This window comes from Streptomyces sp. NPDC043726 (assembly GCF_056436565.1).
On record NZ_JBWKCI010000012.1, the window covers coordinates 115,344 to 172,219 of the forward strand.

Sequence of the window (56,876 nt, forward strand, 5' to 3'; positions counted from 1 at the left end):
CTGGATCCGGCTGCTGGACTGGAGGTCCACGACACCGGCGGTGGCCGTGATGCTCGTGTTGGCGCCGGTACGGCCGACGCAGTGCGCGGCGGTGAGCACGATCTGCTGCGTGTACAGCGCACCGCCGCAGCCCATCGACAGCCGCACCATGAACGGGAACTCACCCTGCGCGGCACGGGTTCCGCCGACGACGGGAGCGGGGGCCGCCTGCGCGGCGGACACGGGCTGAAGACTGACGACGGCGAGCGCGGCCGTGGCGGCGACGGCGCATCTCTTGAGCGCCTTGAGGAGAGACTTCAACGGGATGCCTTCCGTGGGGGGTTGGTGGAGGCGTGCCGGACGACGCTCCGCGATGTTGTCGCGGACACGTCAACTCTGTGCTCGGATTATGAGAACGCTGTGAGCGGGAGCACAAGAGGGGATATCCGGCCAGCCCGCGGGGCGTCGGCGCAGAGGACAGGAACTGGCCTATTGCCCGCCTACGGTCTCCCTATGACCGACACCCCGGACCCCGTCTTCTTCGCCTCCGTGGACGCCCTCGACGCCTGGCTCGCCGCGCATCCCGCCCCGCATCCGGGGGTGTGGGTGAAGGTGGCCAAGAAGGGGTCGGGCATCGTGTCCGTCGACTGGCTCGACGTCAATGACGTGGCCCTGTGCCACGGGTGGATCACCGGGCAGCGCAAGGCGCTGGACGAGTCGTACTTCCTGCAGCGGATCACTCCGCGCCGGCCCAAGAGCCTGTGGTCGATGGTCAACGTCCGGCGGGTCGCGGAGTTGAGCGCCGAAGGGCGGATGCGGCCCGCCGGGGTCGCGGAGGTCGAGGCGGCCCGGGCGGACGGGCGATGGGCGGCGGCGTACGAGTCGCAGCGGAACGCCACCGTGCCGGAGGACCTGACCGCGGAGCTGGAGCGGCACCCCCGGGCCCGGGAGGCCTTCGAGGGGCTGGGGAAGACCGACCGGTACCAGGTCGTCCTCGGGCTGCTGGTGGCCCGTACGCCCAAAGCCCGGGCGGCCAGGCTCGCCGCGGCGATCGCCAAGCTCGAGGGCCGGTAGACAGCCGAGCGCCCGCCCTCCCGTTCGGGGGAGTTGGAGGGCGGGCGCGCTCAGGGGTGCCGCTCAGGGGCGGACCGAGGTCACGCGTTGCGGATCGCCGAGATGTCGAAGTTCAGCTTGATCTTGTCGGAGACCAGCACGCCACCGGTCTCCAGCGCCGCGTTCCAGGTCAGGCCCCACTCGGAGCGCAGGATCTCGGCCTTGCCCTCGAAGCCGACACGCTCGTTGCCGAACGGGTCCTTCGCGGCGCCGTTGAACTCCAGGTCGATCGTGAGCGGCCGGGTCGTGCCGAGGATCGTCAGGTCACCGGTGATCCGGTAGTCGTCGCCGCCCAGGGCCTCGGCCTTGGTGGAGCGGAACGTCATGGTCGGGAACTCGTCGGTCTTGAAGAAGTCCGCGCTCTTGAGGTGGCCGTCGCGGTCCGCGGAACCGGTGTCGATGCTGTCCATCTTCACGTCCAGGGAAGCGGTGGACTTCGACGGGTCCGAGCCGTCCAGGCTGAGCGAGCCGGAGAAGTCCAGGAACTTGCCCTTGACGTTGGTGACCATGGCGTGCCGGGCCACGAAACCGAGCGTGGTGTGGGCCGCGTCGATGGTGTACTCGCCGGTCAGGGCGGCCAGCTCCGGGGTGACGGCGGCGGGGGTCTCGACGGTGTTCTTGCGGCCGAAGATGCTCATGACGCTCTCCTTGGGGGACGATGTTGAACGTTGAACTAACCAACACCGATGAATGTAGACCTATTCCGTTCGGATTTCAACAACATCCCCAAAGTAGTCTCGCCGTGACTCTGAGTGTTCACCGCTGGGCTTCCGCACAGCGGTCTTGGACTGCGCCGGCCCGGAGCCGCCGACTCCGTTGACCGCCCTCGGACACCGCCGATAGCCAGTCCTCATGACGCGAAGAACGCGCACCACGGTCGCCGCGACCGCCGTAGCTCTGCTGGCCGTCGGCCTCCTTGCCGGACCCCCGACGAGCCCCGCGGCCGCGAGCCCCGCTCCCGTCGCCGAAGCCGCCCGGGTCATCGCCTCCCCGCAGCTCTCCGTCACCGTCGCCGACGACTTCCCGCGCGTGCTCTCCTACGCCGATCGCGCCACCGGAGCCCGCCTCACCGGCAGCACCCGCCCGGTCAACCGGGTCACCCTCAACGGCACGGCCTACGACGTCCAGGTCGAGGGTGCCCCGAAGGTCACCGGCAGCGAGGCCCAGCACCCCTTCCTGCCACCCTCGACGACGTCAAGCGGGTCTCGCTCGCCACCGACGGACTCGGTCAGCTCGCCCTCCTCAAGGGCTACCAGTCCGAGGGCCACGACTCCGCGCACCCCGACCACGGCGGCCACTACAACGAACGCGTCGGCGGCCTGAAGGACCTCAACACCCTGTTGCGCAAGGGCAAGTCCTGGGGTGCGACCTTCGGCGTCCACATCAACGCCATCGGGGCAACGCACGCTTCCGCTGCGGCGCTTGAGGGGAGGGAAAGTGCATGCACCTCACTCGTCGGGCCCTGCTGTTCGCCACCGCGCTGAGCCTCTCCGCGGCGGCCCCCCGAGGGACCCAGGACACGTACGCCGTCCTGCGGCGCCGCTGGCTCGATCTCGCCCTCGGTGCCGGTTACGACCCCACGGCCGAGCCGTACGCCGCACGCCTCGCGGAGACCGGTGTGCTCGCGCGCGGGTTCCAGGCCTCCATGGCGCCGGCCGGCGACGCCCTCTGGCCCGGCCACCGCTTCGACCCGCCCTCCGGCATCACCCAGAGCTACAGCCGGCTCTGGACGATGACCCAGGCCTACGTCCAGCCCGGCACCGGATCGACCGGTGACGCGGGCCTGCTCGCGGACGTCCTCCGCGGGCTGGACCACCTCTCCAGCACCGTCTACCACCCCTCCACCACCCGCTACGGCAACTGGTGGGAGTGGCAGATCGGCAGCCCGCGGCTGCTCATGGACATCGCCGTCGCGCTCCACGACCACCTCGGAGACGACCGGCGAGCCGCCGCCTGCGCCGCCGTCGACCACTTCGTCCCGGACTCCGCGCTCGCCGACTACTCCGGCACCTCCACCGGCGCCAACCGCGTCGACCTGTGCCGTTCCGTCGCCCTGCGCGGGATCCTGGGTCGGGAGCCCGCCAAGATCGCCCTCGCCCGGGACGCGCTCTCGCCGGTCTTCCCGTACGTGACCGAGGGGGACGGGCTGTACGCGGACGGGTCGTTCGTGCAGCACACCTGGGTCGCCTACTCGGGCACCTACGGACAGGTCCTGCTCGACGGACTCGGGCGGCTCTTCGCGCTGCTGGCCGGGTCGGAGTGGGAGGTGACCGACCCGAACCGGCAGATCGTCCTGGACAGCGTCGAGCGGGCCTACGCACCCCTCGTCCACGACGGGCTGATCATGGACAGCGTCAACGGGCGGGCCATCAGCCGGGGCCTCCTCAAGGGAGATGCCCGGCAGGTCATGCGCGGCGACCACTTCCACGGACAGGGCGTCATCGCCGCCGTCGCGCTGCTCGCGGGCGGGGCGAGCGGCGCGGAGCGGGAGCGCTGGTACGGCCGTATCAAGGGATGGATCGAGCGGGACACCGTCTCCCCGATCCTGACCGGGCGGCAGTTCGGGGTCGCCGACCTCGCGCGCCTGCACGCCGTCGCCGACTCCGCCGTACCCGCGGCGCCCGACCCCGTCGGCCACCACCTCTTCGCCGCCATGGACCGCGCCGTCCACCGCCGCCCCGGCTTCGTCGCGAACATCGCCATGGCGAGCGACCGCATCGCGCACTACGAGTGCGGCAACGGCGAGAACCCACGCGGCTGGCACACCGGCGCCGGGATGCTCTCGTGGTGGGCGCCCGGGCTCGGCGACCAGTACACCGACTGGTACTGGCCGACCGTCGACTGGTACCGGCTGCCGGGGACGACGGTCTCGACGAAGCGGCTCCCCGACCGCGCCGGCGGCGAGTGGGGCGAGCCCCGCCCCGACGCGCGCTGGGTGGGCGGGGTGACCGATGGCGAGTACGCGGCGGTCGGGCAGCACCTCAAGGGGCTCGGTTCGACGCTGGAGGCCCGCAAGTCGTGGTTCTGCGTCGCGGACGCCGTCATCTGCCTGGGTGCCGGGATCACCTGCGCCGACGGCGTCCCCGTCGAGACCGTCGTCGACAACCGGAACCTGGGGGAGGGCGGTGACCGGGCCTTCGTACGAGGGGACGGCTGGGCCCATCTGGAGGGGCACGGGGGATGGCTGGTTCCCGACGGCACTCTGCGGACCCTGCGCGAGGACCGCACCGGCGCCTGGTCCGACATCAACAGCACCAGTACGACGGAGCGGCGCACCCGACGCTGGCAGACGCTCTGGCTGGACCACGGCACGGACCCGGGGGGAGCCGGGTACCGCTACGTCCTGATGCCCGGCGCCTCCCTCGGCGCGGTCGCCGCCCGCGCCGCGGACCGGCGCTGGATGTCGGTGCTCGCCAACCACGCCGGATGCCAGGCCGTCCACGTGCCCTCCCTCGGCCTGACGGCGGCGAACTTCTGGCGGGCCGGTACGGCGGGCCCGCTCACGGCGTCCGCCCCGGCCGCCGTCCTGGTCCGCCGCCACGGCCGTACCGCTACCCTCTCGGTGAGCGAGCCGCCCCGCACCGGCACCCCTCTGGAGATCGTCTGGGACCGCCCGGTGCGCTCGGTGATCCGGGCCGACGAGTCGGTCGAGGTGATCTCCACAGACCGCCGTCTGCGCGTACGTGTCACCCCTGGGATGGCATGTGTGAGCCAGGAATGTGAGGTGGCTCTCAGCTGACGGCTTTGTGTGACCCCTACAAGCCCGACGCCCTCTGAGCAGTCGGAACGGCTGCATGCCGTCACGGTTCTGTTCAGGGGTACCAGGAAAACGGGTCGGAGACTGTACGGAGTCGACGGCCCGCTTTCCTTCGCGGGCTTCGTAAGGTCACTACATGACCGTTTTGGAAGAGACCACGGGTGAGCCCACGGACGCGCGCGGCCGGGTCGCCGAGCTGCACGAGATCCGTGCCCAGGCACTGGCCGGTCCCAGCGAGAAGGCGACCCAGGCGCAGCACGCCAAGGGCAAGCTGACCGCCCGGGAGCGGATCGAGCTGCTGCTCGACCCGGGCACCTTCCAGGAGGTCGAGCAGCTGCGCCGGCACCGGGCCCAGGGCTTCGGCCTGGAGGCCAAGAAGCCGTACTCCGACGGTGTCATCACCGGCTGGGGCACGGTCGAGGGCCGCACGGTCTTCGTCTACGCCCATGACTTCCGCATCTTCGGCGGCGCGCTGGGCGAGGCCCACGCCACGAAGATCCACAAGATCATGGACATGGCCATCGCGGCGGGCGCGCCCCTGGTGTCGCTCAACGACGGCGCGGGCGCCCGTATCCAGGAGGGCGTCTCCGCCCTCGCCGGCTACGGCGGCATCTTCCAGCGCAACACCAAGGCGAGCGGGGTGATCCCGCAGATCTCGGTGATGCTGGGCCCGTGCGCGGGCGGCGCGGCCTACAGCCCCGCCCTGACGGACTTCGTCTTCATGGTCCGCGACACCTCGCAGATGTTCATCACCGGCCCGGACGTGGTCAAGGCGGTGACGGGCGAGGAGATCACGCAGAACGGCCTCGGCGGCGCCGACGTTCACGCGGAGACCTCGGGCGTCTGCCACTTCGCGTACGACGACGAGGAGACGTGCATCGCGGAGGTGCGCTACCTCCTGTCGATGCTCCCGCAGAACAACCGGGAGAACCCGCCCCGCGTGGAGGCCTCGGACGCGGCGGACCGGCGTGGTGACGTCCTGCTGGACCTGGTCCCGGCCGACGGCAACCGGCCGTACGACATGGCCAAGGTCATCGAGGAGATCGTCGACGACGGCGACTACCTGGAGGTCCACGAGCGCTGGGCGCGGAACATCATCTGCGCGCTGGCCCGGCTGGACGGCCAGGTGGTGGGCATCGTGGCGAACCAGCCGCAGACCCTGGCGGGTGTCCTGGACATCGAGGCCTCCGAGAAGGCGGCCCGTTTCGTTCAGATGTGCGACGCCTTCAACATCCCGATTCTCACCCTTTTGGACGTACCCGGCTTCCTGCCTGGTGTAGACCAGGAGCACGGTGGAATCATCCGCCACGGCGCGAAGCTGCTGTACGCCTACTGCAACGCGACCGTGCCCCGGATCTCGTTGATCCTGCGCAAGGCGTACGGAGGTGCCTACATCGTCATGGACAGCCAGTCCATCGGTGCGGACCTGACGTACGCGTGGCCGACGAACGAGATCGCCGTGATGGGTGCCGAAGGTGCCGCCAACGTCATCTTCCGGCGTCAGATCGCGGAGGCCGAGGACCCCGACGCCATGCGGGCCCGCATGGTGAAGGAGTACAAGTCCGAGCTGATGCACCCGTACTACGCGGCGGAGCGCGGCCTCGTGGACGACGTGATCGACCCGACGGAGACCCGAGAGGTGCTGATCCGTTCGCTGGCGATGCTGCAGTCGAAGCACGCCGACCTGCCGTCCCGCAAGCACGGCAACCCCCCGCAGTAACCCACAGGTACCGCTGCGGAAACTTCTCTCACGGAGACTGACACCCATGAACGTGCCTGACATCCGCGTCGAAAAGGGCCACGCCGAACCCGAGGAAGTAGCCGCCCTCACGGCCATCCTGCTGGCCCGGGCGGCCGCCCAGGGCGCTCCCGACCCCACCCACCGAGCCCGCCCCCGCGCCGGCTGGCGCCGCCTGGAACGCGAGCCGGGCTTCCGGGCGCCGCACAGCTGGCGCTGAGCCTCAGATGACGACGACCTCGGTCCCTGAAAAGTTCAGGGCGCCGGGGTCGTCCGGCATTCGGCAGTCGGCGAGGGTGAGTTTGCGGACCTTGGGCGGCACGAAGCCCGGGGACGAGAGCCAAGTCCAGCCGGTCCTGCGCGGGGGAGCGCAGCAGCCCGGAGCGGTCCCGCAGCTGCCGTAGCACCACCTCGCCGTCCATCGGGTCCAGATGCCGCATGGCCCGAAGCTTCGCACCGACATGGACGGCGGCCTGCTCCAGCCCGATCTCGCTCCGGTTGTTGTCCGACAACCGCCATGCCAGGTCCCGCAGCAGGACCAGCTTGTCGCCCAGGCTCAGCGCGCTGTTCGCCGCGCTCGGTACGTTCCGGTCCGCGTCGCGGTCATGCACCAGCGTGTGCAGTGCGCTGCGGTACAACTCCATCCGATCGCGTGGGAGTTGGCGCCCACGGTTCAAGTGCATCGCGCACAACATCGCCGCCAACAAGGGCGTCCCCGCCAACGACTGAAGATGTGCCCGGTCCTTCAGGCTTGCGAGCAACGACTGCTCGTACTGGGGCAGCTCGTCCACCTTGCACGGCAACTCGTCCCCCAGCTCCCGCACGGCCTGATGCCACTGTCGTACAAACGCAGCCAAGTCCGGGGGAGTCATCCGGTCCAGATGCAGTGCCGCAAAGGACTCGCGCCGCAGCCAATCCGCCCCCGCCGCCGTCGGCCGGGACGTCACCACCACCCGCACATCGCCATACGTCGCCAACAGCCGCCGCAGCCACTCCCGTACCGCCCGCCGCTCCCGGTCCGGGAGTTCGTCCACCCCGTCGATGAGCAGCAGCGCCCGCCCGCTGTCCAGCTGCCGCTCCACCCACCCCCGCGGCATGATCCCCGTGAGCGGCGCCGCTACCCCGTCCAGCATGGCCTCGGGCGCAGGCAAGGCGCGCCCGCTGTACTCCCGCAGTTTCACGAACACCGGCGTCAGACCGTTCCACTCCGCCAGCTCCCCCGTAAACGCGCCCCGAGCCGCCGTGACCGCCAGCCAGCGCAGCAGCGTCGTCTTACCCGAGCCCGCCTCGCCCCGCAGCAGCACCCGAGAGGAACCGCGAAGGGCGGCCTCCACGCGCATTCCGGAGCCCTCCCCGGCCGCTTCCTCCCAGTCACGCACATCGGCCCGCAGACGGGGCAAAGAGCGCGCCGCCCGTCTCCAAGCGGTGTCATCCCCCGTAGCCCGCAGGCTTACGTACGCCACAGACAGCCGTACCTGCGCCGTCCCCCGATCCGACGCGCGCCGATACAACTCCACCTCATCCAGCGACGCACTCACCAGCTCCAGATACCGCCTCCGGAAAGCCGTGTCCTGGTCCACCCCCTCCGGCGCGAACAACGACCGGTCCGGCAGCCGCTCCAGGATCCGCGCCACCTCACCACCCAGCGTTGACGTCCGCACCAGCAGCTCCGCCGCAGCCCGCTCCTCGAACACCGGCAGGCTGCGCACGATCCGGACGTAGTACTCCACGCACTCGGTGAACAGCCGCTCGTACAGGCTGCTTTCGGCCTCATTGAGGCCCTCCGGTTGCCGTACCGTCCGCGTGATCCGCCGGATCAGTTCCGCCGGCTGAGCGTCCGCCGCCAGCAGGGCCTCGTCCGAGAGGTCCGCCGCCTCGAAGGTGTCGCACACCGCGTCGACCACCGCCTCCGCCGAGGACAACCCCCTGAACTCATGCTCAAGGAACGGCTCCACCCGGTCGAACACCGCGTCCGCGATCTGCTCGAACTGCCGCTTCACCGTCCGCGAGAACTTCACCCCGGGCACCCGCACCCGGGCCAACTCCTCCAGTGACAGGTGCCGTTCCTGCTCGCGCCGCCCCCCGCCCAGCCACAACCGCGCCGCCGTGCCCGCCACGGTCGTGCCCAGTCGTAAGGCAGCCGCTTCCGCGCTCATCCCCGTATCCCCTCCCGAAAACGACCTACGGCCCCCATCCCTCCCACAGGAGGCACGGGGGCCGCAAGCGATTCGGGCCGAAGAGCCGAACGGCTACCGCAGGCGCGCCATCAGCGCGTGCTCCACCAGCGTGATCAGCGTCGACTTCGCGTCCGCGCGGTGGCGGGCGTCCGTGGTGATGATCGGGGTGTCGGGGCCGATCTGGAGGGCCTCGCGGACCTCGTCCGGGTTGTACGGCTGGTTGCCGTCGAAGCCGTTCAGCGCGATGACGAAGGGGAGGCCGCTGTTCTCGAAGTAGTCGACCGCGGGGAAGCAGTCGGCGAGCCGGCGGGTGTCGACCAGGACGACCGCGCCGATGGCGCCGCGCACGAGGTCGTCCCACATGAACCAGAAGCGGTCCTGGCCGGGCGTACCGAAGAGGTACAGGATCAGGTCCTGGTCCAGGGTGATACGACCGAAGTCCATGGCGACCGTCGTGGTCGTCTTGTCTCCGGTGTGGGTGAGGTCGTCGATGCCTGCCGAAGCAGACGTCATGACGGCCTCGGTACGCAGCGGGTTGATCTCCGAGACGGCCCCGACGAACGTGGTCTTGCCCACGCCGAAGCCACCCGCCACCACGATCTTCGCCGAGGTGGTGGAGCGGGAAGGACCGCCGCTAGAGCTTGCGAAGTCCACTGAGCACCCTTTCGAGCAGTGTCACGTCTGGCTGGCCGCCGGCGTTCTCGTCGCCGCCGGGCTGATGGATGGCGACCAGGCCCGCCTCCGCCAAGTCGGCGACGAGGATCCTGGCCACGCCGAGAGGGATCGTGAGGAGGGCCGAGACCTCGGCCACCGACTTGATCTCCCGGCAGAGGTTGCAGATCCGCTGATGCTCGGGCAGCTGGCCCTGCATCTGGTGCGGCTGCGCGGTGGTGTGCACCAGTGCCTCGATGGCGAGCTGGTAGCGCGGGCGCGTCCGGCCGCCGGTCATGGCGTACGGGCGCACCAAAGGGTTGTTCGACGCCCCGGCGGGCGTCGGCTCAGGGGCGCGTCGCTGCGGCTGCACGGGCTGGATGCGCGGTGCCTGCGGCTGGTCGTACGGCCCGGGGCCCTGCGGCGCGTACGGCTGCTGGCGCCGCTGGCTCGGCGCGGAGGGGAAGTTGTACCGGTTCTGGGAACCGTCGTTCTGGCCCTGGGCAGGGCCGTACGACCAATTGCCCGATGACGAACCGTCTGGGGGTGTTGCCACTTTCTCTCCTCCTCCGACTGTGCCTGGCACCCATCACGTGGAAGCCGCGTCCCGAAACCTTACGGCCACGGGACGCCAAAACGCACCGTCTGTCTGTTAGTTGAGAAGGCTCCCTTGGAGCTCCGCACGCAGATCCGGGGTAAGGACCGTACCCGCACGGTCGACCAGAAGGGCCATCTCGTACCCAATGAGGCCGATGTCCGCCTCCGGGTGGGCGAGAACCGCGAGCGAGGAACCATCGGATACGGACATGATGAAGAGGAATCCTCGCTCCATCTCCACAACCGTCTGGTTCACCGCGCCGCCCTCGAAGATGCGCGAGGCACCGGCGGTCAGCGAGGTCAGACCGGAGGCGACAGCCGCAAGCTGGTCGGCGCGGTCGCGGGGAAAGCCTTCGGACATCGCCAGAAGGAGTCCGTCGGCGGAGACCACCACCGTGTGCGACACCCCGGGGGTGTTGTCCACGAAGTTGGTGATCAACCAGTTCAGGTTCTGTGCCGCCTGGCTCATCGGGCTCACACTAACGCTCCTGGTTGTAGGTGCTGTCAGGACCACTGTGCTGATTCCTAGTGGCCTGGCCGTTCGTTTCACTTCCCGCGCTGCGACCCCGCTGGACCCCGCGGCGCAGGTTGCTCAGCCTGCCCCGGACGTCCTCGGGAGCACGGGAGATCTGTGGACCGCCCTGGGGGGTGGTCTCGGCGGCTCCCTCGACCAGGTTGGCCTTGGGCACCCGCCGGGGCAGTCCGGAGGAGGTGACTCCGCCCGCCTTGGGCTTGCGGAGCTGTGCCGCCTGCTGCCAGCGATCGTCGTTCGCCGAACGCCAGCCGTTGTCAGCGGGATTCTCCGCGGGGGCCGGCGTCTCCTGGCTCACGGGCCGGGCGCCGTTCGTGCCGCTCGCGGTGGATCCGCGGCGGGGGAGCCCGGCGTCGGTCAGCTCGTGGGCGGCGGAGGGGGCCGGTCCCGGACGGTCGAAGCCTACGCGGTCGCGCTCACTTGCGTCAGCGGCCTGCACAGGTTCCGTTTCCGGAGCGTACTGGTCCGAGTAGCCGTTGCGGTAGTCGTCCTGCTGCGGCCAGTCATCCTGGTAGCGCCGCTCCTCGAAGGCCGGGAAGGACTCCGGGGCAGAGGCGTGCGGGGCCGCGGGCTCCTCCTGAGCGGACTCCGGATAGGAGGGCTCGGGGTAGCCGCCGCCGGACGAGAACGTGTCGTTCTGCGGCAGGCCGCCGTTCTGGGCGTAGTACGGCTCCTCGTACGACGGGCGCTGCTGCTCCTCGTACGTCGTCTGCGGGTCGTACGCCCCCTGCTGCTCGGGGAAGCCGCCGTGGCCGTTCGTACCGGCGTTGTCGTAGCCGCCCTGGCGGGTGAACTCGTCGTACGCCTGGCCCTCGGACCCCTCCTGGCCGGGCTGCGGGCCGTGGGTCTGGGCCTCCAGGGCCGCGCGGCGCTCCTCGCGCATCAGCGAGCGGCCTACGGGGTCCAGCTCGCGGGCGTCGTCCGGGACCTCGGTGTAGCGGCTGTCGTCGAAGCCGAGTTCGGCCGCCGTCCGCATCGGCTGACGGTTGAAGTCCTCACCCTGGAACTGCTGCTCCGGGATGATCTGCGAGACCGTGAACTCGTCCTGCATCGGGGCCGCCTCGCCACCACCACCGTGGGTGATCGCGTCGGGCAGCATGACCAGCGAGGTCGTACCGGCCTGCTCGCCGGAGGGGCGCAGCTGGACACGGATGCCGTGCCGGTCGGACAGCCGGCCGACCACGAACAGACCCATGCGCTGCGAGATCGCGGCGTCCACGGTCGGCGGGTTGGCCAGCTTGTGGTTGATGTCCGCGAAGTCCTCGGCGGTGAGGCCGATGCCCTTGTCGTGGATCTCGATCATCACGCGGCCGTCGGGAAGACGGGTCGCGGTGACGCGGACCTTGGTCTGCGGGGAGGAGAACGTGGTGGCGTTCTCCAGCAGCTCGGCCAGCAGGTGCACGAGGTCGGTCACGGCGCGGCCGTGGATCTCGGCCTCCGGGACGCCGGAGAGCTCGATGCGCTCGTACTGCTCCACCTCGGAGGAGGCGGCGCGCAGCACGTCGACCAGCGGAACCGGCTGGTCCCAGCGGCGGCCGGGCTCCTCGCCGGCGAGGACCAGGAGGTTCTCGCCGTTGCGGCGCATACGGGTCGCCAGGTGGTCCAGGCGGAAGAGGTTCTCCAGCTGGTCCGGGTCGGCCTCGTTGTTCTCCAGGTCGGTGATCAGGGTCAGCTGGCCCTCGATCAGCGACTGGTTGCGGCGCGACAGGTTGGTGAAGATCGCGTTGATGTTGCCCCGCAGCAGGGCCTGCTCGGCGGCGAGCCGGACGGCCTCGCGGTGGACCTGGTCGAAGGCGCGGGCGACCTCGCCGATCTCGTCGGTGGTGGTGATCGGGATCGGCGCCACCCGGGTGTCGACCCGGCCGGGGTCGGTGCGCGAGAGCTGGTCGACCAGCATCGGCAGCCGCTGCTCGGCGATGCCGAAGGCGGCGTTGCGCAGCTGGCGCATCGAGCGGCTCATCTGGCGGGCGACCATGCCGGCCAGGATGAACGCGGCGAGCAGGGCGACCACGACGGCGGCACCCACGATGAAGGCGTCGCGCTTGGCGTCGTCGGCGATCGTCGCGGCCTCGCTCACCGCGCTGTCGGCCATGTCCGACTCGATCTGACCGTAGGCGTCGTACTTGAGGGTGTTGACCGCCCACCAGTTCTCGGCGGTGATGCCCTTCGCTGCGAGCGCCTGGCGCTCGGCGGGGTCGGTGGTCTTCAGACCCGCGATGCCCCGGACCATGTCGGTGGACTTGGCCGGCGGCGGGACGTAGGTCTCGCCGGCCGCGGCGGCCTTCTGGGCGGCCTCCTTGGCCATGGCCGCGCCCTTGGCCTTCACATCGGCCTCGGCGTCGCTCAGCTTCTGCACGTCGGCCTCGGTGCCACCGCCGATGTACTCCTGGACGGCGATGCCCTCCAGGTAGGCGTACGAGGACAGCGCGACCTTCTGGCTGGCGAAGCTGCCGGCGCCGGGGCCGGGGTTGACCAGCATGTGCATACCGATGGAGCGCTGGAGCGACAGGGCGCCCTTGGTCAGCTCGATCGCGTAGACCGTACGGCCGTAGGAGGTGATGTTGCCGGTGCCGAGGCCGAGCTCGTTGGCGAACTCGGTGAGCGGGTGGGCGACGTCGACGTAGCCCTCCTCGGTCTCCACACCGGGACGCTTGGTGGTGTACGCCTCTTCGCGCAGGGTGGCCAGGTCAGGCTCGACCTTGCGGAACTGCGTCAGACGGCGCTCGAGACCCGCCTTGTCCGGCGTGTCCTGGGCCGCCTCGTCGAAGGCGTCGGCGGCCTCGTCCGTGGCCTTGCGGGCCGCGGCGACGGTGGCCTTGTCCTCGCTGGTCTGGGCGGAGCCCTTCAGCAGGGGCGCGGCGGTGATGTCGCGTTCCTTGTACAGGGCGTCCGCGTAGTTCAGGGAGGCCCGCACCAGACGCGCGGTCTTCTCCGCGTCCTCGGCCTCCTGCCAGGTGTCGATCGAGCTCTTCACCTGGAAGCCGCCCATGACCAGGCCGACCAGCACGGGTATGAGCAGGATCGCGTTCAGCCGGGTCGGCACCCGCCAGTTGCGCGGGGAGAGACGGCCGCCGCTCGGCGCGGGGGTGGCCGTCGGCTCCGAACCGGGCACAGGGGCGGGCGCCGCTCCGCGCGGCGGCGGGGTGAAGTTGCCCCGCGCCGACGGCTCGGGACCGTTCTTGCTTCGCCTCACTCGACCAACAACCTTCCGGCGGTCGGCACCTACGTTGTGCCGCAGTGTCTCAGAGCCCAGTACGTCATCGACTGATGAGTACGTCATTGACTATTGGGCAGTTCAGGCATTCCAGCACGTGGACCTGCGCACTTCCAAACACTGGAAAGCGCTGTTTGCACGTGATGTAAGCCCCAGATAAAACGGTCATAAAGAGCGAGCCCCGCCAAAAGGCGGGGCCTTCGTGCGCGCAGCGAGACGAGACGACCGCGACGCGTGGCGGTACCACCCGATTCCTCTGCCGAAACGTTATGAACACCGAAGCCGACCGTGTCAAAGGCCACAGCCGGCTCCGGGACATCTACGACAACTGCCGTACGCGACGGCTTACTTGATCGACTACCGCAGCCGTGCCATGAGGGCGTGCTCGACCAGGGTGATCAGCGCACTCTTGGCATCGGAGCGGTGCCGGGCGTCCGTCGTGATGATGGGGGTGTCGGGGCCGATCTGCAGGGCCTCGCGCACCTCCTCGGGCGCGTACGGCTGGTGTCCGTCGAAGCCGTTGAGGGCCACGACGAACGGCAGCCCGCTGTTCTCGAAGTAGTCGACCGCGGGGAAGCAGTCGGCGAGCCGGCGGGTGTCGACCAGGACGACCGCGCCGATGGCGCCGCGCACGAGGTCGTCCCACATGAACCAGAAGCGGTCCTGGCCGGGCGTACCGAAGAGGTACAGGATCAGGTCCTGGTCCAGGGTGATACGACCGAAGTCCATGGCGACCGTCGTGGTCGTCTTGTCCCCGGTGTGGGTGAGGTCGTCGATGCCCGCGCTCGCGGACGTCATGACGGCCTCCGTGCGCAGCGGGTTGATCTCGGAGACGGCGCCGACGAAGGTCGTCTTGCCCACGCCGAAGCCACCCGCCACCACGATCTTCGCGGAGGTGGTGGCCCGGCCTCCGTCAGAGCTTGCGAAGTCCACTGAGCACCCTTTCGAGCAGCGTCACATCCGGAGCGCCGCCGTTGTTCTCGTCGCCGCCAGGCTGGTGGATGGCGACCAGGCCGGCCTCCGCGAGGTCCGCGACGAGGATCCGGGCCACACCGAGAGGCATCGCCAGCAGCGCCGAGACCTCGGCGACCGACTTGACCTCACGGCACAGATGGCAGATGCGCTGGTGCTCCGGGAGCAGCCCCATGAGCGCTGCCGGGTCGGCCGTCGTGCTGATCAGGGCCTCGATGGCCAGCTGGTAGCGCGGCCGGGTCCGGCCGCCGGTCATCGCGTACGGACGTACCAGCGGCTGGTCGCCCTCATCCTCGTACGGCTCCGCGTACGGATCATGAGAGGCGTTGGGCGGGGTCATGAATCCTCCGGGCGGGACAGCAAGTTGGTCAGTCGTGCCGTCTGACGGGGGCCGGTGGGGGGACTGTGTCGGCCTGACGGTGATTTGGTGAGGCGGGTGGATCCGAGGTGGGTCAGTGGAGCAGACTGCCTTGCAGCTCGGCACGCAGGTCGGGCGTGAGTACCGCACCCGCCCGGTCGACCAACAGCGCCATCTCGTAGCCGACGAGGCCGATGTCGCACTCGGGGTGCGCGAGCACGGCCAGGGACGAGCCGTCGGAGACGGACATGAGGAAGAGGAATCCTCGTTCCATCTCCACAACCGTCTGCGCCACGTTGCCGCCCTCGAAGATCCGGGAGGCACCGGCCGTGAGCGAGGTCAGTCCGGACGCGACGGCCGCGAGCTGATCGGCTCGGTCGCGCGGAAATCCCTCCGACATCGCCAGCAGGAGACCGTCGGCGGACACGACGACGGTGTGGGACACCCCGGGGGTGTTGTCCACGAAGTTGGTGATCAACCAGTTGAGGTTCTGTGCCGCCTGGCTCATCGGGCTCAACTAACGCTCCTGCTGGTGAGTGGGGCTCGGGAAGCTGCCGGTCTGGCCGGTGCCGGCCTGGCGACCCTGCGCGATACCCCGACGGAGATTGGTCAGCCGTCCACGCACGTCATCAGGCGCGCGAGAGACCTGCGGACCGCTTTGGTGCTGTTGCTGCTGAGCCGTGCCCGGGACGAGGTTCGCCCGGGGCACTCGGCGCGGCAGGCCGGAGGTGGTGACTCCGCCCGCGGCCGGCTGCCGGACCCGCTCTGCCTGCCGGACGAGGTCGTCGTTCGGCGAGCTGCGCCAGGTACCGGTGTTCGAGGACCGCTGCGGAGCGGGAGCCTGCGGTGCCTGGGCCGGCGGGGTGGGCGTGGGGGCCTGCTGCTGGTTCTGCTGACCCTGCTGTCCCTGCTGGCCGTGGAACCAGTTGGTCTCCAGCGTGTCGTACAGCGGCGTGCGTCCGTCACCGGGACCTGCCGCGGGCGGCAGCGCCTCGGGCTCGGGACGGTTCGGCCGCTGCTGCGGACGCTGCGGAGCCTGCGGACGCTGAGCGCCCTGGGGTCGCTCGAACTGCCCCGGGCCGGAGGGGTTCTGCCGCCCCGGCACGGCGTGCTGTCCGGTCGAGCCGTTGTCGTAGCCCTGCGGGACGGGGAACTGGCCGGTCTGGTGACCGGTGGTGTCGTAGCCCTGCGGAGCCGGGTACTGGCCGGTGGACTGGTTGCCCGCCGAACCGTAGACGTCCGGACGCGCGAAGTCGCCGGAGTTCTGGCCCTGCGGAACGTTCGGCCGCGGGTACTGGCCGGTGTTCTGCGGGGAGTCGTACGACGGGACCTGGCGGCCGTTGTCGCGCGGGACCGCGGGCATCTCGGCCGTGTTGGCCGGGCCCTGCCGGTCGTCGATCCGCGGCATCCGGGAGGTCTGCGCCGGGTCCTGCTCGTCATGGCCGCGCGGGGTGTCCAGCGAGGCGCGCGGCACCGGCGGCTGGGCGTTCTCGTCGCTCCAGCTCGGCGTGCGCTGCTGTCCGGCACCGGCGCCCGGCAGCTCGGCCCGGGGGCCACCGCGGCCGCCCGGCAGCTGCGGACGACGGGCACGGCGGCCACCGCCGCTCTGCTCCTGGGGCGCGGACTGAGGCGCGGCCTGGGCCGGCGGCCGGCCGCCACCGAAGGCGTCCTGGCCCTGCGGCGCACCGTTGCCCGTGGGCTGCATGCCCTGCGGAGCGGCCGGAGCCTGGCCGAAGTTGGCGGGGGAGGGCGGGGCCTGGCGGTTCTGCGGGGGCCCGGCCGGAGCCTGCGGTCCACGTGGGGCGCCGGGCCTGCCGTCACCGTCACGTCCGGGCAGCGCGGCGCGCGGTCCCTGACCGGCACCGAGCCGACCGCCGGCGGGGGCACCGGCACCGAGGGCACCGGCGCTCGGGGCACCGGCGCCGACGGCACCGCCCGAGCGGCGGGCGGCGGCGACACCGGCGGCGGCCTGCGCGGCGGCGGGGCCGCCGGAGGCACCGGGGCCGCCCTGGCCGGGCTTGCCGGGAGCGGGCTTCTTGCCACCCTGGGCGACATCGACGGGGAGCATGACCAGCGCGGTCGTACCACCGGAGTCGGACGGGCGCAGCTGGATGCGGATGCCGTGCCGCTGGGACAGTCGGCCGACCACGAACAGACCCATGCGGCGGGAGACCGACACGTCCACGGTGGGCGGCGAGGCGAGCCGCTCGTTGATCGCCGCGAGGTCCTCGGGGGACAGGCCGATGCCGGTGTCGTGGATCTCGATCAGGACGCGGCCGTCGGGCAGCGCGTGACCGGTGACCTTGACCTTGGTCTGCGGCGAGGAGAACGAGGTCGCGTTCTCCAGCAGCTCGGCGAGCAGGTGCACGAGGTCGTTGACCACGCGGCCGGCCACTTCGGTGGTCGGCACGGAGGCCAGCTCGATGCGCTCGTACTGCTCCACCTCGGAGGCGGCGGCGCGGAGCACGTCGACCAGCGGGACCGGGCGGGTCCAGCGGCGGCCGGGCTCTTCACCGGCGAGAACGAGGAGGTTCTCACCGTTACGGCGCATGCGGGTGGCGAGGTGGTCGAGCTTGAACAGCGAGGACAGCTGGTCCGGGTCGGCCTCGCGGGACTCCAGTTCGGAGATGAGCGAGAGCTGACGCTGGATAAGGCCCTGGGAGCGGCGCGAGAGGTTGGTGAACATCGCGTTGACGTTGCCCCGCAGCAGGGCCTGCTCGGCGGCGAGGCGGACCGCCTCGCGGTGCACGTCGTCGAAGGCCGCGGCCACTCGGCCGATCTCGTCCCGGGAGTGCACACCGACCGATTCCACGGAGGTGTCGACGTCCTGCGGGTCCGACTCCGACAGCTGCTTGACCAGCTCGGGCAGTCGGTCGGTGGCGACCTTGGTGGCGGTCTCCTCCAGCCGGCGCAGCGAGCGGATCATGGAGCGGGCCACGACGAAGGCGCCGACCAGCGACACACCGAGCACGAGCAGGATCAGCGCACCGGAGATGATCGCGTCGCGCTCCGACTCGTTGCGCAGCTCGCGGGCCTTCTGCTCCATCTGCTCGAGCAGCGTGCGCTCGATGTTGGTCATCTGCTCGATCTTGATCGAGCTGTCGTCCACCCAGTCCTTGTACGAGCGCCGGTCCACCGTGGCCAGACCGCTGGTGATGGCGCGGTCGCCGTAGGTGTCGGTGGCCTGGATGGTCGAGTTGCCCTCTTCCACCGGCTTGAGCAGCTCGGCGGCGCCCTCACCGCCGTAGATGGCCTTGAAGCTGGCAAGTTCGGAGGTGCCGCTGGCCAGCGCCGACTGGGCGTAGAGCCGGTCGTTGTCGGAGAGGTTGCCGGAGGACTTGGTGTTCACCGGCAGGGCCGCGGCGAGCACCGCGCGCTGGATGGAGGCGTACTCCTTGGCGGAGGAGAAGGCCGCGAGCGCGCGGGTGCGCTGGATCATGTCCGGGTTGCTGGTCGCCTCGGCCATGTCCTGGGAGAGGTCCAGCAGGTGCTCGATCAGCCGGTGGTAGGCCTCGACGGACTGCGTGGAGTTGTCCTCGGCCTGGTAGGCGTCCCGGCGGATGCTGCTGAGGGTGCGCAGGTCACGGACGACACCGACGAGGGTGTCGTGGACGCCCTGGAGGTTGCCGTCGGAGGTGTCGACCTCCTCGGCGGACTCGATGAAGTTCTCGCGCAGCCGGTCGGTCTTGTCGCGGTAGCCCTTGACCGTGTAGTCGGTCGCCTTCGCGCCGTGCGCCAGCGGACCGGCCGACTGGTCGCGCTCCTCCTGGAGCGCGGCGGCCAGCTCGGTGGCCTGCTTGGTCATGTCCGTCAGCAGCTTCATGTTGTCGAGCTGCTGCATGTCGTCCATGGAGTCGCTGATACGCAGGGCGCCCAGCGAGGTGGCCGCGACGACCGGGAGGGCGAGCAGCGACACCAGGCGCGTGGAGATACGCCAGTTGCGCAGAGCTATTCGCGGGCCGGGGTTGGTGGGACCCTTCGGCGGCTTGACCGCCGGGGCCGTGGGGCTCGCCGGACCCGCGGTGGCCGTGCCGTCACTGGACGGACCCTGGCCCGGGCTCTGGGCGTGCTGGGGCGAGGGACTGCCGGCATTGGGGCCAGTCCCGCCGTGCAGCTCCGGCTCCGCCGAAGCACTGCCATCCCTCTTGAAACGTCCCTGCACTAGCGTCGCAACCTCTGGACCAGGCGTCCCTCCGCGCGAACGGAAGGACGGTGTCGGCGTTGTAGGGGACGTCCTGAATTACGTCCCCTGATGGTCGTGAGTGACCGGCGCTGGCTCCCCCCTCCGCCGCCGCTCGGCGCTCTGTCGCGCCCCTGTGCGCCGGCTCGATCCCGCGGCGGTCCGTGGAATTCCAGCACAGTGCAGGATCTCCAACAAGGGCCGTGGACCGAGCCGTGACCTAGGTGACACCTTGTGAGGGGTGGGTCACCGGACGTAGAAAGTGATCTCCCCTAAATCGGGCATAACCGAGCGAGTCGCCAAGGTGAGGGGGGTGTCCCAGTCGCCATGATCAGGAGCGGAATGATGGCTTCAGTGGGCCAATGTCCGTTTCGTTGCGGTGGGTTGTGGGCCTGATTTGACCGGTTTGAGTGTGAGCTCGTGAGCAAACTCACACGGAGATCATGGGGTCTTCACGTCTTCCCCGGGGAATCGGATGTTTAGCCTGGCGCTTTACAAGAGGGCGCGATCTGCCAAGCCTTCGCCCACCGGACACGACAGGGTTACGTACAACCGTGAAGACGACGATGATCCGCACGATAGCCAACCCGCGGCGCACGACGCTCGCCCACCTCGAGGACGCGGAGCTGCTGCAGACCGCGGTCCAGCAGGAGCACTCCGTCGATCTTCCGACCCAGACGGCCAACCCGCGCCGCACGGTCCTGGACACGTTGCCGGTCGCCGCCACCGCCGCGGAGTAATACCGACAGGCGTGAGGGCCGGGCCACGTTAGCCTGGAGCGTCAGACTCCAGCCGCTTCAAAGGGGCCCCGTGCGCATCGCCAGATTCTCCATCGACGGGAACGTCGCCTTCGGCGCGGTCGAGGGCGACAAGCCTGACGAGCTCGTCCTCGACATCATCAAGGGCATCCCGTTCGCGGAATTCGAGCTCTCCGGTACCAAGGTCCCGCTGAGCAAGGTCCGGCTGCTGCCCCCGGTGCTCCCCAACAAGGTCGTGGCCTTCGGCCGCAACTACGCCGAGCACGCGAAGGAACTGGGCAACGAGGTCCCGGACGCGCCCTTCGCCTTCTTCAAGCCGTCGACCTCGGTGATCGGCCCCGGCGACGAGATCCAGTACCCCTCCTTCTCCGAGGAACTGCACCACGAGGCCGAGCTGGCCGTCGTGATCGGCCGGATGTGCCGCGAGGTGCCGCGGGAGCGCGTCAAGGACGTGATCCTCGGCTACACCTGCGCCAACGACATCACGGCCCGCGACGTCCAGAAGCGCGAGAAGCAGTGGGCCCGGGCCAAGGGCTTCGACACCTCCTGCCCGCTGGGCCCCTGGGTGGAGACGGACCTGGACCCGGGCGACCTCACGATCCAGCTCACGGTCAACGGCCAGCAGCGGCAGCTCGGCCGCACCAGCGAGATGATCCACCCGATCGAGGATCTGATCGTCAACATCACCGAGGCCATGACGCTGCTCCCCGGCGACGTGATCCTCACGGGCACCCCCGCGGGGGTCGGCCCCCTCGCTGTCGGCGACGAGGTCTCCGTCAGCATCGAAGGCATCGGCACTCTCACCAACAAGGTTGTCAAGCGTGGATAGCGCACCCGCCTCCCCCGTCCGCGTCCGTTTCTGCCCGTCGCCGACCGGCAACCCCCATGTGGGCCTGGTCCGCACCGCCCTGTTCAACTGGGCGTTCGCCCGGCACCACGAGGGCACCCTGGTCTTCCGCATCGAGGACACCGACGCGGCCCGCGACTCGGAGGAGTCGTACCAGCAGCTGCTGGACTCGATGCGCTGGCTGGGCTTCGACTGGGACGAGGGCCCCGAGGTCGGCGGCCCGCACGCGCCGTACCGCCAGTCCCAGCGCATGGACGTCTACGTCGAGATCGCCCAGCAGCTCCAGGACGCCGGCTACGCCTACCGCTGCTACTGCTCCCAGGAGGAGCTGGACTCCCGCCGCGAGGCCGCCCGCGCCGCCGGCAAGCCGTCCGGCTACGACGGCCACTGCCGTGCGCTGACCGCCGCGCAGGTCGAGGAGTACAAGTCCCAGGGCCGCGAGCCGATCGTCCGCTTCCGGATGCCGGACGAGACGATCACCTTCACCGACCTGGTCCGCGGCGAGCTGACGTTCACCCCGGAGAACGTCCCGGACTACGGGATCGTACGAGCCAACGGAGCGCCGCTGTACACGCTCGTGAACCCCGTCGACGACGCCCTGATGGAGATCACCCACGTCCTGCGCGGCGAGGACCTGCTCTCCTCGACGCCCCGTCAGATCGCCCTGTACAAGGCGCTGATGGAACTCGGCGTGGCCAAGCGGATCCCGTCCTTCGGGCACCTGCCGTACGTGATGGGCGAGGGCAACAAGAAGCTCTCGAAGCGCGACCCGCAGTCGTCGCTGAACCTCTACCGCGAGCGCGGCTTCCTCCCCGAGGGCCTGCTCAACTACCTCTCGCTCCTCGGCTGGTCCCTCTCCGCCGACCAGGACATCTTCTCGATGGACGAGATGGTCGCGGCCTTCGACATCGCCGACGTGAACCCCAACCCGGCCCGCTTCGACCTGAAGAAGTGCGAGGCGATCAACGGCGACCACATCCGCATGCTCGAGGTGAAGGACTTCACCGAGCGCTGCGCGCCGTGGCTGAAGGCCCCGTTCGCCCCCTGGGCCCCGGAGGACTTCGACGAGACCAAGTGGCAGGCGATCGCCCCGCACGCCCAGACCCGGCTGAAGGTCCTGTCGGAGATCACCGACAACGTCGACTTCCTGTTCCTGCCCGAGCCGGTCTTCGACGAGGCGAGCTGGACGAAGGCGATGAAGGAGGGCAGCGACGCCCTGCTCCGTACGGCCAGGGAGAAGCTGGAGTCGGCGGACTGGACGTCCCCCGAGTCCCTCAAGGAAGCCGTCCTCGCCGCGGGCGAGGCGCACGGCCTGAAGCTCGGCAAGGCCCAGGCCCCGGTCCGCGTGGCCGTCACCGGCCGCACCGTCGGCCTCCCTCTCTTCGAGTCCCTGGAGATCCTGGGCAAGGAGAAGACGCTGTCCCGCGTCGACGCGGCGCTGGCGAAGCTCGCGGCCTAGCTCACCCACGTACGGAGGGGCGGTACCCGGCGGTTCCGGGTCCCGCCCCTCCGGCGTTCCCGGGACGCGTGCTCCACCCCCGGGTTACGGTCGGACCATGAGCATTCGCGCGGTGGTCTGGGACGTGGACGACACGATCTTCGACTACACCGCCGCCGACCGGGCCGGCATGCGGGCGCACCTGGCCGCCGAGGGTCTCCTGAGCGGCTACGGCAGTGTGGAGCAGGCCCTCGCGTGCTGGCGGGAGTTCACGACCCTGCACTGGGCCCGGTTCGCGGCCGGGGAGGCGTCCTTCGAGGGACAGCGGCGGGATCGGGTGCGGTCGTTCCTGGACGAGCCGCTGACCGACGACGAGGCCGACGCGTGGTTCCAGCGCTACATCGGGCACTACGAGGCCGCTTGGGCGCTCTTCCCCGACGTCCTGCCCGTGCTGGACGGCCTCGCCGGCAGTCATCGGCATGCCGTGCTGTCCAACTCCAGCCTGCACGTCCAGGACCGCAAGCTGCGGGTGCTCGGGGTGCACGACCGGTTCGAGGTGATCCTCTGCGCCGCGGAGCTCGGGGTCTCCAAGCCCGAGGCCGCCGCCTTCCTCGCGGCCTGCGACGCCCTGGGCCTGCCCCCGCACCAGGTGGCGTACGTCGGGGACCATCCGGAGATCGACGGACGGGGCGCCGCCGACGCCGGGTTGCTGTCGGTCTGGATCGACCGCGGCACCCTGTCCACGGGCACCGACGCCCCCGTCGGCCCGCACCGCATCGCCACCCTCGCCGAACTCCCCGCGATCCTCGGCGCGGATACCCGTTTTGGAGCCCCGTCCACCTTCGGGTAATGTTCTTCCTGCGCCGCCGGAGAGCGGGCCGAAAGGCCGGGAACCGGAGGCGCGAGCTAGAACAAGATCCCCTTCGGGGCTTGCGTTCCAGTGGCCTATGGTGTAATTGGCAGCACGACTGATTCTGGTTCAGTTAGTCTTGGTTCGAGTCCAGGTAGGCCAGCTCGCAGAGCTTATCTGCAAAGCCCCCGTTGTGTAGCGGCCTAGCACGCTGCCCTCTCAAGGCAGTAGCGCCGGTTCGAATCCGGTCGGGGGTACGGTGATCTTCTTCAGGTCGATCGCTAGGGCCCCCGTTGTGTAGCGGCCTAGCACGCCGCCCTCTCAAGGCGGTAGCGCCGGTTCGAATCCGGTCGGGGGTACGCACTGGTCTAAACCACATTGGTCTATGGTGTAATTGGCAGCACGACTGATTCTGGTTCAGTTAGTCTTGGTTCGAGTCCAGGTAGACCAGCTCGGACCTGCGGAAACGCAGGCTCCACGCCCCCGTTGTGTAGCGGCCTAGCACGCCGCCCTCTCAAGGCGGTAGCGCCGGTTCGAATCCGGTCGGGGGTACAACAAGGCGAAGGCCCTCCACTTCGGTGGGGGGCCTTCGGCGTTACCCGAGGCCGTAGCGCCGTGCCGTCTCCTCCTCCTGGGCCAGCCGGTGCAGCGCCTGGAGCATCGGCTCCACGAGCACCACGCCCAGCACCGCGACCTCGGCCTTCTCCGCCTCCGACACGTGCGCCTCCATGAACTCCATGTCCAGCTCGGCCACCTGGTGCATCAACCGGGCGTAGGGGACGAGGGTTTCGGGGCTCCAGTCGTAGCCGAGGCGACGCAGCGCGGCCGCCGCCACCACCAGGGAGCGAAACGAGGGGGAGACGGTCGTCATGCCCTGCGCGTGCGACCACCCCAGCGTCGTCAGCAACTCCTCCATCGCGGCCTTCGCACCCTGGACGAACTCGTCGTCCGCGTCCGGCTCCGGCACCTGCGGCAGTGCCCAGACCGCCGAGCCCAGGCGGATCGCGCGGGGGAGCGAGTCGTCGTCGACATGCCCCAGCACCTCTTTGATCGTGGCCACCGGCACCTTGCCGACCTGGATCATCGCGCGGACCAGCCGCAGCCGGCGCAGGTGCTCCTCGTCGTACTCGGCGGTCGTCGCGTTGACCTGGTGGCCGGGCGTCAACAGCCCTTCGCGCAGGTAGTACTTGATCGTCGCGGTGGACACACCGCTGCGCTCGCTGAGTTCGGCAAGCCGCATCTCTTGCGCCTCTCCTTGGGAAGTGCCACTATCCAAGCACCACTCAGAAGGATAGTGCCGCTATCCGATCGGGGAGCCAGGGGGCCGTCATGTTCGCGAAGCCGGTGCCGGGCCGGACCACCGCAGCCGCCGAGGGGGACGTGGTCGTCCTGCTGATCGGGATGCGCATCAACAGCTTCTGGGCGGTGCGCCACTGGTTCCCGGTCGCGCTGGGCATGCCGCGCATGCTGCGCGAGCTGGCGAAGGACCCGGAGCGCGGGCTGCTCGGCCACGTGCTGCTCACGGCTTCGCCGCGGACGTACTACGTCGTCCAGTACTGGGAGTCGAAGGAGAAGCTCTACGCCTACGCCCACTCTCCGGAGATGTTCCACCGCAAGGCCTGGGCGGCTCTCAACCGCAAGGAGAAGGCGGGGAAGGCCCGGCAGCACGTGGGGCTGTGGCACGAGGCGTACGTCGTGCCGGAGGGCTCGTACGAGTCGATCTACTTCGACATGCCGGCCTTCGGGCTCGCGGCCGCGCACGGGCAGGTGCCGCTGGAGCGGCGCGGGCGCTCGGCGAAGGACCGGTTCGCCTACCGCTCGAAGGCGGGGGTGGCCGAAGAAGCCAGGTGAACGGGGGATCGGGGGAGAGGGGAGGGCCTGCCGCGGCGTTGGGGCAGGCCCTCCTCGGCGTCGTGTCCCTGGCGGGTCAGCCCGTGCGGCGCAGGGCCTCGGAGAGGCGCGCGGCGGCGTCGATGACCGCCTGGGCGTGCATCCGCCCCGGGTGGCGGGTCAGGCGCTCGATGGGGCCGGAGACCGAGACGGCGGCCACCACGCGGTTGGAGGGGCCGCGTACGGGCGCGGAGACGGACGCGACCCCCGGCTCGCGCTCGCCGATCGACTGGGCCCAGCCGCGGCGCCGTACGCCGGACAGGGCCGTCGCCGTGAAGCGGGCGCCCTGCAGGCCGCGGTGCAGCCGCTCGGGCTCCTCCCAGGCCATGAGAATCTGGGCGGAGGAGCCCGCCTTCATCGTCAGCGTCGAGCCGACCGGGACGGTGTCCCGAAGTCCGGACAGGCGCTCCGCCGCGGCGACGCAGATGCGCATGTCGCCCTGGCGCCGGTAGAGCTGCGCGCTCTCGCCGGTGATGTCACGGAGGTGGGTGAGGACCGGGCCCGCCGTGGCGAGGAGGCGGTCCTCACCGGCGGCCGCGGCCAGCTCCGCGAGGCGCGGGCCGAGGATGAACCGGCCCTGCATGTCGCGCGCCACCATGCGGTGGTGTTCCAGGGCCACGGCCAGCCGGTGGGCCGTGGGTCGTGCCAACCCGGTCGCCGCCACCAGACCCGCGAGGGTGGCCGGACCGGACTCCAGGGCGCTCAGGACAAGGGCTGCCTTGTCCAGGACGCCGACGCCGCTACTGTTGTCCATGAAACGATACTCGCGTCTCACTCTGTGAAACGCAAGTTCAATTTTCCGTGGAACACGCCACTCTGGAAGAACGAAGGCAGAGCGGCCCGTAAACCGAAACGGGCCTGGCGGCGGGCGCCCGGAAGCAGGGGCGCGGGCGCAGGACGCCTTCTCAAGATCTCTAGTTGGGCCGGTGGACCGTATACCGGCCGGAGGGAAAGCGATGGGTAGGACACTCGCGGAGAAGGTCTGGGACGACCACGTCGTCCGGCGCGCCGAGGGCGAGCCCGACCTCCTCTACATCGATCTGCACCTGCTGCACGAGGTGACCAGCCCGCAGGCCTTCGACGGCCTCCGCAAGAGCGGTCGCCAGGTGCGCCGGCTCGACCTGACCATCGCCACCGAGGACCACAACACCCCCACCCTCGACATCGACAAGCCCATCGCCGACCCGGTCTCCCGGGTCCAGCTGGAGACGCTGCGCAAGAACGCCGCCGAGTTCGGCGTGCGCCTGCACCCGCTCGGTGACGTCGAGCAGGGCGTCGTACACGTCGTCGGCCCCCAGCTCGGCCTGACCCAGCCCGGCATGACCGTGGTCTGCGGTGACTCGCACACCTCCACGCACGGCGCCTTCGGCGGGCTGGCCTTCGGTATCGGCACCTCGCAGGTCGAGCACGTGCTGGCCACCCAGACGCTGCCCCTGGTCCGCCCGAAGACCATGGCGATCACGGTCAACGGCGAGCTGCCCGACGGCGTCACCGCCAAGGACCTGATCCTGGCGATCATCGCGAAGATCGGCACCGGCGGCGGCCAGGGCTACGTCCTGGAATACCGCGGCTCCGCCATCGAGAAGCTCTCGATGGAGGCCCGGATGACCATCTGCAACATGTCGATCGAGGCCGGCGCCCGCGCGGGCATGATCGCCCCCGACCAGACCACCTTCGACTACCTCGAGGGCCGTCCGCACGCCCCCAAGGGGGAGGACTGGGACGCGGCCGTCGCGTACTGGAAGACGCTGAAGACCGACGACGACGCCGAGTTCGACGCCGAGGTCGTCATCGAGGCCGCCGAACTGTCGCCGTTCGTCACCTGGGGCACCAACCCGGGCCAGGGCGCGCCGCTTTCGGCGCACGTCCCCGACCCGGCTTCGTACGAAGACGCTTCGGAGCGCCTCGCCGCCGAAAAGGCCCTGGAATACATGGGGTTGGAGGCCGGTCAGCCGCTGCGCTCCATCAAGGTGGACACCGTCTTCGTAGGCTCCTGCACCAACGGCCGCATCGAGGACCTGCGCGCCGCCGCCGAGCTCGTCAAGGGCCGCAAAGTCGCCGACGGTGTACGGATGCTGGTCGTCCCCGGCTCCGCCCGGGTCGGTCTGCAGGCCGTCTCCGAGGGCCTGGACGTCGTCTTCAAGGAGGCCGGCGCCGAATGGCGGCACGCGGGCTGCTCGATGTGTCTGGGCATGAACCCCGACCAGCTGGCCCCCGGTGAGCGCTCCGCGTCCACCTCCAACCGCAACTTCGAGGGCAGGCAGGGCAAGGGCGGCCGTACGCATCTGGTGTCGCCGCAGGTCGCCGCGGCCACCGCCGTGCTGGGCCACCTGGCCTCCCCGGCCGACCTGTCCGACGCCGAGACCCGTACGCCCGCTGGAGTCTGAGAAGTCATGGAAGCATTCACCACGCACACCGGCCGGGGCGTCCCGCTGCGCCGTTCCAACGTCGACACCGACCAGATCATCCCTGCTCACTGGCTCAAGAAGGTGACCCGGGACGGTTTCGAGGACGGTCTGTTCGAGGCCTGGCGCAAGGACGAGACCTTCATCCTCAACCAGCCCGAGCGGAAGGGCGCCACGGTCCTGGTCGCCGGTCCCGACTTCGGCACCGGCTCCTCCCGTGAGCACGCGGTCTGGGCGCTGCAGAACTACGGCTTCAAGGCCGTGATCTCCTCCCGCTTCGCCGACATCTTCCGCGGCAACTCGCTCAAGAACGGCCTGCTCACGGTGGTTCTGGAGCAGAAGACCGTGGACGCGCTGTGGGCGCTCACCGAGGAGAACCCCGAGGCCGAGATCACCGTCGACCTGGAGAACCGCGAGGTCCGCGCCGAGGGCGTCACCGCCTCCTTCGAGCTGGACGAGAACTCCCGCTGGCGGCTGCTGAACGGCCTGGACGACATCTCCATCACCCTCCAGAACGAGGCCGACATCGCCGCCTACGAGGCCAAGCGGCCGTCGTACAAGCCGCAGACGCTCCAGGCGTGACCCCGGGAGCCCTCCGGAGCAACTGAACAGGTCGAGTTTCGGCCACCCCAACACCCCCGCTGTACCCCCGATCAGCCCGATCGGGGGTACAGCCGTTTCTGCACCCGAACGGCCCCCGCCGGCCTCGGTCCGCGCCCTCAACTTCCCACGTTACAAGGGCTGTTGTCGGGGTAGCCGGTCCTCGTGTCCACGGCTCCCGCCGGTGCCCGGACGGCCGTTTGAGGCGGCAGTTGCACCCTGAGCAGGCGACAACTCGCCCCAGATGGCACAATCTGTGCATGGAACACGACGGCCAACTCGAGCTCTATGCGGCGGTCGCGGACCAACTCAAGGAAGCGCACACAAGAGTGCGCGCACTGCAAGTCCCGGAGGGCGTACGGATGGCGCTGACCCGGAAGCTGCTGGTCATTACGGCCGCGGCCAAGCACGATCTCGCCGATGCGGCAAGGCGTCTGGAGGCGTTCAACGCGGACCTCGACGCGGGTCGATTCTCCGATCGATTCCCTGACGAGGAACGTTGAAGGGCTCCAAAGACAGTCGAGTCCGTTGCGGCACAAGGGTGATAAGCCCGTTTCGTGTTTGATTTGCGGTATATATCTGCCTAACGTGCGAAAAAGCTTGAACACTTTCGTTCTGGCGATGTCTCCGAAGGGGAAGACGTGAACAAGGCGCAGCTCGTAGAAGCGATTGCCGACAAGGTGGGCGGCCGCCAGCAGGCCGCCGACGCGGTCGACGCGGTCCTGGACGCCATCGTCCGCGCGACCGTCGCGGGCGACCGGGTCTCGGTCACCGGCTTCGGTTCATTCGAGAAGGTCGACCGTCCGGCCCGTTACGCCCGCAACCCCCAGACGGGCGAGCGGGTTCGGGTCAAGAAGACCTCCGTTCCGCGCTTCCGCGCCGGTCAGGGCTTCAAGGACCTGGTCAGCGGCACCAAGAAGCTGCCGCGGGGCGGCGAGGTCGCCGTCAAGAAGGCGCCCAAGGGCAGCCTGACCGGCGGTGCCTCGGCCACGGTCAAGAAGGCCGCCGCGAAGAAGACCACCGCCAAGAAGGCCACCACGGCCAAGAAGGCGACGGCGAAGAAGACCACGGCCGCGGCGAAGAAGACCACGGCGAAGAAGACGACCGCCAAGAAGACCACGGCGGCCGCGAAGAAGACCACGGCGAAGGCCACCACGGCCAAGAAGGCCACGGCCAAGAAGGCCCCCGCGAAGAAGGCGACCGCCAAGAAGGCCCCGGCCAAGAAGTCGACGGCCCGCAAGACCACCGCCAAGAAGACCACCGCCCGCAAGAGGTAGGGGCGTACGGGTACTCACGCGCCGGGCCGGACTCCCCAGGGAGTCCGGCCCGCGGCGTTTCCGGGGGTCCTACAGGGTCTGCAGCGTGACGAGGGTGATGCGGAGCTTGTCCTTCGGGCCCTCGGTCTCGATGCGCACGCGCTGTCCGGGACGCAGCAGCCGGAGCGCGCCCGCGTCGAACGCCGCGGCGTCGAAGGGGACGGGGGTCCCGTCGTCCAGGAGGACCTGGCCGCTGCGGGTTTCGGGGTCGTACGTGTATGCGGTTGCCTGCATAGCGGTCAGCGTACGCCGCGCAGGTCGTGCGGGGATCCGTTGTCGGTCGACAGCTGGGCCGACACCGCCGCCGTACGGGGACCCACCCCGAGGGCCAGCGCCGCCCGCAGGTCGTCGCCGGTGTCCACGTCCTGTCGTACCGAATCGACCTCGACGAGCCGGAGTTCCACCGCCCCCGAAGCGTGATGGCGGGCCCGGGAATCCGGGCCGAATGCCGGGATCAATTGCCTTCCCGGAGTCGCGGCCAGCAGAGTCGTGCCGATTGCGGCCGCATCCGGGAGGAATGCGCGGGGGAATTCCGCCGCCGAGTCCAGGACCCGGGTCAATTCCATGGACCGCAGCGCCGGAAGATCCGCGTTCAGAGCCGCTACGGCGGAATCCGGGCGGTGGGCGCGTACGACCGCCTCCCCGTGCGCCAGGGCGGCGTTCAGCCCGGCCAGGGGGGCGTCGGGGACGATACGCGCGCCCAGTGCCGCGAGCTCCCGGCCGGCCATGGCGTCGTCCGTGACGACTGCCACATCGCGCACCGCGGCGCTGGCCAGCGCGGCCGCCACGGTGTCCTGCGCGAAGGCCAGCGCGAGGGCTGGGCGCAGGCCGTCGGCCGCGGTGTCCGCGAGCCTGCTCTTGGCCCGCGCCAGAGGCTTCAGAGGGATGACCAAGGTCCACTGCACGAGCGTTCGTACCTCTCTTGTCGCGGCCATTGTCACCCGGCTTTCACATGGGCCATCTGGCGGTCCGGTGGGTGGGGCGTACGGTGTTCTCGACAGACGGTCGGTCCGGGGCGACACTTGTGCGGCCCCCAGGCCCTAGAGGAAGGTGTCCGCGTGCCCCGCCGCAGAATCGGCTTCTGGTATCGCTTGGCAGCGGTGATCGCCAAACCACCGCTGGTGGTACTGATCAAGCGGGACTGGCGCGGAATGGAGCACATTCCGGCCCACGGCGGATTTATCACCGTGGTGAACCACAATTCGCACATCGATCCCTTCGCCTACGCGCACTTTCAGTACAACACCGGCCGTGTTCCGCGATTCCTCGCGAAGAGCGGACTTTTCAAGAAGGGATTCGTCGGCGCCTTCATGCGCGGCACCGGGCAGATCCCCGTCTACCGCGAGACCACGGACGCGCTGAGCGCCTTCCGGGCCGCGATCGACGCCGTGGAGCGCGGTGAATGCGTCGCCTTCTACCCCGAGGGCACCATCACCCGGGACCCCGACCAGTGGCCCATGACCGGCAAGACCGGTGCCGCGCGGGTGGCTCTGCAGACCAGGTGCCCGGTGATCCCGGTCGCGCAGTGGGGCGCCAACGAACTGCTGCCGCCGTACGCGAAGAAGCTCAACGTCCTTCCCCGCAAGACCTCCCACGTCCTCGCGGGCCCGGCCGTGGACCTGTCGCGCTTCTACGACAAGGAGATGACCCCGGAGCTGCTGAAGGAGGCAACCGAGGTCATCATGGCGGCCATCACCCGCCACCTGGAGGAACTGCGCGGCGAGCAGGCGCCCGTCACGCCGTACGACCCCCGCCAGGAGCGGATCGAGCAGCGCCGCCGCAGCCAGGCGCAGACGGGGCACGAAGAGGAGAGCGCCAAGTGACCAAGCCCGTCAAGGCGGCCGTCTTCGGCACCGGATCCTGGGGCACCGCGTTCGGCATGGTGCTCGCCGACGCGGGGTGCCAGGTCACCCTGTGGGGGCGGCGCCCCGAACTCGCGGAAGCCGTCAACTCCACGCGTACGAACCCCGACTACCTCCCCGGCGTCGAACTCCCGGAGAACCTGCGGGCCACCACCGACGCCGCCGAGGCAGCGCACGGCGCCGACTTCACCGTCCTCGCGATCCCCTCGCAGACGCTGCGCGGCAACCTCGCCGAGTGGCGACCGCTGCTCGCCCCGGACACCGTCCTCGTCTCGCTGATGAAGGGCGTCGAACTCGGCTCCGCGATGCGGATGAGCGAGGTCGTCGAGGACGTCGCCAAGGTCGGCCCGAACCGGGTCGCCGTGGTCACCGGGCCCAACCTCGCCCGGGAGATCGCCGCCCGGATGCCGGCCGCCGCCGTGGTGGCGTGCACCGACGAATCCGTGGCCCAACGGCTCCAGGCGGCCTGCCACACGCCGTACTTCCGGCCGTACACCGAGACGGACGTGGTCGGTTGCGAACTGGGCGGGGCCGTGAAGAACGTCATCGGGCTCGCCGTCGGCATCGCGGACGGCATGGGGCTCGGGGACAACGCCAAGGGCTCGCTCATCACCCGCGGCCTCGCGGAGACCGCGCGGCTCGGTGTCGTGCTGGGCGCCGACCCGCTGACCTTCGCCGGACTCGCGGGCCTGGGCGACCTGGTGGCCACCTGCTCCTCGCCGCTGTCCCGCAACCACACCTTCGGCACCAACCTCGGCAAGGGCATGACGCTGCAGGAGACCATCGCGGTCACCAAGCAGACCGCCGAGGGCGTCAAGTCCTGTGAGAGCGTGCTGGATCTGGCCCGCCGGCACGGCGTCGACATGCCGATCACCGAGACGGTCGTGGCCATCGTGCACGAGGGCAAGCCCCCCGTGGTCGCGGTGAAGGAGCTGATGTCGCGCAGCGCGAAGCCCGAACGACGCTGAGCGACGCCAGGTCCGCGACGCTGTATCAGGCCACTACCAACGGGTACTCTCAACCCGATATGAGCACCGAGAACCTCCCCCAGAGCCCTCAGCAGCCGCCTCGCAAGCCGCGCGTGGCCGTCGTGTTCGGCGGCCGCAGCTCCGAACACGGGATCTCCGTGGTCACCGCCGGAGCCGTCCTCAAGGCCGTCGACCGGACGAAGTACGACGTCCTGCCGATCGGCATCACCCAGGACGGCCGCTGGGCGCTCACCGCCGACGAACCGGAGCGCATGGCGATCACCGAGCGCCGTACGCCCAACGTCGCGGAGCTGGCCGAGTCGAGCGACGGCGGTGTGGTGCTCTCCGTCGACCCGCAGAACCGCGAAGTCGTCTACAGCGAGCCGGGGTCGGTGCCCAAGGCGCTCGGCGAGGTCGACGTCGCCTTCCCCGTCCTGCACGGCCCGTACGGCGAGGACGGCACCCTGCAGGGCCTCCTGGAGCTCTCCGGTGTCCCGTACGTGGGCTCGGGCGTGCTCGCCTCGGCCGTCGGCCAGGACAAGGAGTACATGAAGCGGGTGTTCACCTCCTTCGGGCTCAAGGTCGGCCCGTACGTGGTGATCCGGCCGCGCGAGTGGGAGCAGGACGAGGCGGCCGCCCGCAAGAAGATCGTCGACTTCGCCGGTGAGCACGGCTGGCCGCTCTTCGTGAAGCCCGCGCGCGCGGGTTCGTCGATCGGCATCACCAAGGTCGACGAGCTGTCCGGCCTGGACGACGCCATCGCCGAGGCCCAGCGGCACGACCCCAAGATCCTCGTCGAGGCGGCCCTGCGCGGCCGTGAGATCGAGTGCGGGGTGCTGGAGTTCGAGGAGGGCCCGCGGGCGTCGGTGCCCGCGGAGATCCCGCCGCCGCAGGCGCACGCGTACTACGACTTCGAGGCCAAGTACATCGACTCGACCCCGGGCATCGTGCCGGCGCCGCTGACGCCGCAGGAGACGGCCGAGGTCCAGCGCCTCGCCGTGGACGCCTTCGAGGCCGCCTCCTGCGAGGGCCTGGTCCGCGCGGACTTCTTCCTCACCGAGGACGGGGAGTTCGTGATCAACGAGATCAACACGATGCCGGGCTTCACGCCGATCTCGATGTACCCGCAGATGTGGCAGGCGAGCGGGATCAGCTATCCGGAGCTGGTGGACCGGCTGATCCAGGCGGCGCTGCGGCGTTCCACCGGGTTGCGATGACCGACCCAGGGGCGCGGGGAACTGCGCGGCCCGCCCCCTCCGGGCCCGCAGTCTGATACGGCGCTCAGTCGGCGATCCCTTTGGGGATCGCCTTCTTCACGGCGGGTGCCAGATCGATCAGCACGGCCGAGCTGTCGACCCCCTCCGGCACCGTCACCTCCACATACGCGGAGCGATTGGCGCAGGTGAAACGGTACGCCCCGCCCTCCTGCCGCTCCATCAGCCAGTCCACGCCGTTCACGCCACCGGCCACCGCGTCGGCGTCCCGCCCCTCGGCCACCTTCGGATCGATCATCTTCGGCGGCTGCGGCACACCGCAGCGCAGTATGATCTCCGGGTTTCCCCAGCCCGCGGTCAGCGCGGACGCGGGCTCGGGATCCTGGCGGCTCTTGCCGGCCACCTTCGCGGGCAGCGCCTTGTCCAGGTTCTGACACAACTCGGTGGCCGCGGCCCCCGGTGAGGGAACCGCCGCCGACGTGCCGTCGTCTGCTGAGGAGCAGCCCGCGACGGTGATCGACAGGACGAGCGCGGGCAGACCGATGAGCCGGTGACGCGAGGAGTTCACCGGCCAAGGGTAGACGGGGGCTACAGATGGACGACCGGGCAGGTCAGGGTGCGCGTGATGCCGTCCACTTGCTGGACCTTGGCGACCACCATGCGGCCCAGGTCGTCGACGGTGTCGGCCTGCGCGCGCACGATGACGTCATACGGTCCTGTCACGTCCTCGGCCTGGATGACTCCAGGGATCTTGCTGATCGTCTCGGCGACGGTCGACGCCTTGCCGACCTCCGTCTGGATCAGGATGTACGCCTGTACCACGGAACCTCCAGGGCGGCCACGAGGATCATGTGGGGAAAAGGAACGCCACGGTATCGCGTCGTCGCTCGTCGCGGGGAGACCCGCGGGGGCCGGGGGTCCCGCGCCGGGGCACAGGCACGACAGTGGGGGACGGTCTCCTCGACCGTATCGAGGACAGTAGAGACACGCGACCGGGCACGGACAGGGACAGAAGGGGCGTACGGGCAATGAAGGGCACTGTTGGTGAGCTGGGGGAGTTCGGGCTCATCAGGGAGCTCACCTCCCGTCTCACCACCACCCCGGCGGTCCGGGTCGGCCCCGGCGACGACGCCGCCGTGGTGGCCGCGCCCGACCGCAGGGTCGTGGCGAGCACCGACATCCTCCTGGAGGGGCGGCACTTCCGCCGTGACTGGTCCACCGCCTACGACGTGGGCCGCAAGGCGGCCGCGCAGAACCTCGCGGACATCGCGGCCATGGGCGCCGTGCCGACCGCCCTGCTGCTCGGCCTCGTCGTGCCCGGCGACCTCCCGGTGACCTGGGCGACCGAGCTGATGGACGGCCTGCGCGACGAATGCCAGGTGGCCGGCGCCTCCGTGGTCGGCGGCGATGTCGTACGAGGCGACTCGATCATGGTGTCGATCACCGCGCTCGGCGATCTGCGCAACCAGGAGCCCGTCACCCGGGCCGGCGCCCAGCCCGGCGACCTCGTCGCGGTGACCGGCTGGCTGGGCTGGTCCGCGGCCGGGTACGCCGTGCTGTCCCGCGGCTTCCGCTCGCCGCGCGCCTTCGTGGAGGCGCACCGGCGCCCGGAGCCGCCGTATCACGCGGGTCCCGCGGCGGCCGGGCTCGGCGCGACGGCCATGTGCGACGTCAGCGACGGACTCATCGCCGACCTCGGGCACATCGCGGAGGCCAGCAAGGTCCGGATCGACATCCGCTCCGGCGCGATCGACATCCCGTCCCAGATGAACGACATCGGGCAGGCCGTCGGCGTCGACCCCATGCAGTGGGTACTGACCGGCGGCGAGGACCACGCGATCGTGGCGACGTTCCCGCCGGACGTGAAGCTACCCGCGCGCTGGAAAGTGATCGGCGAGGTACTCAACCCCTCGGCTTTGCCCCAGGTGACGGTCGACGGGGCTCCGTGGACGAGCAAGGGTGGCTGGGACCACTTCGGCGGGGACATCGAGTCGTGAGCGCGCCACCGAGGGTTCTCACGGTCGCGGGCTCCGACTCCGGGGGCGGGGCCGGGATCCAGGCCGACCTGAAGACGATGCAGGCGCTCGGGGTGCACGGCATGAGCGTGATCACCGCCGTCACCGCGCAGAACTCGCTGGGCGTGCAGGGCGCTTGGCCCCTGCCGGTGGAGGCGGTACGGGCCCAGTACCGCAGCGTCGCCGACGACATCGGCGTCCAGGCCGTGAAGACCGGCATGCTGGCCTCCGCGGAACTCGTCGAGGCGGTGGCCGAGTTGCTCGGCGGCACCGGCGCGCCCGCCGTCGTCGACCCGGTGGGCGTGTCCAAGCACGGCGACTCGCTGCTGGCCGCCTCCGCGCTGGACTCCGTCCGCACCAAGCTGCTGCCGGTGGCCACCGTCGCGACCCCGAACCTCGACGAGGTGGCCCAACTCACAGGGGTGCGGGTCGAGTCGGAAGGTGATCTGCGCCGGGCGGCGGCGGCCGTGCTGGCGTACGGGCCGCACTGGGTCGTGATCAAGGGCGGCCATCTCGCCGGCGACGCGGTGGACCTGCTCACGGACGGCTCCGAGGAGCACTGGCTGCGCGCGCCGCGGCACGACAACCGGCACACGCACGGGACGGGCTGCACGCTGGCGTCCGCCATCGCCTCGGAGCTGGCGAAGGGGCGGCCGGTGCCGGAAGCCGTCATGGTCGCCAAGGAGTACGTCACGGGGGCCATCGCGGCCGGGTTCGCGCTCGGCGGGGGGATCGGGCCCGTGGATCACGCCTGGGCGTGGAGAAGGTACTGAGGTCATGCAAAAAGCCGGTCCACTCGAAGGTGGACCGGCTCAGTGCAGCGAACCAGCAGTGGCCGCGCGCTTAGCTGTGCGTCAGCGCGAGACCTTGCCGGCCTTGATGCACGAGGTGCAAGCGTTCACGCGCTTCGGCGTCCCGCCGACCACGGTACGGACGCGCTGGATGTTCGGGTTCCAGCGACGGGACGTACGGCGGTGCGAGTGCGAGATGTTGTTGCCGAAGCCCGGCCCCTTGCCGCAGACGTCGCAGTTGGCAGCCACGGGTCACTCCAAAGACTTCAGATGCACTTACGGTTGATCCCGGCAGGCCGGGATCGAGATCGCAGGATCAGAGATCTGAGTGGCGTTGCCAGGGGGAATGGCCCGATCAGGATCGGGCAACCGGAGCAGCATACAACGACTGCGCCAGTAGAACGAAACTACCATGCCTGCTCAGGGCCTCGCTCCCGGCCCTCTTCCGGCGGGCCCGGTCCCTGGGTCTACGCTGCGTCCCAGTCCAGCAGCTCAAGGAGGCGCAGGTGGGGCAGGTGCCGCAGACATTCTTCGATGCTCTCGCGGTACGCACCTGGTGCGGCCTCGCGCTGGAGGCGCTCGGACGTGCGCGCGAGGAGATCGACGCGATCAACGTCTACCCCGTGGCCGACGGGGACACCGGCACCAACCTGTATCTGACGGTGGAGTCGGCGGCGGGGGCCGTCGACGCGGTGTTCATCGGGCACGAGGCGAGCACCGAGGGCAGCGCGCCGTCCCTGGCCGACGCCGTCCGCGCGATGGCGCACGGCGCGCTCATAGGGGCGCGCGGGAACTCCGGGACGATCCTGGCGCAGCTGCTGCGGGGCATGGCCCAGGTGCTGGCCGCCGACGGTGACGCGGCTCACGCCGAGGCGGGAGGGCTCCGCCTGGCCCTGCGGCAGGCCGCCGACTCCGCCCGCCGGGCCGTGGCCCACCCCGTCGAGGGCACGGTCCTCACCGTCGCCTCGGCGGCCGCCGACGCGGCCGGGGGCGCCGAGGGGGACTGCGGGACGGTCGCGCGGGCCGCCTACGAGGGAGCGCGCGCCGCTCTCGCCGCGACCCCGCACCAGCTGGCGGTGCTGGAACGCGCGGGGGTGGTGGACGCCGGGGGGCGAGGGCTCGTCACGGTGCTCGCGGCGCTGGTGGAGACGCTCACGGGGGAGAAGCCCGCCGTCACCTCGGCCCACGCGCGCGTGGCGCCCGGCAGTCCCGCCGAGTGCGCGCCGGTGCCCCCGGACGAGGGCGGCCCGGCCTTCGAGGTGATCTACCTCCTGGAGGCCGAGGACGCGGCCGTCACCCGGCTCCGCGAGCGGCTGGACGCCCTCGGGGACTCCCTGGTCGTGGTCGGCGGCGACGGGCTGTGGAACGTCCATGTGCACGTCGACGACGCCGGCGCCGCCGTCGAGGCGGGCGTGGAGGCCGGACGGCCGTACCGGATCCGGATCACGCACTTCGCCGCGGGCGACGTGCACACCACCGGCGGCGAGCGGCCGGCCAGGGAGCGGGCCCAGCGCGCGGTCGTGGCCGTCGTGCCCGGCCCGGGTCTGGCCGGGCTCTACACCGAGGCCGGCGCGACCACCGTGCTCGCGCGCCCGGGGGAGCCGCCCGCGAGCGGGGAGCTCGTGCAGGCCGTACGACGCGCCCACGCGCGGGAGGTCGTGCTGCTGCCCAACGACGCGGAGCTGCGCCACACCGCGGCGGCCGCCGCCGAGCAGGTCCGCACCGAGGGCATCCGGGTGGCGCTGATCCCCACCCGGTCCGCGGTCCAGGGGATCGCCGCGCTCGCCGTGCACGAGCCGGAGCGCCGGTTCGACGAGGACGTCGTGGCGATGACCTCGGCGGCGGGGGCGACCCGCTACGCCGAGGTCGCCCTCGCCGAGCGCCAGTCGTGGACCATGGCCGGAATCTGCCAGGCCGGCGATGTGCTCGGCCTCATCGACGGCGACGTCGCCGTCATCGGCGCGGACGTCACGGCCACCGCCGAGACCGTCCTGGACCGCATGCTCGCGGCCGGCGGCGAGCTGGTCACCCTCGTCCTCGGCGACGAGGCGCCCGACGGGATCGCCGAGCACCTCGAGGCCCGCGTACGGGAGACCCACCTCGCCGTGGACACGGTGGTGTACCGGGGCGGGCGGCAGGGGGCCCTGCTGCTGATCGGCGTGGAGTAAGCGGTCCGGGGGCTTGCTCCTGGGGCTCAGTCCTGGCATTCGGCCCCGGGAGGCTCAGTCCTCTTCGGCCTGGAGCAGCTGTTCCGCCTCCGCCCGTCGCTCCTGTGCCGCCGGGTCGTCCTCGTCGGCGTCCGCGTACGCCGCCAGCACCGCACGCGCGCGTGCCGCCGCCTCCGCCGGGCGGCCCAGGTCCGCGGCCAGCCAGCCCGCGGCCAGCTCGGCGCCGGTGCGGGCGTGGAGGCCCTCGTCCCCGAGTTCGGCGAACACCGTGACCGCCCGGGTCATCCGGGCCAGCGCGTCGTCCAGGGCGGCCCGGATCGACTCGTCCGCGGCGTCCTCGGCCGCGGAACGGGCGAGCAGGTCGCCGAACTGGCGGTGGGTGTGGCCCAGCTCGGCGGTGAGCCGGGTCCGCGTCTCCTCGTCGGGCGCCGCGTCCAGCGCCGCCTCGCACTCCCGGACCGCGGCCGCCATCAGCTCCCGCGCCTCGTCCGCGCCGTCCTCGACGCGCAGCGCCAGCCACGCGCGGGCGCGCAGGGAGCGGACGAGACCGTGGACGTTGCCCAGCTCCCGCCACAAGTCCCCCGCGCGGGCGTAGGCCCGGTCCGCCTCCTCGTGGAGCCCCGCCTGACCGAGGGACTCGGCGGCGAGATGGGCCAGCGTGGCGTGGTCGTGCTGCTCGGGCCAGTGCCGGGCGATCTCGGCCGCCTGGAGCCGCCGCTCGGCCGCCTCCCGGTGCTCGCCCAGCTCGCTCAGACAGTCGCCGAGCCACCACTGCGTCTGTACGACCGCGCCGTCGCCGTGCGTCTCGGCGGACAGGTCGGGCAGCGCCGACTCCAGCACCTCGGCGGCCTCCGCCCAGCGCCCCTGCCGCAGCAGGAACCCGCCGAGCTGGTGCCGCGCCCAGGCGCCCAGCGTCGGTCCCTCGCCCGCCTCGTCGGCCCAGTGCGCCGCCTCCAGGGCGTGCTCGGCGGCCTCCTCCGAGCGGCCCCGGCCGCCGAGGACCTCGGCGAGCTGGAGGTGCAGCTGAGCCCGGCCCGGCGGCTCCAGATGCGGCCCGCCGTGCTCCAGGGCCGCCCGCAGCGCCCGCTCCGCCTCCGCCATGTCGCCGAGATGATGGGCGAGTCCGGCCAGCCGGGCCTCGTACTCCACCGCGAACCACGGCAGACCCGCCTCGACGAAGCCCGCCGCGGCCCGCGCGAACAGCCCCGCCGCCGCTTCCACGTCCCCCGACAATGCCGCCAGCTCCGCGAGCATCGCCTGCGCCTCGGCGGCCCGCGAGGCCAGCCGTACGTCGTCCCCGGTGCGCCCCTCCACGAGTGCGCGCACCTCCCGCGCGGCCGCCTCCGCGGCGCCCGCCACCGCCGGGTCCACCGGCTCGTCGGCCTCGTGGACCTGCCGCATCAGCACCCGCGCGCGTCCCATCAGCACCGCGGCCGTCTGCCGCAGCCCCGTGCCCTCCTCGGCGTACAGCGCCAGCACCCGGTCGTAGGGCTCGGCGACCTGGGCGAGCGCCTCCTCCAGACGGCCGCTGAGCGCCCGGACGTACGCCGCACGCGTGCGTGCCGCCAGCGCCTCGCCCGGGTCGCCCGCCTCGGCGTACAGCTCGGCGGCCCGCTCGAACAGCTCGGCGCCCTCGGGGCCGAGGTCCATCGCCCGGTGATCGGTGATCTCCGCCCGGTCCCGCGCGTCCAGCTCCACGCCCTCGGCGGCCCGCGCCACCGCGGCCCAGGCCTCCACGGCCTTCGGCTGCAAGGTGTCCGACAGCCGCCGGGCCTCGGCCAGCAGGGTCGGCAGTTCCGCCTCCACGGGCTCATCCTGCGCCGGAACCTCCGGCACCGGAACAGCGGCGGGAGCCACTGTGGGCCGCGTCGAACGCACGCCGAGCGGCAGCCGGTCCACCAGCGGTTCCTGCGCCATACGCGCGCGTGCCGACTCGCTGATGTGGGACGTGCCGTTGCGCAGGTCGAACCGTCCGGCCAGTTCGAGGGCCTCCGCACGCGCGTGGGCGGCCAGTTCGCGTGCCGTCCAGGACCGGCCCGCGGGACCCGGCACCCGCTGTCCGCCGAGCCCGAGACCCGTCAGCCGCTCCATGAGCAGCGCCACCACGGACAGGAACTCCAGCCTGCTGCGTGGGTGCCCGGTGTCGGTGAAGTACGCAGGCCGCTCCGCGAGCAGCTCCAGGCCGCGCGCCTCGTTGCCGGTCAGCGCGCAGAACTCCACGTGGTCCGCGTACGCCCCGCGCATGCTCTCCATGGGCCGTACGAGCCGGAAGCCCCGCAGGTGGTGGGCGCGTGCCTCGTCCACGCGGCCCAGCCGCAGCAGGGACGCCAGCGAGGAGGCGAGCGCCGTGTGCGGTTCGTGGGCGCACGTGAACTCGCCCTCCAGGACCGGCGCCCACAGCTCCAGCGCCCGCTCGTCCCGGCCCCGCTCCGCCTGCCACCAGCCCTGCCCGTGCAGCTCACAGGCGTGACAGTCGGCCATGGAGTCCCGGTCGGCGGCCAGCCAGGCGCCGTACGCCCGCTCGGCCCGCTCGACGTCCCCGATGTGCGCGGCCACGCTGAACTCGCTGCTGCGCACGGCCCGTTCGGAGTGGCCGGCGAGCCGGTAGCGGTGCTCCATCTCGCCGAGCCACTTCTCTATGGAGGCCAGCGGGACGTGCGGCTGGTCGAGCATGCCGGACGTCATCCACTTGAACACCCAGTGCAGGGAGTGCGCCTCGTACTCGTCGAAGTCCTCGGGCCGCTCGTCCCACATGCGCAGCAGCCGCGCGAAGGGGACGAACATCTTGTCCTTCTCGGAGCTGTAGTTGTAGACGGTCAGCTGGTGCCCGAGCGCCTCGATCACGGCGAGCGGGATGTTCAGCTTCTCCGCCTCGGCGAGCAGGTGCTCCGCGCGGGCGTTGCGGGCCGGGCCCTCCGGCTGCTCGGCGTTCTCCGCCATCGCCAGGCGCAGCGCGTCGAAGGCCGCGGTCCCCTCGATCCCGGTCATCAGCGACCCTCCTCGCCGTTCGTGGCCCACTCCAGAAGGCCGATGAAGGCCCGGTTCAGCAGCGCCGAGTCCGCGGGCCTGAGCGGCCGCTGCGCCATCAGCAGGGCCTGTCCGTACAGCGACTCGGTGGCGGTGCCGATCAGCTCCGCGTCGCCCAGGGAACTGATCCTGCGGATCAGCGGGTTGAGATGGTTGAGCACCAGCCGCGCGCGGGGGGCGCTGCCGCGCAGCGAGCCCAGGATGCCCGCCCACAGGTCGTCCGCCCGCTCCTCGGCGTCGGCCCGTGCCTGCTCGTGCCGGGCCGCGCGGTCGTCCAGGTGCAGCGCGGGCACGGACAGCGGATGGAAGGCCCGCAGCACCACGTCGCAGCCCAGCGGGTCGAGCCTGGCCCGCGCCGCCGCCAGGAAGCCGGACAGCGCCAGCTCCTCGGCCGGGTCGACCGCGTCCAGATGCGCGGTCACGGTGTCCGCGTCCAGCTCGGCGACGACCGTCCCCGGCCGCACGGACGGCAGCGCCTCGACCAGCTCGCTGTCGTAGGTGTAACCGCCGTTGATCACCCCGATGCCCTGCGCGGAGGCGATCGGCGCGACCTGCCGGTACTCCTCGACGGTCCGTGTGAAGTGCACGACCGGGTGCCGCTGCGCGAACTCCTCCAGCGACAGCCGCCCGTCGGTCGTCTCGAACGGCAGCCACGGCAGCATCGTGCGCAGCATCTCCGTGTCGTGCCGCGCGAGGGACTTCACGCCCAGGTGGTGCACGGACAGGAAGGCCGCGAGCCGTTCCGGATCACCCGCGGCGAGCCCGGTCAGCCAGGACCGAATCCTTTCGCCGAGTGCCTCCCGTACGGCCGCCAGCGTCTCGTCCTCGTACAGCGACTCGCGCGAGGCCGTGGGCCGCAGACTGTCCGTGTCCAGCACACAGCGCACGAAGAACGCCCAGTCCGGCAGCAGCTGTTCGGCCCGCTCGGTCAGCAGCATGCCCTTCAGGTGCACCCGGTGCCCCGCGCGCTGGGCCGGGCTGACCGCGGACGGCAGCACGTACGCCACCCCGCGGATCCCGGCCAGCGGAACGTTCAGCCCGATCGAGTCCAGCGGAGTGAACCCGAACAGGTCGTGACAGTGCCGGGCCAGCGCCACCCGCCGGTTGGCGGGGGAGGGGTACGCCCGGTCCCAGGGCGCCGGCAGATCGGTGACCTCCTCCTCGCCCACCCGGACGTCGTACGGCAGCAGCGAGCCGAAGTCCCGGGCCAGCGCGAGCACCCGCTCCCGCTCCAGCCACTCCCCGGCACCGGCGCGCGCCACCAGATGCACGGTGGTGCCCGGCTCCGGGCGCTCCGCGTCCGGCAGCGTCCGCACGGTGTACGAACCGTCGTCCGCCGCCGTCCACTCCACCGGCGGCGCGTCCGGCGTACGGGCGCTGCGGCTGACCACCCGGATCCGCTCGGCGACCACGAAACAGGCCAGCAGACCGATGCCGAACTGGCCGAGGAAGTCCGAGCGGGCCGCCTGCAGACCGTCCGCCTGCAGACCGTCCGCCCGCTTGGAGCTGCGGCCGATCGTCGCCAGGAGGCTGTGCACGTCGGACTCGGTCAGGCCGATGCCGGAGTCCTCCACCCGCAGCCCGCCGCCCTGCGCGTACAGCCGTACCCGCGCCGGGGCGTCCGGCTGCTCGGCCCGCCGGGCGGTGATGGCGTCAACGGCGTTCTGCAGCAGCTCGCGCAGATAGACCTTGGGACTGGAGTAGAGGTGATGGGAGAGCAGGTCCACCAGACCGCGCAGGTCGACCTGGAACGTATGAGGTGACTGGGGATCCTGGGACGGCTGGGATGACTGTGAGGTCTGGGAGTCCATCGTCGCAGCGCCGGTGGGGGACGTGGGTCGGCGCGGGGTCGGGCGGTCCCGGTGAGGCGGTGACCGCGAGGGATGGCCGGAGGCGCGTCATCCTAAGGCCCCAAACGGCCGCCTGACCAGGGGATTCTGGGACGTTTGGCAGAGCCGTGACCAGGACCGGCGCCGCATTGTCAGTGCCGTGGTGTGCAATGGATCTCGTGCCCGCACTGCAAGAACCCCTCCAGCAGCCACTGAAGTCGGTGCTCGGCCCCGCCACCGCGAAGGTGATGGCCGAGCACCTCGGCCTGCACACCGTCGGCGACCTCCTGCACCACTACCCGCGCAGATACGAGGAGCGCGGCCAGCTCACCCACCTCGCCGACCTCCCCATGGACGAGCACGTCACGGTGGTCGCCCAGGTCGCCGACGCCCGGCTGCACTCCTTCGCCTCCGCCAAGGCCCCGCGCGGCAAGGGCCAGCGCCTGGAAGTCACGATCACCGACGGCAGCGGCCGGCTCCAACTGGTCTTCTTCGGCAACGGCGTTCACAAGCCCCACAAGGAGCTGCTGCCGGGCACCCGCGCGATGTTCGCGGGCAAGGTCTCCGTCTTCAACCGCCGCCTCCAGCTGGCCCACCCGGCCTACGAACTGCTGCGCGGCGACGGCGAGGAGACGGTCGAGACCTGGGCCGGCGCCCTCATCCCGCTCTACCCCGCCACCGCGAAGCTGGAGTCCTGGAAGATCGGCAAGGCGATCCAGACGGTCCTGCCGGCCGCCCAGGACGCGGTCGACCCGCTGCCGGAGAGCCTGCGGGCGGGCCGGGGCCTGGTCCCCCTCCCCGAGGCGCTGCTGAAGATCCACCGCCCGCACACCAAGGCCGACATCGAGGACGCCCGCTCCCGCCTGAAGTGGGACGAGGCCTTCGTCCTCCAGGTGGCCCTCGCCCGCCGCCAGCGCGCCGACGCCCAACTCCCCGCGGTGGCCCGCCGACCGAAGCCGGCCGGCCTCCTCACCGCCTTCGACGACCGCCTGCCCTTCACCCTCACCGAGGGCCAGCAGCGAGTCTCCGCGGAGATCTTCGCCGACCTGTCGACCGAACACCCGATGCACCGGCTGCTGCAGGGCGAGGTCGGATCCGGGAAGACCATGGTGGCCCTGCGCGCCATGCTCGCCGTCGTGGACGCGGGCGGTCAGGCGGCCATGCTCGCGCCCACCGAAGTGCTCGCCCAGCAGCACCACCGCTCCGTCGTCGAGATGATGGGCGAGCTGGCCGAGGGCGGGATGCTCGGCGGCGCGGAGCAGGCCACGAAGGTGGTGCTGCTGACCGGTTCCATGGGGGCGGCCGCCCGCCGTCAGGCACTGCTCGACCTCGTCACCGGCGAGGCCGGCATCGTCATCGGCACCCACGCGCTGATCGAGGACAAGGTGCAGTTCCACGATCTGGGCCTGGTCGTCGTCGACGAACAGCACCGCTTCGGCGTCGAACAGCGCGACGCCCTGCGCGGCAAGGGCAAACAGCCCCCGCACCTCCTGGTCATGACCGCCACGCCCATCCCGCGCACGGTCGCGATGACGGTCTTCGGCGACCTGGAGACCTCGGTCCTCGACCAGCTCCCGGCCGGCCGCTCGCCGATCGCCAGCCATGTCGTCCCGGCCGCCGACAAACCCCACTTCCTCACCCGTGCGTGGGAGCGCGTCCGCGAGGAGGTCGAGAACGGCCATCAGGCCTACGTCGTCTGCCCCCGTATCGGCGACGAGGAGGACGACCCCAAGAAGGCCCGCAAGTCACCCGAGGACGAGGCGGAGAAGCGCCCGCCGCTCGCCGTGCTCGAAGTGGCGGACCAGCTCGCCAAGGGCCCCCTCCAGGGCCTGAAGGTCGAGGTCCTGCACGGACGGATGCACCCCGACGACAAGGACGCCGTCATGCGCCGCTTCGCCGCGGGCGAGACCGGTGTCCTGGTCGCCACGACCGTCATCGAGGTCGGCGTCAACGTCCCCAACGCCACCGCCATGGTGATCATGGACGCCGACCGCTTCGGCGTCTCCCAGCTCCACCAGTTGCGCGGCCGCGTCGGCCGAGGCTCGGCCCCCGGCCTCTGCCTCCTGGTCACCGAGATGCCCGAGGCGAGCGCCGCCCGCCAGCGCCTGAACGCCGTGGCCGCCACCCTCGACGGGTTCGAACTCTCCCGCATCGACCTCGAACAGCGCCGCGAGGGCGACGTCCTCGGCCAGGCCCAGTCCGGCGCCCGCACCAGCCTCAGGATGCTCGCCGTCATCGAGGACGAGGAGATCATCGCGGAGGCGAGGGAGGAGGCGACGGCAGTGGTGGCAGCGGATCCGGAGCTGACGGAACTGCCCGGACTGCGCACAGCCCTGGACGCCCTCCTGGACGAGGAAAGAGAGCAGTACCTGGAGAAGGGGTGAGGCCCAACCCACCTCAGGGGCGCGGGGCCGTACTCCATGTGCGGCTACCGCCGTGCGGGCGCGACCAGCCACAATGAACCTGAAGCCGACCACGACCAAGGACCCAAGATGACCCGCGTGATCGCCGGCGCAGCCGGCGGCCGTCGCCTAGCCGTCCCGCCGGGAAACGGAACCCGACCCACCTCAGACCGAGCCAGAGAAGGACTGTTCTCCACCTGGCAATCCCTCCTCGGTGCCCCCCTGGAAGGCGAACGCGTCCTCGACCTCTACGCGGGATCGGGCGCCGTGGGCCTGGAGGCCCTGTCCAGGGGCGCGGGCCATGCCCTCTTGGTGGAGGCGGACGCGAGAGCCGCCCGCGTGATCCGCGAGAACGTCAAGAACCTCGGCCTCCCCGGCGCCGAAGTCAGGGCGGGCAAAGCCGAACAGATCATCCAGACTCCGGCGCCGCCACAGCCGTACGACATCGTCTTCCTGGACCCCCCGTACGCCGTCACGGACGACGATCTTCGGGAGATTCTCCTCACACTCCGCTCGGAGGGCTGGCTCGCGAACGACGCGCTCGTCACCGTGGAGCGCAGCACCAGAGGTGGCGAATTCCGGTGGCCGGACGGTTTCGAAGCGATCCGGGCCCGTCGCTACGGCGAGGGAACGTTTTGGTACGGTCGCGCCGCCTCAACGTGCGAAGACGCACGATGACCGGACCGGAGAGCGAGGGACCTCAAGTGCGCCGTGCCGTCTGTCCCGGGTCGTTCGACCCCATCACCAACGGACACCTCGACATCATCGCCCGCGCCTCCAGGCTGTACGACGAGGTGTACGTCGCGGTGATGATCAACCAGTCGAAGAAGGGCCTGTTCGAGGTCGAGGAACGGCTCGAACTGATCCGCCGCGTCACCGCCGAGTACGGGAACGTCCGGGTCGAGGCCTTCCACGGGCTCCTCGTCGACTTCTGCAAGCAGCGCGACATCCCCGCGATCGTCAAGGGCCTGCGCGCGGTCAGCGACTTCGACTACGAGCTGCAGATGGCCCAGATGAACAACGGGCTCTCGGGCGTCGAGACCCTCTTCGTGCCCACCAACCCGACCTACAGCTTCCTGTCCTCCTCGCTCGTCAAGGAGGTCGCGACCTGGGGCGGCGACGTCTCGCACCTGGTGCCGCCCGCCGTGCTGGAAGCCCTGAACGAGCGGCTGCGCAAGGACTGATGGGGCTACAGTCGTCCCGTCCGTCTCCAACACAGCTGTAGAGAGTGGCGAGCACACGGTGGACGTGCAGAAGAAGCTCGACGAGATCGTCGCGGCGGTCTCCAGTGCCCGGTCGATGCCGATGTCGGCCTCGTGCGTGGTCAACCGCGCCGAGCTGCTCTCGCTGCTCGACGAGGTCCGCCAGGCCCTGCCCGGCTCTCTCGCGCAGGCCCAGGAGCTGATCGGCGACCGTGAGCAGATGGTCGAGCAGGCCCGCCAGGAGGCCGAGCGGATCGTCCGCACCGCGCACGCCGAGCGGGGCTCGCTGATCTCCGACACGGAGGTCGCCCGCCGCTCCCAGGCCGAGGCCGACCGGATCCTCGCCGAGGCCCGCAAGGACGCCGAGGACATCCGCGCGGAGGCCGACGACTACGTCGACTCCAAGCTCGCCAACTTCGAGGTCGTCCTCACCAAGACCCTCGGCTCGGTCGGCCGGGGCCGCGAGAAGCTCCTCGGCACCGGACCGGGCGTCGACGAGCAGGGCTACGAGGACGAGGACGCCCCCGAGCGCAGCCACGACCCGGAGACCCTGCGCCGTACCGCCGACGAGTACGTCGACGTCAAGCTCGGCGCCTTCGAGGCCGTCCTCGCCAAGACCCTCGAGGCGGTCGGCCGCGGTCGCCAGAAGCTGCACGGCCGGATCGCCAGCGACGACCTCGGGGCCCTCGCCGACGACCTCAGCACCGTCCAGCACTCCAGCGACGCCGACTACCTCGCCGACCTGGCCGCCCTCGCCGAGCGAGAGACCCCCGCCGCCCCCGCCGTACCGCACCAGCCCGAGCAGCCGGAGTACGCCCCGCAGCAGCCGGCGTACGACACCTACGGCGGCTACCAGCAGCCGGCCTACGCCCAGCAGGACCCGTACGGCTACCAGCAGGCCGATCCGTACGCCTACCAGGGCTACGACGCCCAGCAGCCGGCGTACGACCCGCAGCAGGTTCCCCAGCAGGCCCATGGGGCCCAGCAGCCTCAGCAGGGCTACGCCCTCGACGAGACCAGCCTCTTCGACACCAGCATGATCAGCGCCGAGCAGCTGCGGGCCTACGAGCAGGGGCGCGGCCAGTGAGGGACAGCCGGATTGGGCTGACGGCGAAAGGTCCAGTATCCTGGCTGTTCGGTCGCGCGTACGTCCGCGATCAGCGCTGCCCGGCGACACCGAGGGCAGCGTCCCTCTGAGCTCAGAAGATCGAAAGCAGGAATGGCTCTGAACGCCCGCCTCGACCACCGCAACCCGCTCGTGTTCGACACACACGAGCTGGGGCGGCGTCCTGGCGCGCTCCAGCGCCTGACCCGCACGATCGACGCGCCCAAGGACCTCGGTCTGCAGGACGTCATCGGAGTGCCGGAGGGCGCCCCGGTGGAGCTCGAACTCCGGCTCGAGTCGGTCATGGAAGGGGTGCTTGTCACAGGCACCGCCCGTGCACTGGCCAAGGGGGAGTGCGTAAGGTGTCTGGAGCCGCTTCAGCTCGACCTCGAAGCGGACTTCCAGGAGATGTTCTCGTACCCTGACGCCGATGAGCGGGGCCGCCCGAAGGCGGAGCCCGACGACGACGTCGAGGACGACGAGGACAGGCTCTTTCTCGAGGACGGCCTGTTCGACCTCGAACCCGTGCTGCGTGACGCGGTAGTGCTCGCACTGCCCATGCAGCCGGTGTGCCAGGACGACTGTCCCGGCCTGTGCTCCGAGTGCGGAGCCCGGCTGGCGGACGACCCGGACCACCACCATGACGCCGTCGACATCCGTTGGGCGGCACTGCAGGGACTCGCCGGTTCACTCGAAGACGGCGAGAAGGACGAGATGAGCGGCGGCGCGCTTCCATCAGCGCACGTCGACGAGAAGCAGGAGAAGTAGCCGTGGCTGTTCCGAAGCGGAAGATGTCGCGCAGCAACACGCGCCACCGCCGGTCGCAGTGGAAGGCTGCGGTCCCCACCCTGGTTGCGTGCGAGCGCTGCCACGAGCCCAAGCAGCAGCACATCGCGTGCCCGTCTTGCGGCACCTACAACAAGCGCCAGGTCCTCGAGGTCTGAGCGGCTGGTGAGAGGCACTGTGTCCACGCCTAAGAAGAACGCTGCGGACAACACAGCCTCGTCCCACACGCTGTTGGAAGGGCGGCTCGGGTACAAGCTCGAGTCCGCCCTTCTGGTGCGTGCGCTGACCCATCGGTCGTACGCGTACGAGAACGGCGGTCTGCCGACGAACGAGCGCCTTGAGTTCCTCGGGGACTCCGTGCTCGGTCTCGTCGTCACCGACACGCTGTACCGAACCCACCCCGACCTGCCCGAAGGCCAGCTGGCCAAGTTGCGGGCCGCGGTGGTCAACTCGCGTGCGCTGGCGGAGGTCGGCCGCGGGCTCGACCTGGGTTCCTTCATCCGGCTCGGCCGCGGTGAAGAGGGCACGGGCGGCCGGGACAAGGCGTCCATTCTCGCCGACACCCTGGAAGCGGTGATCGGCGCGGTCTATCTCGACCAGGGTCTGGAATCGGCGGCGGAGCTGGTGCACCGCTTGTTCGACCCCCTGATCGAGAAGTCCTCGAATCTCGGAGCCGGCCTGGACTGGAAGACCAGTCTCCAGGAGCTCACCGCGACCGAGGGGCTCGGCGTGCCCGAGTACCTGGTCACGGAGACCGGCCCCGACCACGAGAAGACCTTCACTGCTGCCGCCCGCGTCGGAGGCGTCTCGTACGGCACCGGCACCGGCCGCAGCAAGAAGGAGGCGGAGCAGCAGGCCGCGGAATCCGCGTGGCGGTCCATCAGGGCCGCGGCGGACGAGCGCGCCAAGAAGGCGGCCGCCGAAGCCGCCACGGTGGACGCCGACGAGGCATCCGCCTCCGCCTGAGAGACATCGGCCGAGGCCTCCGCCTTCGCCTCTGAGAGATCGTCGGCGCGAGCGCCCGTACCCGGAACCGGGGCGGGCGCTCGGGTCGTACACCGGCTCGTACGGGGGATCCCATGCCCGAGTTGCCCGAGGTCGAGGTCGTCCGGCGCGGTCTGGAGCGGTGGGTCGCCCACCGGGCCGTCGCCGACGCCGAGGTACTGCATCCGCGCGCGGTACGGCGGCACGTCGCCGGCGCCGACGACTTCGCGCACCGGCTGAAGGGGCACCGCATCGGCGTCCCGAGCCGGCGCGGCAAGTATCTGTGGCTGCCGCTGGAGGACACCAACCAGTCGGTCCTGGCCCACCTCGGCATGAGCGGCCAGCTCCTCGTCCAGCCGCACGAGGCACCGGCGGAGAAGCACCTCAGGATCCGGATCCGGTTCGCCGACTCGCTCGGCACCGAACTCCGCTTCGTCGACCAACGCACCTTCGGTGGACTGTCGTTGCACGACAACACCCTGGACGGGCTGCCCGACGTCATCGCGCACATCGCCCGTGATCCGCTCGACCCGCTCTTCGACGACGAGGCGTTCCACCAGGCCCTGCGCCGCAAGCGCACCACCATCAAACGGGCCCTGCTCGACCAGTCGTTGATCTCCGGCGTCGGCAACATCTACGCGGACGAGGCCCTTTGGCGCTCCCGGCTGCACTACGACCGGCCGACTTCGACCTTCACCCGCCCGCGCAGCCTCGAACTCCTGGGCCACGTACGGGATGTGATGAACGCGGCCCTCGCGGTGGGCGGCACCAGCTTCGACAGCCTGTACGTGAACGTGAACGGCGAGTCGGGCTACTTCGACCGGTCCCTGGACGCGTACGGCCGTGCGGACCTGCCGTGCAAGCGGTGCGGTACGCCGATGCGCCGGCGCCCGTGGATGAACCGGTCGAGCTACTTCTGCCCGAAGTGTCAGAGGCCGCCGCGCGTCTCGTCGTAACGCGCACGCGCCGCGAGCACGTCGTCCATCCGGCCCTCCACCAGGTGGATCAGGCCCAGCAGCCGCTCGGCCACGTCATGGCCCAGCGGCGTCAGTTCGTAGTCCACGCGCGGCGGGTTGGTGGGCTGCGCGTCGCGGTGCACCAGGCCGTCGCGCTCCAGCGCGTGCAGGGTCTGGGACAGCATCTTCTCGCTCACGCCGTCGATCCTCCGGCGCAGTTCGTTGAAGCGCAGCGAGCCCTCGTGCAGGGCACCGAGCGTGAGCGCGCCCCAGCGACCCGTCACATGCTCCAGCGTGCCGCGCGAGGGGCAGGCCTTCGCGAACACGTTGTACGGCAGGTCCCTGTCCGCCGTGCGCTCCTGAGTGATGTCCATCCCTGAAGCGTACTCCAGCACAGCGCTAACCAGCGGGTTGCACTAACTAAAAGTTAGTGCTTTCATTTCGGCATCGTCAGTGACCTGCCCACTTGCCCATTCCAGGAGCGCTCATCGTGACCACCCCCGTTGTCTCCATCGCCTACCACTCCGGCTACGGCCACACCGCAGTCCTCGCCGAGGCCGTACGCTCCGGTGCCGCCGAGGCCGGGGCCGAGGTGCATCTGATCAACGTCGCCGAGATCACCGACGAGCAGTGGGCGGTCCTCGACGGCTCCGACGCCATCGTGTTCGGCTCGCCCACCTACATGGGCACCGCGTCCGGCCCCTTCCACGTCTTCGCCGAGGCCACCTCCAAGCGCTGGTTCGGCCAGGACTGGAAGGACAAGCTGGCCGCCGGCTTCACCAACTCCGGCTCCAAGAGCGGCGACAAGCTGCACACCCTGCAGTTCTTCCAGATCCTCGCCGCGCAGCACGGCATGCACTGGATCAACCTCGGCCTGCACCCGGGCTGGAACAACAGCGAGGGCTCCGAGCACGACCTCAACCGGCTCGGCGTCTTCGCGGGCGCGGCCGCGGCGACCAACGTCGACGAGGGCCCGGACGCCGTCCACAAGGCGGACGTGGCGACCGCCGAGCACCTGGGGCGCCGGGTCACGGAGACCGCCCGGGCGTTCGCGCGGGGCCGGACCGCCGCCGCCGCGTAGCCGAACACACGTGAGGGCTCCCACCCGGTCACCGGATGGGAGCCCTCACGTGTACGTGCGTCTAGTAGCCGAAGTTCTGCGTCCACCAGGGTCCGCCGGACCCCATGTGGACGCCGACGCCCAGCGTCTTGAAGTCGCAGTTCAGGATGTTGGCCTTGTGGCCGGGGCTGTTCATCCAGGCGTCCATCACCGCGGCCGCGTCGGCCTGGCCCCGGGCGATGTTCTCGCCGCCGAGGTCGGTGATGCCCGCCTTGGCGGCACGGTCCCAGGGGCTCGCGCCGTCCGGGTCGGTGTGGTCGAAGAAGCCCCGCGCGGCCATGTCCTCGCTGAAGGCCTGGGCCAGATCGGACAGCGCGCTGTTCGCGGCGACCGGGCTGCAGCCGACCTTCGCCCGCTCCTCGTTGACGAGCTTGAGCACCTGGGCAGCGGCGGCGGCCTCCTCCGAGAGCTTCGCCGGAGCCTCGGTCGGCGCCGCCGGCTCCTTGGTGGCGGTCTTCGACGGCGTGGCCTTCGGCTTCTTGCTCGGCGTGGCCTTCGGCTCCTTCGTCGGGGCCTTGGTCGGCGTGGCCGAGGCGGTCTTCGTCGGCGCGGCCGACGGAGAGGCGGACCGCTCCTGGTCCCGGCTGGCCGGCGTGCTCTCGTCCTCCCGGCTCTCGGCGCTGCCGGAGGTGCCGCCCTGCTCGCTCGGCGTGCTGGTCGGGGAGTCGGCGGACTGGACCGTGTCGCCGCTGCCGCCGCCGAGGGTGTAGTTGTCGCCGCCGGGCAGTACGCCGGTGGCGACCGCGACGGTGCCGATGGCCACCGCGGCGGAGACGCCGAGCAGACCGGTGCGCACCGGCGTGACGGCCTTCTTCTTCTTGCGGCGGTTCGGGCGCTCGCCCCGGGGGCCGTCCTCGGGCGTGAAGCCGTCGCTCGCGAAGCCCTCGCTCGCGAAGACCGCGGTGTCGGTGAACCGGTCGTCCTCGGGCGAGAAGAGATAGGCCTCGGTCTGGCCGTAGGCGCCGGCGTAGGCGTCCTGGTGGAGATAGGGGGCGATGCCCACCGCCCCGTCCGGGCCCGGCTCCGGGTACGAGTGCAGCGGGTCGTGGCTCCTCGCAGAGGAACCGTCCGTGTGATTGACCCCCGTGGCGCGGCCCGTGGCGGCGCGGCCGGCGGCGGAGCGTCGGTGGCGTCCCATGTCCTGGCCTTCCTCGTCCGTGCGGTCGACTCGTCCTTAGCGATCAACCAAAGATCACCGAAACTCGCTAGATCGGGTGAAGATTCGATCAAGTGGGTTTCATATGAGATTCATTGGGTCGGGACGGTACCGCATGACGCCGGGTGTGGAAGTGCCCAGTGGGACATTGGGCGGTTAGGTTGCACTCATGAGCGAGGATGTTCGGCTGGTTGCCTGGGTGCGGGGACGTGTCCAAGGTGTGGGTTTCCGCTGGTTCACGCGTGCCAAGGCACTCGAGATCGGCGGGCTGAGTGGTTTTGCTCTCAATTTGGACGACGGACGGGTCCAGGTGGTCGCCGAAGGCCCCCGCACGGGTTGTGAGGGACTGCTCGACTGGCTCGAGGGTGACGACACGCCCGGGCGCGTCGACGGCGTCACCGAGATCTGGGACACACCTCGCGGGGGATACGACGGCTTCGCCATCCGGTGATCACGGGCGCCGGCCGTCCCCGCCGAAGCCGTGGATTCTGCCACCGGCACCTGCCCGGGACAGAAAGGAGCAGGTGGTTGCCGAGAAACGCTTGCGCTGGCAGGCTCCGCACGTAAGGATGATCGCCACGCCCTCAGGGCCCCGCAGGAGTCGCAGCGCCGCCGATCCGGCCGCGCGCCCCCGGGATGCCCGTCAATACGGGGCGTGATCGTGTTGACCGTCAAACTTTTTGGTGAGACGCTGAAAGCCCCGCGCACCTTAGCTGTTTGGCATGTAAGAACGGCAGCAAGAACTCAAGAGTGCCAAGCACCGTGGGTGCGAATCCCTCACGACCCACACCGCTTCGGTCGGTCACTCATTGTGGAGGACCATCCATCATGGCAAAGGCGCTTCTCGGTTACGTCGGCGGCTCCGACCCGCGACTCCTCGCCGAGATGCGACGGCTCCAGCAGCGCGTACAGGACCTGGAATCCGAGCTTGTACGGATCCAGGCGGAGAACGACGCGCTGACGGCTGCCGCTTCTCACGACAGTCTCATGGAGAGCATCGACGCACACCAGGCGGAGCCTGCGCTCACCTGATCGCTGCACTGCTCCACGACAGCACACGCAGCGGTTGGGCTGCCTGTATCAACCGCTAAGTTGTCAGAAGTTGCAAGGGACGCTTCGGCGTCCCTTCTTTCTTGCCCCCGCGCATCCTTTCAGACTCTTTAACGTCTGGTGTGCCCTGCGCGTTCATGGGCGAAACCGCGGGTTCATGGAGTGAGACATCGCCGGAAGGTAGAGTCCAGCGGCGTGCACCTCAAGGCCCTGACCCTCCGCGGGTTCAAGTCGTTCGCCTCGGCGACCACACTCCGGTTCGAGCCGGGCATCACGTGTGTCGTCGGACCGAACGGCTCGGGCAAGTCCAATGTCGTGGACGCGCTCAGCTGGGTCATGGGGGAGCAGGGCGCGAAGTCGCTGCGCGGCGGCAAGATGGAGGACGTCATCTTCGCCGGCACCACCGGGCGCCCGCCGCTCGGCCGGGCCGAGGTGTCGCTGACCATCGACAACTCCGACGGGGCACTGCCCATCGAGTACGCCGAGGTCACCATCACGCGGATCATGTTCCGCAACGGCGGCAGCGAGTACCAGATCAACGGCGACACCTGTCGTCTGCTGGACATCCAGGAGCTGTTGAGCGACTCCGGCATCGGCCGCGAGATGCACGTCATCGTCGGACAGGGCCAGCTCGACTCCGTCCTGCACGCGGATCCGATGGGCCGCCGAGCCTTCATCGAGGAGGCCGCCGGTGTCCTGAAGCACCGCAAGCGCAAGGAGAAGGCGCTGCGGAAGCTCGACGCGATGCAGGCCAACCTCGCGCGTGTGCAGGACCTGACGGACGAACTCCGGCGCCAGCTCAAGCCGCTCGGCCGCCAGGCCGCCGTCGCCCGCCGGGCCGCCGTGATCCAGGCGGACCTCCGCGACGCCCGGCTCCGCCTCCTCGCCGACGATCTCGTACGGCTCCGCGAGGCGCTGCAGACCGAGGTCGCCGACGAGGCCGCCCTGAAGGAACGCAAGGAAGCCGCCGAGCAGGAGCTGAAGAAGGCGCTCCAGCGCGAGGCGCTCCTGGAGGACGAGGTGCGGCAGCTCACCCCGCGCCTCCAGCGCGCCCAGCAGACCTGGTACGAGCTCTCGCAGCTCGCCGAACGGGTCCGCGGCACGATCTCGCTCGCCGACGCCCGTGTGAAGAGCGCCACTTCCGCACCCCCCGAGGAGCGGCGCGGCCGCGACCCCGAGGACATGGAGCGCGAGGCCGCCCGGATCCGCGAGCAGGAGGCCGAGCTGGAAGCGGCCCTGGAGGCGGCCGAGCACGCCCTGGACGACACGGTCGCCCACCGCGCGGAACTGGAACGCGAGCTCGCTCTCGAGGAGCGGCGCCTGAAGGACGTGGCCCGGGCCATCGCCGACCGCCGCGAAGGGCTCGCCCGGCTGAACGGCCAGGTCAACGCGGCCCGTTCGCGCGCCGCGTCGGCCCAGGCGGAGATCGACCGCCTGGCCTCGGCCCGGGACGAGGCACAGGAGCGGGCCGTCGCCGCGCAGGAGGAGTACGAGGCGCTGAAGGCCGAGGTCGACGGCCTGGACGCGGGCGACGCCGACCTGTCCGAGCAGCACGAGACGGCGAAGGCGGCGCTGGCCGAGGCGGAGGCGTCTCTGTCGGCGGCCCGGGAAGCGGCCACCGCCGCGGAACGCAAGCGCGCGGCGACCCAGGCCCGCCACGAGGCGCTGGCCCTGGGCCTGCGGCGCAAGGACGGCACCGGCGCGCTGCTGGGCGCGAAGGACCGGCTGACGGGCCTGCTGGGCCCGGCGGCGGAACTCCTCACGGTGACCCCCGGCTACGAGGTCCCCCTGGCGGCGGCCTTCGGAGCGGCGGCCGACGCCGTCGCCGTGACGTCACCGGCCGCCGCGGCGGAAGCGATCCGCCTGCTGCGGAAGCAGGACGGGGGACGGGCCTCGCTGCTTCTGTCGGGGGCACCGGAAACGCCGGGCAGGGGCGCGGGGAACTGCGCGACCGGCCACGAAGCACCCGCACCCGCCGGACGAGATCACGCGGCAGATCTGGTCCGCGCCCCCTCCGACCTCATGCCCGCCGTACGACGCCTCCTCCAGGACATCGTCGTCGTACAAACCCTCGAGGACGCCGAAGACCTCGTCTACGCCCACCCCCACCTCACCGCGGTCACGGCAGAAGGCGACCTCCTGGGAGCCCACTTCGCCCACGGCGGCTCCGCGGGCGCCCCCAGCCTCCTGGAAGTACAGGCGTCCGTCGACGAGGCAGCGGCCGAGCTGGAAGAGCTGGCGGTGAGGTGTGAGGAGCTCACCGCCGCACAGCAAGAGGCAGGCGAGCGACGCAAAGAGGCCGTCGTCCGAGTCGAGGAACTCGCCGACCGGCGCCGGGCCGCCGACCGCGAGAAGTCGACCGTGGCCCAGCAGCTCGGCAGGCTCGCCGGACAGGCACGAGGCGCCGCCGGTGAGGCCGAGCGCTCCACCGCGGCGGCGGCCCGTGCGCAGGACGCCCTCGACAAGGCCCTCGAGGAGGTCGAGGTACTGGCCGAGCGGCTCGCCGTCGCCGAGGAGATGCCGGTCGAGGAGGAGCCCGACACCTCCGTACGGGACCGGCTCGCCGCCGACGGGGCCAACGCCCGCCAGACGGAGATGGAGGCCCGCCTCCAGGTCCGTACCCACGAGGAACGCGTCAAAGGCCTCGCGGGCCGGGCGGACTCGCTCGACCGCGCCGCCCGTGCCGAACGCGAGGCTCGCGCGCGTGCCGAGCAGCGGCGGGCCAGACTCCGGCACGAGGCGGCCGTCGCGGAAGCCGTCGCTTCCGGCGCCCGGCAGCTCCTCGCGCACGTCGAGGTGTCCCTCGGCCGGGCCCAGGAGGAACGGGCCGCCGCCGAGGCCGCCAAGGCCCAGCGGGAGCGGGAGCTGA

General features: G+C 70.7%; 52 protein-coding genes, 5 tRNA genes and 2 pseudogenes (2 of these 59 cut by a window edge). 37 read left to right on the forward strand and 22 right to left on the reverse strand.

Features of this window, described 5'->3' with window-relative positions:
- Positions 1-300: the beginning of a serine protease gene (locus AC068Z_RS31525; RefSeq protein WP_478563267.1), read on the reverse strand. Its footprint begins 480 nt before the window's first position; the window shows 300 of its 780 coding nt (coding positions 1-300); its start codon is at positions 298-300; its stop codon lies beyond the left edge, outside the window.
- Between the two features lie 192 nt (positions 301-492).
- Between AC068Z_RS31525 and AC068Z_RS31530 the strand changes: the two genes are divergently transcribed.
- Entirely contained in the window at positions 493-1,053 is a 561-nt protein-coding gene (locus AC068Z_RS31530; RefSeq protein ID WP_478563270.1) for a YdeI/OmpD-associated family protein, read from the forward strand.
- Between the two features lie 80 nt (positions 1,054-1,133).
- Here the strand turns inward: AC068Z_RS31530 and AC068Z_RS31535 are convergent, their stop codons facing one another.
- The gene (locus AC068Z_RS31535; RefSeq protein ID WP_478563273.1) at positions 1,134-1,730 is read right to left on the reverse strand and encodes a YceI family protein; all 597 of its coding nucleotides are present in this window, start codon (positions 1,728-1,730) and stop codon (positions 1,134-1,136) included.
- 334 nt (positions 1,731-2,064) lie between these two features.
- On the opposite strand from AC068Z_RS31535, the pseudogene AC068Z_RS31540 reads away from it, so the two are divergent.
- The 4 genes and pseudogenes from AC068Z_RS31540 to AC068Z_RS31555 form a co-directional block, all read left to right on the forward strand.
- Positions 2,065-2,483: pseudogene (locus AC068Z_RS31540) on the forward strand (endo-alpha-N-acetylgalactosaminidase family protein); the annotation flags it as partial.
- A 50-nt stretch (positions 2,484-2,533) separates the two neighbouring features.
- The gene (locus AC068Z_RS31545; RefSeq protein ID WP_478563276.1) at positions 2,534-4,831 is read left to right on the forward strand and encodes a polysaccharide lyase 8 family protein; all 2,298 of its coding nucleotides are present in this window, start codon (positions 2,534-2,536) and stop codon (positions 4,829-4,831) included.
- Positions 4,832-4,985: 154 nt separating this feature from the next.
- Positions 4,986-6,569: an acyl-CoA carboxylase subunit beta gene (locus tag AC068Z_RS31550; protein ID WP_478563279.1), complete on the forward strand. Its 1,584-nt coding sequence runs from the start codon at positions 4,986-4,988 to the stop codon at positions 6,567-6,569.
- A gap of 46 nt (positions 6,570-6,615) precedes the next feature.
- On the forward strand, positions 6,616-6,807 hold the full coding sequence (locus AC068Z_RS31555; protein ID WP_451721719.1) for an acyl-CoA carboxylase subunit epsilon: 192 nt from the start codon (positions 6,616-6,618) through the stop codon (positions 6,805-6,807).
- A gap of 616 nt (positions 6,808-7,423) precedes the next feature.
- Here the strand turns inward: AC068Z_RS31555 and AC068Z_RS31560 are convergent.
- The 9 genes and pseudogenes from AC068Z_RS31560 to AC068Z_RS31600 form a co-directional block, all read right to left on the reverse strand.
- A pseudogene (locus tag AC068Z_RS31560) lies at positions 7,424-8,743 on the reverse strand (NACHT domain-containing protein); the annotation flags it as partial.
- A gap of 93 nt (positions 8,744-8,836) precedes the next feature.
- A complete protein-coding gene (locus tag AC068Z_RS31565) occupies positions 8,837-9,418 on the reverse strand; it encodes a GTP-binding protein (protein WP_031224757.1) in 582 nt (193 codons plus the stop codon).
- The gene (locus AC068Z_RS31570; RefSeq protein ID WP_478563285.1) at positions 9,399-9,971 is read right to left on the reverse strand and encodes a DUF742 domain-containing protein; all 573 of its coding nucleotides are present in this window, start codon (positions 9,969-9,971) and stop codon (positions 9,399-9,401) included. The genes AC068Z_RS31565 and AC068Z_RS31570 overlap by 20 nt, the downstream gene beginning before the upstream one ends.
- 96 nt (positions 9,972-10,067) lie before the next feature.
- A complete protein-coding gene (locus AC068Z_RS31575) occupies positions 10,068-10,481 on the reverse strand; it encodes a roadblock/LC7 domain-containing protein (RefSeq protein WP_003993185.1) in 414 nt (137 codons plus the stop codon).
- A 10-nt stretch (positions 10,482-10,491) separates the two neighbouring features.
- Entirely contained in the window at positions 10,492-13,737 is a 3,246-nt protein-coding gene (locus tag AC068Z_RS31580) for a nitrate- and nitrite sensing domain-containing protein (RefSeq protein ID WP_478563288.1), read from the reverse strand.
- A gap of 378 nt (positions 13,738-14,115) precedes the next feature.
- Positions 14,116-14,691, reverse strand: coding sequence for a GTP-binding protein (locus AC068Z_RS31585; RefSeq protein ID WP_015657619.1), 576 nt, complete (start codon positions 14,689-14,691; stop codon positions 14,116-14,118).
- Positions 14,672-15,070: a DUF742 domain-containing protein gene (locus AC068Z_RS31590; RefSeq protein WP_285513623.1), complete on the reverse strand. Its 399-nt coding sequence runs from the start codon at positions 15,068-15,070 to the stop codon at positions 14,672-14,674. The genes AC068Z_RS31585 and AC068Z_RS31590 overlap by 20 nt, the downstream gene beginning before the upstream one ends.
- Before the next feature lie 112 nt (positions 15,071-15,182).
- Positions 15,183-15,596, reverse strand: coding sequence for a roadblock/LC7 domain-containing protein (locus AC068Z_RS31595; protein WP_003973453.1), 414 nt, complete (start codon positions 15,594-15,596; stop codon positions 15,183-15,185).
- A 9-nt stretch (positions 15,597-15,605) separates the two neighbouring features.
- Complete coding sequence (locus AC068Z_RS31600; protein ID WP_478563295.1) at positions 15,606-19,250, reverse strand: sensor histidine kinase; 3,645 nt, start codon at positions 19,248-19,250, stop codon at positions 15,606-15,608.
- 572 nt (positions 19,251-19,822) lie between these two features.
- Here AC068Z_RS31600 and AC068Z_RS31605 point away from each other — a divergent pair.
- The 9 genes from AC068Z_RS31605 (at position 19,823) to AC068Z_RS31645 (ending at position 23,713) form a co-directional block, all read left to right on the forward strand.
- The gene (locus AC068Z_RS31605) at positions 19,823-20,008 is read left to right on the forward strand and encodes a hypothetical protein (RefSeq protein WP_478563297.1); all 186 of its coding nucleotides are present in this window, start codon (positions 19,823-19,825) and stop codon (positions 20,006-20,008) included.
- Positions 20,009-20,078: 70 nt separating this feature from the next.
- Entirely contained in the window at positions 20,079-20,855 is a 777-nt protein-coding gene (locus AC068Z_RS31610) for a fumarylacetoacetate hydrolase family protein (RefSeq protein ID WP_478563299.1), read from the forward strand.
- On the forward strand, positions 20,848-22,332 hold the full coding sequence (gene gltX, locus AC068Z_RS31615; protein WP_478563302.1) for a glutamate--tRNA ligase: 1,485 nt from the start codon (positions 20,848-20,850) through the stop codon (positions 22,330-22,332). The genes AC068Z_RS31610 and gltX overlap by 8 nt, the downstream gene beginning before the upstream one ends.
- 97 nt (positions 22,333-22,429) lie before the next feature.
- Positions 22,430-23,161, forward strand: a complete 732-nt coding sequence (locus AC068Z_RS31620) for an HAD family hydrolase (RefSeq protein WP_478563305.1) — start codon at positions 22,430-22,432, stop codon at positions 23,159-23,161.
- Between the two features lie 91 nt (positions 23,162-23,252).
- Positions 23,253-23,324: transfer RNA gene (locus tag AC068Z_RS31625), tRNA-Gln, on the forward strand.
- A gap of 21 nt (positions 23,325-23,345) precedes the next feature.
- A tRNA-Glu gene (locus AC068Z_RS31630) sits at positions 23,346-23,418 on the forward strand.
- 29 nt (positions 23,419-23,447) lie between these two features.
- Positions 23,448-23,520 (forward strand) — tRNA-Glu (locus tag AC068Z_RS31635).
- 20 nt (positions 23,521-23,540) lie between these two features.
- A tRNA-Gln gene (locus AC068Z_RS31640) sits at positions 23,541-23,612 on the forward strand.
- Positions 23,613-23,640: 28 nt separating this feature from the next.
- A tRNA-Glu gene (locus AC068Z_RS31645) sits at positions 23,641-23,713 on the forward strand.
- A 43-nt stretch (positions 23,714-23,756) separates the two neighbouring features.
- Here the strand turns inward: AC068Z_RS31645 and AC068Z_RS31650 are convergent.
- Positions 23,757-24,401: a MerR family transcriptional regulator gene (locus AC068Z_RS31650; RefSeq protein ID WP_478563308.1), complete on the reverse strand. Its 645-nt coding sequence runs from the start codon at positions 24,399-24,401 to the stop codon at positions 23,757-23,759.
- Between the two features lie 89 nt (positions 24,402-24,490).
- Here AC068Z_RS31650 and AC068Z_RS31655 point away from each other — a divergent pair, with 89 nt between their 5' ends.
- Positions 24,491-25,012, forward strand: coding sequence for a DUF4188 domain-containing protein (locus AC068Z_RS31655; RefSeq protein ID WP_478563311.1), 522 nt, complete (start codon positions 24,491-24,493; stop codon positions 25,010-25,012).
- A gap of 76 nt (positions 25,013-25,088) precedes the next feature.
- Here AC068Z_RS31655 and ndgR read toward each other — a convergent pair whose 3' ends face one another.
- Positions 25,089-25,805 carry an IclR family transcriptional regulator NdgR gene (ndgR, locus tag AC068Z_RS31660; RefSeq protein WP_007384919.1) on the reverse strand — a complete coding sequence of 239 codons (717 nt, stop codon included), beginning with the start codon at positions 25,803-25,805 and terminating at the stop codon, positions 25,089-25,091.
- Positions 25,806-26,007: 202 nt separating this feature from the next.
- Here ndgR and leuC point away from each other — a divergent pair, with 202 nt between their 5' ends.
- The 4 genes from leuC (at position 26,008) to AC068Z_RS31680 (ending at position 29,333) form a co-directional block, all read left to right on the forward strand.
- Positions 26,008-27,438, forward strand: coding sequence for a 3-isopropylmalate dehydratase large subunit (leuC, locus tag AC068Z_RS31665; RefSeq protein ID WP_478563314.1), 1,431 nt, complete (start codon positions 26,008-26,010; stop codon positions 27,436-27,438).
- Between the two features lie 6 nt (positions 27,439-27,444).
- The gene (gene leuD / locus AC068Z_RS31670) at positions 27,445-28,038 is read left to right on the forward strand and encodes a 3-isopropylmalate dehydratase small subunit (RefSeq protein WP_478563317.1); all 594 of its coding nucleotides are present in this window, start codon (positions 27,445-27,447) and stop codon (positions 28,036-28,038) included.
- Between the two features lie 278 nt (positions 28,039-28,316).
- On the forward strand, positions 28,317-28,559 hold the full coding sequence (locus AC068Z_RS31675) for an SCO5555 family protein (RefSeq protein WP_451721706.1): 243 nt from the start codon (positions 28,317-28,319) through the stop codon (positions 28,557-28,559).
- A gap of 138 nt (positions 28,560-28,697) precedes the next feature.
- Positions 28,698-29,333, forward strand: coding sequence for an HU family DNA-binding protein (locus AC068Z_RS31680; RefSeq protein ID WP_478563320.1), 636 nt, complete (start codon positions 28,698-28,700; stop codon positions 29,331-29,333).
- Positions 29,334-29,402: 69 nt separating this feature from the next.
- Here the strand turns inward: AC068Z_RS31680 and AC068Z_RS31685 are convergent, their stop codons facing one another.
- Both AC068Z_RS31685 and cofC read right to left on the reverse strand, forming a co-directional pair.
- Positions 29,403-29,606 carry a hypothetical protein gene (locus tag AC068Z_RS31685; protein WP_478563323.1) on the reverse strand — a complete coding sequence of 68 codons (204 nt, stop codon included), beginning with the start codon at positions 29,604-29,606 and terminating at the stop codon, positions 29,403-29,405.
- A 5-nt stretch (positions 29,607-29,611) separates the two neighbouring features.
- A complete protein-coding gene (gene cofC, locus AC068Z_RS31690) occupies positions 29,612-30,277 on the reverse strand; it encodes a 2-phospho-L-lactate guanylyltransferase (RefSeq protein ID WP_478563326.1) in 666 nt (221 codons plus the stop codon).
- Between the two features lie 153 nt (positions 30,278-30,430).
- Here cofC and AC068Z_RS31695 point away from each other — a divergent pair, with 153 nt between their 5' ends.
- The 3 genes from AC068Z_RS31695 to AC068Z_RS31705 are packed head-to-tail and all read left to right on the forward strand — an operon-like array spanning position 30,431 to position 33,419.
- Positions 30,431-31,195, forward strand: a complete 765-nt coding sequence (locus tag AC068Z_RS31695) for a lysophospholipid acyltransferase family protein (RefSeq protein WP_478563329.1) — start codon at positions 30,431-30,433, stop codon at positions 31,193-31,195.
- Positions 31,192-32,202 (forward strand): NAD(P)H-dependent glycerol-3-phosphate dehydrogenase, encoded by a 1,011-nt coding sequence (locus AC068Z_RS31700; RefSeq protein ID WP_478563332.1) that lies wholly within the window; start codon positions 31,192-31,194, stop codon positions 32,200-32,202. Before AC068Z_RS31695 ends, AC068Z_RS31700 begins: the two co-directional genes overlap by 4 nt.
- Before the next feature lie 59 nt (positions 32,203-32,261).
- On the forward strand, positions 32,262-33,419 hold the full coding sequence (locus AC068Z_RS31705; RefSeq protein ID WP_478563335.1) for a D-alanine--D-alanine ligase family protein: 1,158 nt from the start codon (positions 32,262-32,264) through the stop codon (positions 33,417-33,419).
- A 64-nt stretch (positions 33,420-33,483) separates the two neighbouring features.
- Here the strand turns inward: AC068Z_RS31705 and AC068Z_RS31710 are convergent, their stop codons facing one another.
- Complete coding sequence (locus AC068Z_RS31710) at positions 33,484-33,984, reverse strand: DUF3515 domain-containing protein (protein ID WP_478563338.1); 501 nt, start codon at positions 33,982-33,984, stop codon at positions 33,484-33,486.
- 20 nt (positions 33,985-34,004) lie between these two features.
- On the reverse strand, positions 34,005-34,238 hold the full coding sequence (locus AC068Z_RS31715; protein ID WP_003997603.1) for an Lrp/AsnC family transcriptional regulator: 234 nt from the start codon (positions 34,236-34,238) through the stop codon (positions 34,005-34,007).
- Positions 34,239-34,444: 206 nt separating this feature from the next.
- Between AC068Z_RS31715 and AC068Z_RS31720 the strand changes: the two genes are divergently transcribed.
- Together AC068Z_RS31720 and thiD are read left to right on the forward strand one after the other, a co-directional pair.
- A complete protein-coding gene (locus tag AC068Z_RS31720) occupies positions 34,445-35,413 on the forward strand; it encodes a thiamine-phosphate kinase (RefSeq protein WP_478563340.1) in 969 nt (322 codons plus the stop codon).
- The gene (gene thiD / locus AC068Z_RS31725; protein ID WP_478563343.1) at positions 35,410-36,204 is read left to right on the forward strand and encodes a bifunctional hydroxymethylpyrimidine kinase/phosphomethylpyrimidine kinase; all 795 of its coding nucleotides are present in this window, start codon (positions 35,410-35,412) and stop codon (positions 36,202-36,204) included. The genes AC068Z_RS31720 and thiD overlap by 4 nt, the downstream gene beginning before the upstream one ends.
- Positions 36,205-36,285: 81 nt before the next feature.
- On the opposite strand, the gene rpmB is transcribed toward thiD, so the two are convergent.
- A complete protein-coding gene (rpmB, locus tag AC068Z_RS31730; protein ID WP_003993230.1) occupies positions 36,286-36,471 on the reverse strand; it encodes a 50S ribosomal protein L28 in 186 nt (61 codons plus the stop codon).
- A 257-nt stretch (positions 36,472-36,728) separates the two neighbouring features.
- Between rpmB and AC068Z_RS31735 the strand changes: the two genes are divergently transcribed.
- Positions 36,729-38,390 (forward strand): DAK2 domain-containing protein, encoded by a 1,662-nt coding sequence (locus AC068Z_RS31735; RefSeq protein WP_478563346.1) that lies wholly within the window; start codon positions 36,729-36,731, stop codon positions 38,388-38,390.
- A gap of 54 nt (positions 38,391-38,444) precedes the next feature.
- Here the strand turns inward: AC068Z_RS31735 and AC068Z_RS31740 are convergent, their stop codons facing one another.
- Positions 38,445-41,378, reverse strand: a complete 2,934-nt coding sequence (locus AC068Z_RS31740) for a tetratricopeptide repeat protein (protein WP_478563349.1) — start codon at positions 41,376-41,378, stop codon at positions 38,445-38,447.
- Positions 41,378-43,228: an HSP90 family protein gene (locus AC068Z_RS31745; RefSeq protein WP_478563352.1), complete on the reverse strand. Its 1,851-nt coding sequence runs from the start codon at positions 43,226-43,228 to the stop codon at positions 41,378-41,380. The genes AC068Z_RS31740 and AC068Z_RS31745 overlap by 1 nt, the downstream gene beginning before the upstream one ends.
- 188 nt (positions 43,229-43,416) lie before the next feature.
- On the opposite strand from AC068Z_RS31745, the gene recG reads away from it, so the two are divergent.
- The 8 genes from recG (at position 43,417) to mutM (ending at position 50,681) form a co-directional block, all read left to right on the forward strand.
- A complete protein-coding gene (gene recG / locus AC068Z_RS31750) occupies positions 43,417-45,630 on the forward strand; it encodes an ATP-dependent DNA helicase RecG (protein ID WP_478563355.1) in 2,214 nt (737 codons plus the stop codon).
- A 108-nt stretch (positions 45,631-45,738) separates the two neighbouring features.
- Positions 45,739-46,326, forward strand: a complete 588-nt coding sequence (gene rsmD / locus AC068Z_RS31755; protein WP_478563358.1) for a 16S rRNA (guanine(966)-N(2))-methyltransferase RsmD — start codon at positions 45,739-45,741, stop codon at positions 46,324-46,326.
- Between the two features lie 26 nt (positions 46,327-46,352).
- Positions 46,353-46,832 carry a pantetheine-phosphate adenylyltransferase gene (gene coaD / locus AC068Z_RS31760; protein WP_451721812.1) on the forward strand — a complete coding sequence of 160 codons (480 nt, stop codon included), beginning with the start codon at positions 46,353-46,355 and terminating at the stop codon, positions 46,830-46,832.
- Positions 46,833-46,890: 58 nt separating this feature from the next.
- On the forward strand, positions 46,891-47,937 hold the full coding sequence (locus AC068Z_RS31765) for an ATP synthase F0 subunit B (protein ID WP_478563361.1): 1,047 nt from the start codon (positions 46,891-46,893) through the stop codon (positions 47,935-47,937).
- A gap of 132 nt (positions 47,938-48,069) precedes the next feature.
- A complete protein-coding gene (locus AC068Z_RS31770) occupies positions 48,070-48,723 on the forward strand; it encodes a YceD family protein (protein WP_478563364.1) in 654 nt (217 codons plus the stop codon).
- A 2-nt stretch (positions 48,724-48,725) separates the two neighbouring features.
- A complete protein-coding gene (rpmF, locus tag AC068Z_RS31775; protein ID WP_003951102.1) occupies positions 48,726-48,899 on the forward strand; it encodes a 50S ribosomal protein L32 in 174 nt (57 codons plus the stop codon).
- 7 nt (positions 48,900-48,906) lie between these two features.
- Positions 48,907-49,707: a ribonuclease III gene (gene rnc, locus AC068Z_RS31780; RefSeq protein WP_478563367.1), complete on the forward strand. Its 801-nt coding sequence runs from the start codon at positions 48,907-48,909 to the stop codon at positions 49,705-49,707.
- 113 nt (positions 49,708-49,820) lie between these two features.
- Positions 49,821-50,681 (forward strand): bifunctional DNA-formamidopyrimidine glycosylase/DNA-(apurinic or apyrimidinic site) lyase, encoded by an 861-nt coding sequence (mutM, locus tag AC068Z_RS31785; RefSeq protein WP_478563370.1) that lies wholly within the window; start codon positions 49,821-49,823, stop codon positions 50,679-50,681.
- On the opposite strand, the gene AC068Z_RS31790 is transcribed toward mutM, so the two are convergent.
- Positions 50,654-51,055, reverse strand: coding sequence for a winged helix-turn-helix transcriptional regulator (locus AC068Z_RS31790; RefSeq protein ID WP_478563373.1), 402 nt, complete (start codon positions 51,053-51,055; stop codon positions 50,654-50,656). The two genes, mutM and AC068Z_RS31790, sit on opposite strands and share 28 nt — an antisense overlap.
- A 116-nt stretch (positions 51,056-51,171) precedes the next feature.
- Between AC068Z_RS31790 and AC068Z_RS31795 the strand changes: the two genes are divergently transcribed.
- Positions 51,172-51,762 carry a flavodoxin family protein gene (locus tag AC068Z_RS31795; protein WP_478563376.1) on the forward strand — a complete coding sequence of 197 codons (591 nt, stop codon included), beginning with the start codon at positions 51,172-51,174 and terminating at the stop codon, positions 51,760-51,762.
- 61 nt (positions 51,763-51,823) lie between these two features.
- Here AC068Z_RS31795 and AC068Z_RS31800 read toward each other — a convergent pair whose 3' ends face one another.
- Positions 51,824-52,939 carry a CAP domain-containing protein gene (locus AC068Z_RS31800; RefSeq protein WP_478563379.1) on the reverse strand — a complete coding sequence of 372 codons (1,116 nt, stop codon included), beginning with the start codon at positions 52,937-52,939 and terminating at the stop codon, positions 51,824-51,826.
- A gap of 187 nt (positions 52,940-53,126) precedes the next feature.
- On the opposite strand from AC068Z_RS31800, the gene AC068Z_RS31805 reads away from it, so the two are divergent.
- The 3 genes from AC068Z_RS31805 to smc form a co-directional block, all read left to right on the forward strand.
- Complete coding sequence (locus AC068Z_RS31805; RefSeq protein WP_478563382.1) at positions 53,127-53,408, forward strand: acylphosphatase; 282 nt, start codon at positions 53,127-53,129, stop codon at positions 53,406-53,408.
- Positions 53,409-53,785: 377 nt separating this feature from the next.
- Positions 53,786-53,989, forward strand: coding sequence for a hypothetical protein (locus AC068Z_RS31810; RefSeq protein ID WP_009327638.1), 204 nt, complete (start codon positions 53,786-53,788; stop codon positions 53,987-53,989).
- A 213-nt stretch (positions 53,990-54,202) separates the two neighbouring features.
- Positions 54,203-56,876 carry the 5' portion of a chromosome segregation protein SMC gene (smc, locus tag AC068Z_RS31815; RefSeq protein WP_478563385.1) on the forward strand. It continues 911 nt past the right edge of the window, so the window shows 2,674 of its 3,585 coding nt (coding positions 1-2,674); it begins with the start codon at positions 54,203-54,205; the stop codon falls past the right edge of the window.

Coding starts and splice junctions, on each gene's coding strand:
- AC068Z_RS31530 (WP_478563270.1), top strand. CDS start 493: ATGACCGACACCCCGGACCCCGTCTTCTTCGCCTCCGTGGACGCCCTC.
- AC068Z_RS31535 (WP_478563273.1), bottom strand. CDS start 1,730: ATGAGCATCTTCGGCCGCAAGAACACCGTCGAGACCCCCGCCGCCGTC.
- AC068Z_RS31545 (WP_478563276.1), top strand. CDS start 2,534: ATGCACCTCACTCGTCGGGCCCTGCTGTTCGCCACCGCGCTGAGCCTC.
- AC068Z_RS31550 (WP_478563279.1), top strand. CDS start 4,986: ATGACCGTTTTGGAAGAGACCACGGGTGAGCCCACGGACGCGCGCGGC.
- AC068Z_RS31555 (WP_451721719.1), top strand. CDS start 6,616: ATGAACGTGCCTGACATCCGCGTCGAAAAGGGCCACGCCGAACCCGAG.
- AC068Z_RS31575 (WP_003993185.1), bottom strand. CDS start 10,481: ATGAGCCAGGCGGCACAGAACCTGAACTGGTTGATCACCAACTTCGTG.
- AC068Z_RS31590 (WP_285513623.1), bottom strand. CDS start 15,070: ATGACCCCGCCCAACGCCTCTCATGATCCGTACGCGGAGCCGTACGAG.
- AC068Z_RS31595 (WP_003973453.1), bottom strand. CDS start 15,596: ATGAGCCAGGCGGCACAGAACCTCAACTGGTTGATCACCAACTTCGTG.
- AC068Z_RS31620 (WP_478563305.1), top strand. CDS start 22,430: ATGAGCATTCGCGCGGTGGTCTGGGACGTGGACGACACGATCTTCGAC.
- AC068Z_RS31650 (WP_478563308.1), bottom strand. CDS start 24,401: ATGCGGCTTGCCGAACTCAGCGAGCGCAGCGGTGTGTCCACCGCGACG.
- AC068Z_RS31655 (WP_478563311.1), top strand. CDS start 24,491: ATGTTCGCGAAGCCGGTGCCGGGCCGGACCACCGCAGCCGCCGAGGGG.
- ndgR (WP_007384919.1), bottom strand. CDS start 25,805: ATGGACAACAGTAGCGGCGTCGGCGTCCTGGACAAGGCAGCCCTTGTC.
- leuC (WP_478563314.1), top strand. CDS start 26,008: ATGGGTAGGACACTCGCGGAGAAGGTCTGGGACGACCACGTCGTCCGG.
- leuD (WP_478563317.1), top strand. CDS start 27,445: ATGGAAGCATTCACCACGCACACCGGCCGGGGCGTCCCGCTGCGCCGT.
- AC068Z_RS31675 (WP_451721706.1), top strand. CDS start 28,317: ATGGAACACGACGGCCAACTCGAGCTCTATGCGGCGGTCGCGGACCAA.
- AC068Z_RS31685 (WP_478563323.1), bottom strand. CDS start 29,606: ATGCAGGCAACCGCATACACGTACGACCCCGAAACCCGCAGCGGCCAG.
- AC068Z_RS31705 (WP_478563335.1), top strand. CDS start 32,262: ATGAGCACCGAGAACCTCCCCCAGAGCCCTCAGCAGCCGCCTCGCAAG.
- AC068Z_RS31720 (WP_478563340.1), top strand. CDS start 34,445: ATGAAGGGCACTGTTGGTGAGCTGGGGGAGTTCGGGCTCATCAGGGAG.
- AC068Z_RS31740 (WP_478563349.1), bottom strand. CDS start 41,378: ATGACCGGGATCGAGGGGACCGCGGCCTTCGACGCGCTGCGCCTGGCG.
- AC068Z_RS31745 (WP_478563352.1), bottom strand. CDS start 43,228: ATGGACTCCCAGACCTCACAGTCATCCCAGCCGTCCCAGGATCCCCAG.
- recG (WP_478563355.1), top strand. CDS start 43,417: ATGGATCTCGTGCCCGCACTGCAAGAACCCCTCCAGCAGCCACTGAAG.
- rsmD (WP_478563358.1), top strand. CDS start 45,739: ATGACCCGCGTGATCGCCGGCGCAGCCGGCGGCCGTCGCCTAGCCGTC.
- AC068Z_RS31770 (WP_478563364.1), top strand. CDS start 48,070: ATGGCTCTGAACGCCCGCCTCGACCACCGCAACCCGCTCGTGTTCGAC.
- mutM (WP_478563370.1), top strand. CDS start 49,821: ATGCCCGAGTTGCCCGAGGTCGAGGTCGTCCGGCGCGGTCTGGAGCGG.
- AC068Z_RS31790 (WP_478563373.1), bottom strand. CDS start 51,055: ATGGACATCACTCAGGAGCGCACGGCGGACAGGGACCTGCCGTACAAC.
- AC068Z_RS31800 (WP_478563379.1), bottom strand. CDS start 52,939: ATGGGACGCCACCGACGCTCCGCCGCCGGCCGCGCCGCCACGGGCCGC.
- AC068Z_RS31805 (WP_478563382.1), top strand. CDS start 53,127: ATGAGCGAGGATGTTCGGCTGGTTGCCTGGGTGCGGGGACGTGTCCAA.
- AC068Z_RS31810 (WP_009327638.1), top strand. CDS start 53,786: ATGGCAAAGGCGCTTCTCGGTTACGTCGGCGGCTCCGACCCGCGACTC.